Origin of the sequence: Lysinibacillus xylanilyticus (genome assembly GCF_001183605.1) — a bacterium.
GTDB lineage: Bacteria > Bacillota > Bacilli > Bacillales_A > Planococcaceae > Lysinibacillus > Lysinibacillus xylanilyticus.
The window spans coordinates 406,200-463,870 of record NZ_LFXJ01000002.1; the positions used below are offsets into that span (position 1 = coordinate 406,200).

A 57,671-nucleotide genomic window follows, 5' to 3' on the forward strand; every position below is an offset into this window, starting at 1 on the left:
AGAGTTAAAAGAAGCCGATTATGCAAAATTCCAACAATATGTAATTAAATAATGAATAACATCATTGTTTTAAAAGCATGCTAAAAGCACTTCGTGTTTCTAGCATGCTTTTTTGTAATCGAAAAAGCGAATTTATATCTTTGTGAAAGAAATTATAGATAATACTAGCTTTTTTGTTTAAAAAGTAAAAAGTCTGACTATAAAATATTTTAGAATAATTTCGAGGTGGTTTATAAAATTGTGGATATTAAAGAATCAGAAAACTTAGGAATATCAATAGGTTTGGTACAATTCCATGAAAATCATTCTGAATTTAAAGAAAATGTCCAAAATTCCAACATTTTTTAAAACTCTTGAAAAAGTTTTTAAAACACTTTAGTATGATGAAATAAAGTTTTTATCCTTACTTTTGGGTAATAATATTATTATTGAATAATGAAATCGGGAGAGGATATTTTTATGTCTACTAAAGATGAAATTGTAAAATCCGTCCCTCAAAATGGCTTTGTCGGACACCCTAAAGGGCTCTTTACATTATTTTTCACTGAATTTTGGGAACGATTCTCATACTACGGTATGCGAGCAATTCTGATTTTCTTTATGTATTATGAATTGCATGAAGGCGGTTTAGGCCTAGATCGTGGAACAGCAAACTCAATTATGGCTATCTACGGATCAATGGTTTACATGTCAGGGATTATCGGTGGTTGGATTGCTGACCGAATACTAGGCACACGTAGAACCATTTTTTATGGCGGCGTGTTCATTATGTTTGGGCATTTCCTGCTAGCGTTACCTGGTGGCGTAAGCATGTTATTTGTTTCAATGTTCTTTATTGTTATTGGGACAGGCTTATTAAAACCGAACATTTCAAGCATTGTCGGAGATATGTATGCTGAAACAGATAGTCGCCGTGATGCAGGTTTTTCAATTTTCTATATGGGTATTAATATGGGATCATTCCTTGCACCTTTAATTGTCGGAACAATTGGACAAAAGTACAATTTCCACTTAGGCTTTGGTGTAGCAGGGATCGGAATGTTAGTTGGTTTAATTATATATAAATTAACAGAGAAAAAATATTTAGGGATAGCAGGGTTACAGGTAAACAACCCATTATTGCCAGAAGAACGTAAAAAAGTCTTTACACGATTTGGGATTATAGCTTTACTTATTATTATTGTTGGGGCAATTGGTATTAAAACTGGCGTACTAACAATGAATGTTTTTAGTTTAATTATTACGACACTGGGTATATTAATTCCAACGGTGTTCTTTATTTATATGTACCGCAGTGAGAAAACAACGAAGGATGAGAAGTCTCGCATACTCGCTTATATTCCTTTGTTTATATCGGCTGTAATGTTTTGGGCAATCCAAGAACAAGGGGCAACTATTTTAGCAACGTTTGCAGATAGTCGTACACAATTGGATATTGGCGGTTTCCATATTCAATCTTCTTGGTTCCAATCGTTAAACCCTTTATTCGTCGTTACGATGGCTCCATTATTTGCCATGTTATGGATGAAGTGGGGAGATAAGCAACCATCTACACCGCGTAAATTTGCTTATGCATTATTCTTTGCAGGATTGTCATTCATAGTGATGATGCTTCCAGCGTATTTATCTGGTGGTACAGATTTAGTAAGTCCATGGTGGTTAGTATTATCATTCTTTTTAGTTGTAGTTGGGGAGTTATTATTATCGCCAGTAGGTTTATCGGCTACTACAAAATTGGCTCCAAAGGCTTTTGCTGCACAGACGATGTCGCTTTGGTTTTTAACAAGCGCAGCAGCGCAAGCAATCAACGCACAACTTGTAAAAGTTTATGAAGTGGTAAGTGAATTCACATACTTCGGTTTCTTAGGCTCATTATCAATTATTTTAGGAATAATAATATTAGTACTTTCGCCAATTATTTCAAAGGCGATGCGAGGTATTAACTAATAATAGGATGTAAGTGCAGTTATTCAAATAACTGTACTTGCATCTTTTTTGTTTTAAGATGCATTTAATATTAGTGTTCGAATTAATCGAAGAGATTGGTAATCATTTGTCGGAACGTTCATGAAAGCTTCACGTTGTGCCCTTAGAAACAAAAATAAGGGAAGAACGTCATAAAGCATCCGAATAATAATGAAGAACCATTTTTGTGATGCTAAGGTACTTTAAGTATTATTTTTGCCTTATCATCAAAAGTTGGGGCTGATGTTTGTTAAAACGTATACTATGTAAAGAAGTTGATTGGAGTGGAGGCTGGGTGACTCCTTGGGGATTAGCAATAGAGGAACGAAGGCTAAAACCATCACGTCCTGTGATAACGCCTTCGTAACCAATATCGTGCGTGTTGTCGCTTCGCTTTCGCATACTCTTTCGCGCAAAAAACATTTGTTGGCCAAAGCGGCTCATCAGATGCTCTGCAGAAAAGCGCTCGGCCGGGACGGAAATTAACCACACATTATGCGATGAACCATTTATCTACCTGAAAGCATTTAGTCTTATCATGTAGTTAATTTGCAGATTGAGGGAATATGTTTTTGTTTAGAAAAGATTTTATTTTCGTTATAATATTCTTAATAGTATGATTTTTGAGAGGTTGGTTGCTATGAAGGAAGCTTTAAGTCGTTTGAGGCCAAGATTAATGGAGATTTTCACGTATTTGCACGCGCATCCGGAAATAAGCTGGCATGAGGTAGAAACAACGAATTATATTGTTGATTTACTAACACGTGAAGGTTTTTCACCAATACGCTTTAAAAACAGTACAGGGCTTTATGTTGATGTAGGAAATGGTAATCCTAAAGTCGGTTTGCGTACGGACATTGATGCGTTATGGCAAGAAGTAGATGGTGAATTTCGTGCGAATCACTCCTGTGGCCATGATGGACATATGACGATGGCAATCGGTGCTCTATTACTTTTGAAAGAGCTGGCTCCATCATTTAACGGTACAATTCGGGTGATTTTTCAACCAGCTGAAGAAAAAGGAACAGGTGCTTTATCAGTTTTAAAAGAAGGAATCATTGATGATCTAGACTTTTTATTTGGTGTCCATGTAAGACCTGTCCATGAGCTTGAAGACGGTACATATTGTGCCGCGTTGTATCATGGAGCCTCTCGATTACTTGAGGGAGAAATCATCGGAGAAGATGCCCATGCTGCAAGACCACATCTCGGCGTGAACGCTATTGAAGTAGGAGCAACTATTATCGAAGATTTAAGAACGCTTCATACAGACCCAATGGTTCCTGTATCAATTAAGATGACCAAATTCCAAGCTGGAGGAGAATCCGGCAATATTATTCCTGGAAGGGCATCGTTCACCATTGATATACGAGCGCAACAAAATGATGTGATGGGTGCACTTGCGCAGGGAGTAAAAAGGGTTATTGATTCTTCCAAGATCTTGCATAAAGTGCAGATTGAATTACGTACAGTAGCAAATGTAGTAGCTGCTGAGGTAGACTCAACTGCTCAATATATTATGGAGCAGGCAATCGTGCAAGCAACCGGGTTGTCAAATTTAAGAAAGCCAGTTTATACACCTGGAGGAGAAGATTTTCATCACTACGCTGTTCAACGCCCGCATTTAAAATCTACGATGTTAGGTTTAGGCTGTGGGGTAACACCAGGACTACATCATCCAAAGATGAAATTTAAGCAGGCGAGGCTTGTAACGGGGGTTGAAATCCTTACAAGAGCGGTATTGTTAGCATTAGAGTCGGGGAAATCAGAGGAGGGATCAGCATAATGTTAGAGAGAGTACGTATTCAAAAAATAATGGCACCTACAGAGATTGCAGAAGTACAAAGTTTGAACGAAAGTATTTGGGGGAGTCAGGCTATTCCCTCACATCAGTTGTTAGCAGCTGTACAAAATGGTGGATTAATCCTTGGAGCGTATTTAGACGAAAAGCTGATTGGCTTTAACTACTGCTTTGTTGACTATCGACATGGAAAAATGTATTTACACTCACACATGATTGGTGTGGAGAAAACATATCGTGAACAAGGTGTAGGTGAATTATTAAAGCATGCCCAACAGGAATATGCAAAAGAACATGGGTTTCAGCTTGTGATTTGGCTATTCGATCCGCTAGAAGCATATATGGCTAATTTATCATTTTTGAAGCTCAATGCATTTAGTTTTCAGTACGAAAATGATTATTATGGTCCGCTCAAGGATGATTTTAACGAGGGGCTACCTTCAGATCGAATTGTTGTTGAATGGTGGATTGAACGCGATCGAGTGGAGGATTCCCTAGATGAACTGGAAGAAGAAGCTGAAGAAATTGTACCGTGGTCTTTAACGGTAGATGGCTTACCAGTGCTCGATATTGAAGGTGAATTTCAGCAAGAGCAATTATATTATAAGGACGCCTATTTATTGCCCATTCCTCAATTTTTACAAAAGATGAAAGTGGAGAGTCCTCGGCTTGCGGAGGACTGGCGTTATAAAGTACGTACTATTTTAACAACATTGTTTGAACAAAATTATGCAATTGTTCGAGTAAAAAAGAATAAGGAATATGTTCATAGCTATCTATTAGTCAGACGCTCCTTATTAGCTTTATAATAAGGATAAGGAGTGAAATCTTGTGAAACTAGAACAGATTACAGTGAGACATATAAAAATGCCTATGAAAGCACCGTTTACAACGAGTTTTGGCACAATTGATGAAAAAGAACTTTTACTTATAGAAGCGATAGATCAATCAGGAACTGTAGGATGGGGAGAAGCTGTAGCCTTTGTAGCGCCTTGGTATACAGAGGAGACAGTAAAAACAACATGGCATATGCTTGAAGACTTCTTAATCCCCATCTTGTTACATAAAGAGATTGGGCATCCAGATGAAGTCAGTGCTTTGTTCTCCTCTATTCGTCGTAATTGTATGGCGAAATCCTCTATTGAAGGGGCTATATGGGATATTTATGCGCAACAAACGAAACAATCACTTGCTCAAGCGTTAGGCGGAGATAAGGAGCAAATAGAGGTGGGTGTTAGTGTAGGTATTCAATCTTCTACAGATGCATTAATTGATTTATTAAAAGGCCATGTAAATAAAGGATATAAACGAGTAAAAGTGAAAATTAAGCCAGGCCATGATGTAGAAGTTATTCGTGCTATTCGAGCTGAAATGCCAGATTTGCCATTGATGGTAGATGCTAATTCGGCTTACTCATTGAGCGATATGAATGTATTACAGCAACTTGATGCATTTAATTTATTAATGATTGAACAGCCATTAGCTGTTGATGATATTGTCGATCATGCTAAGCTACAACGAAAGTTAAAGACACCTATTTGCTTAGATGAAAGCATCACCTCCTATGAAGATGCTCGAAAAGCGATAGAGCTTGGTAGTTGTGGTGTTATCAATATAAAAATAGGACGCGTAGGCGGATTAACAGAAGCAAGAAGAATTCATGATTTATGTAAGGAAAATAATATTCCCGTTTGGTGTGGCGGTATGTTAGAGGCAGGAATCGGACGAGCGCATAATATTGCATTAACGTCGCTCTCGAATTTTGTATTACCTGGGGATACTGCAGGCTCTAGTCATTATTGGTATGAGGATATCATTACACCTGAAGTCATTGTAGAGGATGGTTATATTCATGTGCCACAAACGGCCGGAATTGGATATACACCTAATATGAAAGTAATTGATAAGCTAACAATCAGTAAGAAGGTCTATCAATAATAGGTTCATCACCAAATGTTGTGGATGACTTTTGGTGATGGTCCTAATAATAGGATAAACAGGGAGAGAACTGATTGAAAAAAAGTTTGCAAATCGGTGGTGCCTATGTAGGAATTATCGTCGGTGCGGGATTTGCATCAGGACAGGAAATCGTACTATATTTTACGAGCTATGGCTTTCATGGAATTTATGGTGCACTTATTGCTACAGTTGGATTTGCCTTAGTAGGAATGTGCATTGCTCAAATTAGCTCGAGGTTGCGTACGACATCGCACAAGGATTTAATTTATCAAATTTCAGGTAATGCTGTAGGTTTGGTGATGGATTATTTACTTTCGCTCTTCTTATTCGGTGTAGCAGTAATCATGTTTGCAGGAGCAGGTGCTACGCTTCATCAAATGTTTGGACTGCCAGTTTGGCTGGGGAGCATCTGTATGATTGTACTTACTATCGCGACAGTTATGATGGATGTGAAGAGTATCATAAACGTTATTGCTATTGCTACACCCTATCTGCTAGCGATTGTCTCGATAATAGCGGTCTATTCATTAGCTACGATGGATTTAACCTTTGTCGAACAAGCTGTTATTGCACAACAAGCACAGGTAAGTTCTAAAAGCTGGTGGGTTACTGCTTTACTGTATTTGTCTTTTAATATAGGTGTATGTTTTTCGCTTTTAACTGTTATGTGTGGATCTATTCGCAATGAAAAAGTGGCGGGGATGGGAGGTATTATTGGTGGGATTTTGCTTGGAGCTTTAATTCTACTTATTAACCTGTCTCTTCTAGCAAAAATGAATGTAATCGTTGGTATAGATATACCGATGCTAGCTTTGGCAAATGAAATTCATCCTCTAATTGGTCTATTGATGTCCTTTTCCTTATTAGGGATGATTTATAATACAGCAGTGGGGATGTTCTATTCATTTATGGTGAGATTTTTAAAACCGAATAAGGCAAGTTTTAAGGTAACTGCCGTTTTTATCGGTGGTTTGGGCTTTTTAGCAAGTCTTGCTGGCTTTACGACGCTTGTAGCCAAGCTATATGCAGTGATGGGATACGTCGGTTTTATATTAATAGTTTTAATTGTTTTTGCATGGCTCAAGGGCGTTCGACGAATAGCTTAACTTCTTTCAGCAATTATTATCTGTAGAGAAAGCAAGGCGACAGGTACAGATGTTTTTTGTACCGAAAGCGAAGCACAAAGCCGATTCCGGACGCAATTATATCGAGGCATAATTGACTTAATAGGGTGATTGAGAAAAAATTAGTATTTTATTCTCAATTACCTTTTTATTTTTGTGAAAATGTAGAGAATTTTAACTTCGGAAATAATGCAAAATGCAAATATTCCGTTGAGAATGCTCATTTTTTAATAATTATCAGATAAAACGAGAATAATTCTCAATTGAAGGTTGACTGAGAATGGAAACGCGCTTATAATGAGAATCGTGAGTGATGATAATCATTTTCAATGAATATTACGAGCAAAAATGAATCTACCGGGGATTACAATGAAAAAAAGATATCTTTTAACAGCAACTGTTGTGCTGTCTATAGTTTCACTATTTATCGGAGTAGTTGATATAAAACCGAGTGATCTATTAGACTTCGAATCAGAAGAGACTAGACTATTTATTATTAGTCGTATACCGAGACTTGTAGCAATTTTGTTAGCAGGTGCAGGTATGAGTATTGCTGGTTTAATTATGCAAAGCTTAAGTAGGAATAAGTTCGTGTCACCAACGACAGCAGGTACATTAGATGCTACAAAGTTGGGGGTACTAATTTCGATGATGTTCTTCACAAATGTCACGTACTTTCAAAAAATTTCCTTCGCTTTCATATTTGCTTTAGCCGGCACATTATTGTTTATGCAAATATTAAATCGAATAAAGTTTAAAGATGCGATCTTTATACCGCTTATTGGCTTAATGTTTGGGAATATCCTTTCATCAATTACAACGTTCTTTGCGTATAAGGCGGATATTATCCAAAACATTTCTGCATGGTTACAGGGAGATTTCTCATTAATGATGAAAGGTCGTTATGAGCTTTTATACATAAGTGTACCCGTGCTGATTTTAGCTTACATTTATGCGAACCGTTTCACAGTGGCAGGAATGGGTGAGGATTTTGCAAAAAATCTGGGTCTTTCCTATAAATTCGTTGTGAATTTAGGTTTAGTGTTAGTAGCACTTATTTCGACGACGGTGGTGCTAACAGTTGGTGTGATACCGTTTCTTGGTTTAATCATTCCAAATATAGTTTCGCTGTTCAAAGGGGATAACCTTGCTAAGACATTGCCTCATACAGCATTGCTAGGTATGTCGTTCTTATTATTCTGCGACATTATAGGGCGTGTACTTATTTTCCCTTATGAAATTCCGATTAGTATGACCGTCGGGGTCATCGGAAGTGCGATCTTCCTAATTATGTTGTTTAGGGGGAAAGCATATGCGTAATCGTACTAAAATGTTGATTTTACTAGGCTTGGCTGTAGCATCTATTTTACTGTATATATTTTATGAACTTAATGGTAACTATCATTATGCGTTCCCACGCCGTCTCATTAAAGTGCTTGCTATGTCGTTAACGGGGATTGCGATTGCTTATTCAACTGTAGTTTTCCAAACGATTACACATAACCGTATTTTAACGCCAAGTGTGATGGGACTTGATGCATTATATATGATGGTTCAAACGTTCATCTTTTACTTCTTTGGCTCTATGTCGATATTAGTTATTAATGCTAAATACAATTTCTTACTCGCTGTTTTAGCTATGGTTGTCTTTGCCGTGATTTTTTATCGCGTATTGTTCAAGGAAGGAAAACGTCCGATTTATTTCTTGCTGCTTGTCGGTATGATTGTCGGAACCTTTTTAGGAAGCGTAACGACGTTCTTCCAAGTGTTAATAGACCCGAATGAGTTTTTAAACTTACAAAGTAAAATGTTTGCAAGTTTCAACAATGTCAATTCGGATTTAGTATGGCTTGCAGCTGTTGTCATAATCATTGCCTTTATTTATGGCTGGCGTCATATGAACCAATTAGACGTAATGTCTCTTGGACGTGATACAGCAATTAACTTAGGGGTGCCATATGACAAGCTTGTACAACGTATGCTCATTTTATCATCAATATTAATTGCTGTTTCTACAGCTCTTGTTGGTCCTATTACGTTCTTTGGCCTAATCGTATCAAATTTATCGTATCAATTTTTCAAGACGTACAAGCACGCTGTGTTAATCGCAGGTTCGTGTGTAATGAGTGTTGTCGCTTTAGTCGGTGGACAGTGGATGGTCGAACATATTTTTAAATTCGATACAACACTAAGCGTTATTATAAACTTTGTAGGTGGCGTATACTTCATCTACTTATTATTGAAGGAAAGTAGGTCAGCAGGATGATCCAAGTAAAAGAACTCTCCAAGTATTTTGGGAAAAAACCGGTCATTCAAGATGTCAGTGTCGACGTTGCGCCAGGGAGAATAACGTCTTTTATTGGACCGAATGGTGCAGGTAAATCAACATTGCTTTCAATGGTAAGCCGTTTACTTAATGCAGACACTGGAGAAGTATTACTCGATAAATCAGATGTACGTCGTTGGAAATCGGACGATTTTGCGAAGCGTGTTTCAATTTTAAAACAGTCAAATTATATGAATGTGCGCCTAACAATTCGTGAGCTTGTTTCATTTGGGCGTTTCCCTTATTCGAAAGGAAATTTGAAGCCTGAGGATGAGCTAAAGATAGATGAAGCAATTCAATATATGAATTTAGAAGATATTCAGCACAATTATTTGGATGAATTATCTGGTGGTCAACGTCAACGTGCATTTATTGCAATGGTTATTGCGCAGGATACAGATTATATTTTGCTTGATGAGCCGCTTAACAATTTAGACATGAAGCACTCTGTGCAAATCATGAAAATTTTACGTAAGCTCGTTGATGAGCTTGGAAAAACAGTTGTCATCGTATTACACGATATTAACTTTGCTTCTGTATACTCAGATCATATTGTCGCTTTAAAAAATGGACGTGTTGTCAAAGATGGTCCAACAAATGACATCATCAATTCTGATGCACTTAAGGAAATCTATGATATGGATATCCCAGTTCAAGAACAGGATGGTTGTCGCATTTGTGTGTATTTTAACTCTTAGAAATAGTAAAGATGGAATTACCATCTTTCAACTATAAAATAATTTTAAAGGAGCAATTTTACAATGAAAAATTGGAAATTACTTACTGTATTAATGGCAATGATGCTATTAGTATTAGCTGCTTGCGGTTCTAAGGACGAAGCAAAAAAAGAAGATAAAGGTTCTTCAGATAACAAGCCTGCTGAAGAGCAAAAAGGAGAAGCTACATCTTACCCACTTACAATTCCAGGTAGCACAAATGGTGAGGATACTTTTAAAGAAGTAACTCTTGATAAAATGCCAGAAAAAGTTGTTGTATTTGATTATGGTTTCCTTGATACTTTAGATGTTTTAGGTGTTAAAGTTGCAGGTGTTTCACAAAAATCACTTCCAAAATACTTAAGCAAATATTCTGGTAAAGATTATGTAAATGTTGGTGCTTTAAAAGAGCCTGATTTTGAAGCGATCTCTTCAATGAATCCAGACGTTATTTTCATCTCTGGTCGTCAAGCAGCTGCTTACGATGAATTATCTAAAATTGCACCGACAGTATTTGTTGGAACAGACTATACTAATTTCTTAGAATCATTCAAAACAAACACAGAATTAGCTGGTAAGATTTTTGGTAAAGAAAAAGAAGTTGCTGATGCAATTACTGCATATGAAGCAAAAGTAGAAGAAATTAAAGCAAAAACTGCTAAATCGGAAGATAAAGCTTTAATCGTATTAGGTGGCGAAGGTGCGCTATCTGCTTATGGTAAAGGTTCACGTTTTGGTGTAATTCATGATATTTACGGTGTGAAAGCTGCTGATGAAAATATTAAAGCAGAAACACATGGTGATAGTGTAAGTTTTGAATATGTACGTGACACAAACCCAGATATTTTATTCGTAGTTGATAGCGATGCAGTTAGAAATCCAAACGGTGAATCTGGTACAAAAGCTGCAATTGAAAACGAAATTGTTGGAGCAACAAATGCTGTGAAAAATGGAAAAGTATTCTACTTAAATCCAGAAACTTGGTATCTTGCTAATGGCGGTTTAACTTCTGAAACTTCAAAAATTGAAGATGTTCTAAAGGCGTTTAACTAATATGTTTGTACAAATTAAACGTATTGTCGTTATGGAAGGGAATTCGGATAAAGTTGTTGAGCGTTTTGGTGCCAAAAAAGATGGCCCATCATTGCTTGAACAACAGCCAGGCTTTATTGATAAGCAAGTACTTGTAAAAAAAGTACGACGTGGTGATGAAGAAGTGCTAATTGTGGTTCGATGGGAATCAGAAGAGGCATGGAAAAATTGGGAGAAGAGTCCTGAGCATATTGCTGGTCACAAAGCAAGTGCTGGTAAACCGAAGCCTGATCATATCATCGAAAGCGGCCAAGAAGTTTATTATGTAAAAGGTTAATAATTAGAGGTGTCTCAAAGTTCATTTGAGGCACCTTTTTCTTATGAATAGGACATGAAGCTTCGCACTATTCGATAGAAATGCAATGATAGATAGTCAAAGTGAAGGATAGAGGAGCGAAGGTGGCGAATAGAAGTCAATGCGACGGAAAGAACCCCCAAAGCGACCTCAAAGAACTATTAAAAGGGCATAGAGAACGATATTAACGAAGAAAGGTGAGGCACATATCTATACCTGTGCCATACACGGTCTAGTATTAATGTTTAATGGACGTTCTATTCCATGCATTAAATGCTGTAGTAATATTAAAAGAAATACCATTGTCACTTATGGCAATCCCGGTGAAAGCAGCAGTGAATTGTTGTGGTGTCCAACTTGCTTTCCCTAAAGGGGACATTTCCTTTTTCAATTCTGAATTAAGGAGATAAATAGGTAAGCCGACTGTTTCTCCAATTTTAACGGGATTTCCAATTGGCGAAGCGCTAGAGCAATTGCCTCTTGCATTTATAATACTAAAGTTTGGTGACGTATAGAGTATAGGTGTATGTATGTTTAATTCTGAGGTAAATGGACTTATTAAAGGCAACATAGACAGGCTTTCTTCAGATACCCTTATAATTCCATACTGTTCCATAAAACCGTCCAGCCTTTGCTGAAAAGTATCTTCAAATCCGGGAATATTGCAAATAAAATTTGAAAATGTAGATTTGCTTTTATACTCTGCTAATGTTTCTTTAAAAGCCTGTTGCTCAGTATCAATAATTATTTGCTCAATATATTGTTGTTCCTTCGAAGGCCTTTTAATAGTGATTTCTTCTTCAGAGACAAAAATTGCACAGGAAAAATTAGCTGTAAGTATTAAAACGTTTTCATTTAATTCATTTTTCATTTCAATCACTCCCAATGTTTCGAGAATTTCCTTGTTAATAGATTAAACGAAAATGGTACATCACGATAAGCGTTGGGGATTTCCGTTCTATATATAGCTCTAATCCCGAAAAGCCGTCCAGTCTTCTCTCTAATCAATTTAAATACATAGCATACGGTCTCGTATGTATGAACTTTATAACTTAAAGATTAGTGTACGAACAGGATACAAATTTATCTTAGCTTAGTTTAAGCGTATCATCAGTGAGGACGCCATTTCAATGCTGAGTTTACGCCAAAAAAATGGCGGTCAATAATATAACACCGCCACTTATTTTACTATCCCTAAATAAAGAAGTGGCGTGCTTTCCGCAAATACCGCCATTTTTTGGCGGTATATTACACTAATGTGAAATATTCCCTTATGATTTCGGCGCCTAGTGTTATTTCCCATTAATCTGTATACTATTTAATAACATACTCGAGGGGGAGAGGACTATTGCAGGAGCTTGACGAACAAATTAATGAGGCATTGGCTATTCTAATTGAAAACGACGCATTGATAGGTCACGAACTACGGTCGATGCTGAAAAATTTTAAGGAAGAAAAAATGGCAGTTGGCTATTCATTTGGTAAGCTATGTTATTTGCATTATGAGGCATTTACAGATTGTTTGAACGAAGACATCTATAAAGTTGCCGCAGCTATCGAACTTTTAATTTTATCATTTGATATCATCGATGACTTGCAGGACAAGGATTCAGACTACAGTTGGACTAAAACACCTGATCTATCATTAAATGTTGCTTTAGCTATGCTAGTTATGGCTTCTAGAACTATACGTGAGACTTCCTTTGAAGACAAAAATACTGCAATTCAAATACTAGAGGATTATGCATTACGAAGCATAAACGGTCAGCAATTGGATTTACTCAATACGTGTAGGGATGAGCAATCATATATACAAATGATTGAACAAAAGTCGGGTTCTTTATCAGCAATGGCTTGCTTAATTGGTGAAGTGCTTGCAACAGGAGGGACATCTTCTGAGGTTGAAGAGTATGGGAAATACATAGGTATTATCCAACAGATTAAAAACGATATTCAAGGTTTAAAAACTTGGGGACCTAAAAATGATTTACTAAATAAAAGATACTCACTACCTATTATTTATCTGTTATCACAGGAAAATGATGTTTCAAAATCTGTTATAAACTATTATAATGACGATATGGATGCATTTTTAGATAATAATGCTACGGAAAACGAGTTGACAAATGGTGGTGCGATACGATATGCAATTACTATGAAAAATGTTTACAAGTTTAAAGCGTTAAATATTCTTGAAAATGTGACTATAAATGAATTAGGTAAAGACTACTTAAAAAGGTTAATGAAATGAGTGTATATATGATGAATGTAATTCAATATCTAGAAAAAAACCCAGACCTAGTTGCTCTATTAAAAACACAAAAAGCATCATTGATTGGAATTTCGTCTTTAGAACAAAAAGCAATTTTAGATGCGTTTAATAGTGAAATAGAGTTGAAAAGTGTAGCTTGGCAGTAAAAATGTTGAGTAAAAAGTTGTTTTGGCCCGTTATAATGTTCTATTTAGTGATTGGGATTTATCTGAATTATATGAATTATAGTGGGCCTTTATTAGAAATTGGGGTAGAAAAAGAGAATGGCAAATGGGGAGTAACGCAACCTTATTTTAAAGACTGGACAGGATGGAAGAGCATTTCATCATCTGATGTTATTTTAAGCGTAGATGATGTGCCAATGGATCATCTAAATCAGGTGAAATATAAATCTAAAATAGTAGATGCTAATAAAATAACCATAATGAAGCCTAATGGTGAAATAAAAGATATACATATCAAACAATTGGATGTTCCGAATCAATTTTACTCTATATTACTATTTCCGGCTTGTTATTATTTATTAACTCTATTTATTACTATCTATCTACATTTTAATCAAAAGAATACAAAGCTAACTAACTTACTTATTCTTTTTATGTTAACTGTTGCGTTAGCTTATGTAAGCAGTGGAGTAGCTACTAGATTAAATGGAATTGGGATAATAGTAAATCGCAGTAGTATGGTATTGTGTTTAGTTATATTATTACATTTTTTAAGAGATTATTATTCATTTGTAAAAATAAATTGGGTGTTTACAAACAATATTAAATTCTTTTATATATTTCCAGTGATCTCTTTTTTACTGGCCTGTATTAGTATTTTCTATCCTGCTTCGTATAATTTTTTGGCTCAAGTAGTATTAGTCCTTTTTTTCATTCTCCTTATTACTATACTTAGTATTTTATTGCTAAGTTATTTCAAATATAAATCACCTCAGTTGAAAATATTGTTAATTAGTATAATGATACCGTTTCTGCCATTTCTTTTTTTATTTTCACTCCCTAACATTTTTTTTGATAAGTATATTCTTTCAGGTGAAGCTAGTTCTTTATTTTTATTGCTTATACCTTTTAGCTTTATCTTTACACAGTTAGCAGAACGATTATTTGATATCGAATATCATATTACTAGATTACGTTATTATGTAATCTTTTCATCTTTTTTTACTTTGTGGTTTATAGTTGGATTGTATTGGATTGCAGGAGAATATTTAACGAAAACTATTATGTCAGGTGTTTCAATCTTTACTTTTATATCGTTAGTTGTTCTTTTTTACATAAAAGAGAAAGTCGATTATCGAAAACGAAAAATCTTATTTTCGACTAAAGGGGATTATATACATCAGTTATATACAGCTGTAGATAAGATTGGTAAAACAATAAAAATAGATAATCTTCTAGAGAGATTTGTTCAAGAAGTTTCTCTACATCTTGAGCTCGAGCACGTATTTGTCTTAACTTATGACCATAACAAAAAGCAATTTACATCAACGGTTGAGGAAGGTCTTCCGATTAATCCAATGTTAATGGAAGATTTAAAATTAGGGGAAATTAAAAAATTTGATCAAGTCTATCTTGCCTTCCTCCATCAAGATGCTCATTATAAAAGAGCATTAGTATTGCATCATAATAATTCGATTCATTTGAAAGATGAAGAGCTTCTGTGGCTTGAATTGCTCTTATTATATGTAAATAATTTTATTGAAAATACAAAGATGGTAGAGGAACTGTTAGAGGAATTAAAGTATATGAGGCAAGCGGATGAAAGTCAATTACCTTGGTTAAGCAAATTATTATGGCTAAGGTTTGAAGAGGAAAAATATCAATTAGCTCAAGAATTACATGATACAAATTTGCAAGAGCAGCTCCATATTGCCCGAGAGGTTGATGTCCTAGTCCATACAAGGGATACGGCAAATATCCAGCCAAAACTTACGAAAATTCATCAGCAGATGGTTACATCTTTACATGATTTAAGAGCTTATTGCGAAAATTTGAAGCCCCCATTATTAGATACATTAGGGTTGAATGCTGCATTAGAAAAGCTTATTCGCAAAGTAATAGAAAGATCTAATTTTGTGTTGATTTATACGATAGATCGCCTTTATTTAGAGGATGAGCGTATGAATTTAATGATTTATCGACTATTTCAAGAATTACTCAACAACGCTTTAAAACATTCCTATGCAACAACAGTTGAAATTCATCTGCGGGAAATGGACGATGGTTTCGAAATTATCTACAAGGATGATGGTGTAGGTTGTAATATTGGAGATATTATTGTTGCAGAATCGATGGGAATTCAAGGTATGCAAGAGCGTGTAAAGGCCTTTAACGGGCAGTTTCACATTAATTCACAGGTTAATGAAGGAATGTTTATTAGAATTACAGTAAAAGAAGGAAGTGATACACTTGATTACGATGCTCATAGTGGATGATCACCCTATTGTGTTAGAGGGGACGAAAAATTTATTTCAAGAAAACGAAGATATTATAGTGGATACAGAAAGTGATGCAACTCATGTCATCCAGAGAATTAAAAACAAGCCATATGATATCTATTTAATTGATATAAATATGCCGTTAGAAAATGGCATTAATTTAGGACGTAACATTAAAGCTATCCAGTCAAATGCTTCAATTATCCTTTATACTGGTGATGATATTACTGATTATTATCCACTTATTTTAGAACGGAAAATAGAAGGTATTTTAGCTAAAACAGCATCTAAGGAGCAAATTTTACGAACTGTTCGAGCCATTGCAAATGGTGAAATTGTTTTACCTCAAAATTTCTTAGATTTTCTTGATAATAAATTTAAATTGCAGGATGCAAAACTTGATATTCACTTAAATGAAAAAGAAAAGAAAATTTTAAGACTGATTGCGGAAGGACATACGAATAAAGCAATTGCTATAGAGCTAAATATTCCTCAGCGAACAACCGAAAGATATTTAACGCAGCTGTTTTCTTTGTTAAATGTAGATTCACGGACAGAGGCTGTAAATCTTGCAGAAAGAATGAATTTACTATAGATTGTCTGTATGCTATACTAACTTCTAATGGGATATTTTTCAATAAAAAGGGAGACTTTAGGTGATTATATAATACCATATTTTTACTTGGTTAATTATACCTAAAATTCAATTCTAAATACCTATATTTTTTTATGACACCGCCAAATTATGGCGGTGTTTTTTGGTACGTCCGCCAAATCACGCCAAAAATTGGGGTGAGGACCGCCAAAAAATTGGCGTAAACCCAACATTGAAATATCGGTGTAAGTACTGGTACGCTTAAGATAATCGTGGTTAAGTAGATTTTGCTATAGTAAGTAATACTATATAAGATTTCATTTAAAATAAGAGCCTGGCTATCTATGAAGAAAGTAGAGATTGTAGATTTTTTTAAAGTTACTAGCTAGTCAACGTACTTCACCATAAAACTTTATATAAAGGTAGGCGTGTATTTTGAAAGTAGAACTTGAAAATTTATTTTCTATAGATGAATCTAGTCAAGATCAAGTTATTAATGTTTATAATCGCTATGGTATTTATATCGGTGCACCTAAAATAAGAAAAAGAAGTTTAAAGGCATCTTTTAATCCTATTTTTACATTAAATGAAGACGTAACATACGAGCATGTAGCAGCACTATATAAATCATTGGAACACGAATTAGGAATTGATTCAATCGGAGAACGTTTCTACTTTGACTTTTCGGATAGCGAGTATGAGCAAGCACCATTGTTCACACTAAACTCAACAGGTAACTCACCTGATATGTTTATAGATGATAGAGGAACTTTATTTTCTATAAACACGCATTGCCAGCATTGCGGACTAATGGAAAAAGAGCAGCTTTCTCCATTAGTGATTGATACTACAGAAATGAAAGACCGTCATCTAGTTCATGTGAGCGGATATTGGGTTGCTTCACAGGAATTAGCGACATTAATGAAGCAAGAGGATATTAAAGGCTATGAATTGTTAGAGGTTATTCATCAAGGACCGAAAGAAGGGAAGCAAAAGGCTTTTCAAATTATACCGACACAAGTATTACCAGAGGCTAGCGCTGAAAGAGTTAAATTGTATTTTGCGACAGAACAACCTCCATGTCGTTGTGGATTAAGTGGGGTAATCAACGGTCCTGATATTTATAATCGCAAAGATTTAACCAATATAGAAAATGATATTTTCCTATCAGCAGAATGGAACCATGACGGAAAATATTTATATCGCAAGACTTTGTTCAGTAGAAAGTTTAGAGAATTAATTATTAAAAACAATATATCTCGTGAGGTAAGAGGAGAGAAGGATAAAAACTTTGGGCCAAAGGATTGGTTATTCGATCCAGTATTATTAAAATAATTCAAACTGAAGATGAGGAAGTGTATATTTTGTTTAGAAAAATAATACCTATCGTTGCAATCTTATTTATCGTTGCATTAGCTCTTTCAAATTATTTTAATAAGGCCGAAGAAAAAACATTTGTCATACCCCAAGTAAGAGGGGGCACATTGGGTTAGATAAAGTTTCCCCAATCAGGCATATACAAAGCAGTAAATCTTGTAGCTAACTTCTTTGTGTTGGGAGTAGTAGTACACGGGATAAAAAGCCAAATTCACCTCTAGCTGACTTAAATATGATATGATGTGAAAAATATAACAGCATATGGTTTTGAGGTGAAGTATTATATGAAAAAATGGGCTTATCCTTTAGCAGTATTAACGCTCATTATCTTTTTTGTGTTACGAGTTACTTTTCAAAGTGAACTAATTCGTACTTTTGATACAAAAATGGCGGATTTATTTTTCGGTAATCGTTTTATAGAGTTTTTCCACTATTTAGGGGAACCGGCATTTGTAGTGTCCGTAGCTATAATCTTAATAGTTTATTTAGCATGGAAGGTAAAAAATAACCGAGGGATATTATTTGTTTTGTTAACGGTTGCAGGTGGGAATGTACTTAACCAATTATTGAAAAAATGGGTGCAACGGCCAAGACCTGAGATTGAGGAACAATTAACATCTTATAGCTTTCCTTCTGGACATTCTATGACCGGTATCTTGTATTTATTTACAGTAGCCTATATTTTTTCAGAGAACAATAGCAAGGGACGTAAGACATTACTATGGCTCGGAGCAATTGTTTTAACTGTACTTATTGGTTTGTCTAGAGTTGCTGGAGCCCGTCATTTTGCTTCAGATGTATTGGCCGGGTGGAGTATGGGCTATACGTGGTTTATCATTTGTGTTATTTGGTATGAACGTCGGAAGAGACTTTTTAAAGCGAGAAATAAATTATGAACATAAAAAGGGAACCATCTACTTGCAGGTGGTTCCCTTTGTTATGTAGAGATAAGAGTGATCCGTATTAACAGACCGCCATCCTTTCTCGGAAATTTTCAATTACATGGAAACAGCCTTTTCTGCTTCTATAATCTTCTTTACAGCTTCTAAGCAATCAAAGAATGTTTCAAATGGCTTATAAGGAAGATGGAGGTCTTTACAGCGTTTAATAAGATGATCCCTAGCAAGTACTAAATCTGCCTGTTTTGCTGCCTCAAAATCAGAAAGTGAATCTCCAATTACGATTTTAAAGTGATTACTCTGTGCAACCTTTCGCATAACGCTTGGCTTGCAGCAACCGCAACCTTGTGTCTCAAATTTCGCACATTCCTCATCACAGCTATTTGGAAAAACGAGCTTAATATGCTGTCCGGCAAAATCAGCACTGTTACAATATATACCGGAAAAAGGACCGTATTTTTTTAATAGTGGCTCAATGAAAAAATCGACACCTCCACTAACAATATAAAGCGGAATATGGTTCTCTTGTGCATAACGAACGAAATCGCCAAAGCCCTCACGTATAATGACCGTATCCAATAAATATTGGATCACAGTATCCTTTTGTTTAGTTGATAATAGCTCGAACATTGCTGAAATGCCATCTTTAAAGGTTATAGTTTGTTCCATCATTGCTTTAGCAATTTTCTCAGATTCCTCTGGAACGAATTCAGTCATTAGTGAGACGATATTATCTGTTTCTGTTATAGTGCCATCAAAATCACAGAAAATAATTGGTTTCAAGCTACTTCCCCCTTCAAGAAAAAACGTCTACTTTTGTAGTAGACGTTCAAATTTTACCTGTACACCATATTCATCGGCTTTTGTTAAGATAATTTCATGCTCTGGAAATTGATATTTCATGGCATTTAAGAAACCTTGCGCAATAGCAGTAGGGATGATGGATATCAGTGTTGGTCCCGCTCCACTTAAAGCCGTTCCAAATGCTCCATTAGCCTTTGCTGCAGTATGAATTTCTGTATATTGTGGAATTAAATTGGCGCGGAAAGGTTCATGGAATAAATCAGCTTCCATATAACGACCTGCACGCTCAAAATCACGAACCATTAATGATGCCGCTAGCATATTTGCATTTGCAGAGGCCCTCACTGCATATGTACGGTCAAATTGTTCTGGTAAAACAGAGCGAGCTTCACTTGTTTTTAGCTCGACATCGGGCACATACACAACAAAGGAAGCACCTAAATCATTGACATGAAATGTATCAACAACGCCATTTTCATCCATTGAGGAAATTGTTAACCCCCCTAATACCGAGGCTGTCGCATTGTCTGGATGTCCTTCGATTTGTGAGGATAAATTGAGTTTATCTTGCACAGTTAAGCCTAAGTCACAGACTTGGTTAGCTAGTTCAATTCCTGCAACAATGACCGCTGCGCTGCTCCCCAAACCACGGGCTAATGGAAGCTCGCTTGCCATTTCAACACGGCAGGCAGGTAGTTGCTTACCGTATTGATCTGCAATTTTTTTGGCAATCACGTATAGTAGGTGCTCTTCCAGCTCAAACTCTTTAGGACCATTATCATCGAGGTGGATAATTTCCCAACTATCCTGTAAAGACACGGTTAACTTTAAGTAAAGAGATAAGCCAAGCCCTATTGAATCAAAGCCAGGACCTAGATTGGCTGTGCTCCCGGGAACCGTGATTTCCCACATGTTACTCATAGTACGCCCTCGATGTATTTTCGAATTTCTTCCTCATCGTTTTTAAGTGCGACAACATCTACAGTAGAGACATTCATGGCAGTATCAGGATCTTTCAATCCATTACCCGTGAAAATTGTTACAACTTTAGAGCCCTTCGCAATCTTGCCGTTTTCAACTGATTTAATAACGCCTGCTAATGATGCTGCTGAGCCTGGTTCGACGAAAATCCCTTCAGTACCAGCAATTAATTTGTAAGCAGCTAAAATTTCTTCGTCTGTAACCGAATCAATAATTCCACCAGACTCATCGCGAGCTGCTTCTGCAAATTTCCAGCTTGCAGGATTACCGATACGAATAGCTGTTGCCACTGTCTCAGGATTTGCGATAGGTTCACCTTTTACAATTGCTGCTGCTCCTTCAGCTTCAAAGCCGAACATTTTTGGTAAACCAGAGCCTTTTGCTGCATCATATTCTTTAAAGCCTTTCCAGTACGCAGTAATGTTACCTGCGTTACCAACAGGGATGCAAAGGTAATCTGGAGCTTTCCCTAAAGCATCTACAATTTCAAATGATGCCGTTTTTTGCCCCTCAATACGGAATGGATTCACAGAGTTTACAAGTGCCACTGGAGTTGTTTCGCTTACTTGACGAACAATATTTAACGCATCATCAAAATTACCATCGATTTCGATAATCTTTGCACCATACATTGTTGCTTGGGCTAGCTTACCTAGGGCCACTTTTCCTTTAGGGATAACGACTATGGACTGGATTCCAGCACGTGTTGCATAAGCTGCTGCTGCGGCTGACGTGTTACCCGTTGAAGCACAAATAACGCATTTGCTACCTTCTTCAATCGCTTTTGCAACGGCAAACACCATACCACGGTCTTTAAATGAACCGGTTGGATTTGCACCTTCGATTTTTCCATAAAGCTCAATGCCAAGTTTTTTTGATAGATTTACTAAATGTATAAGAGGCGTATTGCCTTCGTTTAAAGTTAGAGCAGGTGTATTTTCTGTTACGGGTAAAAATTGTTTATATTCTTCAATTAGGCCTTTCCACATAACGGTTACGACTCCTTTTGTTCTTATAGAAAGAACAGTTGTTTTTGTATAAAAGACATTTTATCGTAAATTGCCCCATGTTTTCAATAGCATTTCAGAAATTGTCTAAACAATTCGGTAATTTGAATTTTTGCTTGTCACTTTCTAGAAACAACTGTATAGTAAGTTTACAATGTAAAGTCATGTGTAAAGACAGGTGGTTAAGGTGACGATAAATACAGTAACAACGAATAAGTTTCAACAATCTATTTCTCGCAATAAGCTTTTGAGGGTAGCAGGGGTAGGCTGGCTTTTCGATGCAATGGACGTAGGAATATTATCATTCGTTATTGCAGCATTAGCAGTTGAGTGGGGATTAACGCCAGGTCAGTCAGGCTGGATAGGTAGCATAAACTCAATTGGGATGGCTGTAGGAGCTCTTATTTTCGGCGTGCTTGCCGATAAAGTGGGACGTAAGCAAATTTTTATGTGGACACTTGTATTATTTTCGATTGCAAGTGGCTTGTCTGCATTTACCACTACATTAGCTGCTTTTATGACACTACGCTTTTTAGTAGGTATGGGGCTAGGGGGAGAATTGCCAGTCGCATCGACGCTAGTTTCTGAGAGTGTAGAAGCCAAAGAGCGTGGGCGAGTGGTTGTTTTACTGGAAAGTTTCTGGGCGGCGGGGTGGTTAATCGCTGCATTAATTTCGTATTTTGTTATTCCATCATGGGGATGGCGTAGTGCTTTATTATTAACGGCAATTCCAGCAATATATGCAATTTATCTTCGCTGGCACTTGCCAGATTCACCACAATTTACAGTAAAGGCTGAGTCTAAGAAACGTAGTGTTATGCAAAATATTCGAGGAGTATGGTCGAAAAAATATGCACGCTCGACACTTATGTTATGGGTGTTATGGTTTACGGTTGTTTTCTCGTATTACGGTATGTTTTTATGGCTACCAAGTGTCATGGTTGGTAAAGGTTTTGATATGATTACGAGCTTTAAATATGTTCTCATTATGACGCTTGCGCAACTACCAGGTTATTTTACAGCTGCATGGTTTATAGAAAAATTCGGACGGAAGTTTGTACTTGTTTCTTATTTAATTGGTACAGCAGTAAGTGCTCTCATTTTTGGTAATGCCGAAACGATAGTAGTGCTATTAACATCTGGGATGTTTTTATCGTTCTTTAACTTAGGGGCATGGGGTGCACTTTATGCTTATACACCAGAGCAGTATCCAGCAATTATTCGTGGAACGGGTGTAGGAATGGCAGCGGCTGTTGGGCGTATTGGTGGTATTTTTGGACCTCTGTTAGTAGGCTCTTTATTAACAGCAGGTTATGATATCGGCTTTATCTTTGCTATTTTCTGTGGAGCGATTATTATCGGTGTTGTTGGGGTAATATTCCTAGGTCAAGAAACAAAACAAATTGAATTAGAATAACAAAAATAATCATGTCTTGGATGAACTATAATCCAAGACATTTTTATGATTTAGTTACATAAAAATTAGAAGTTGTTAATTTTTATACAAATATTTTAAAAAATCTGTTAAAATCACAATCAATAAGGTTCATCACTGAAAATAGGGGGGCATTTTGTTAAGACGTATGTCATGTGGATAAATTGATTGGAGTGGAGACTGGGGACTCCTTGGAGATTAACGTTACAGATAAGACCCTGGAGCGTAACGAATGTTTTTTTGTGCGAACTATTATATTAGCAAGTTAAAGCATTGAAGATTTTTCAGAAAAGTCGTTGTATTCAGATTGTAATCGTGATACTGTATTTTTAACTTCTTTCAGCAAATGTTTTCGGTACCGTAAGCGAAGCGACAGGTACAAATGTTTTCGGTACCGTAAGCGAAGCGGCAGGTACAGGTGTCCAAACATCCGTTGAAATAGAGGAACTCAGTCTAAGAACGCCACGTCTTGTGGCATTATCAAAATGACCGACACCGTGTCGGCCATCATGTTGCTGCCGCTACGTTAGCACTGCGCTTTCGCACAAAAAACATATGCTGGCCTAAGCACAAAGTCGATTCCGGACACAGTTTATCACAGCGAGGCAGATACAATTATGCCGAGGCATAATTGATTCGAATTTAGAGTCAGTAGGAAACAATCTCCATTCTTGATAATTTCATTGAAAGAAAGGTTGTTAGAAATGAGCATTAATGAAGAAATAGAAAGAAGATTTGTTAGGTTGTCGAAGGGGCAGCGTAAAGTTGCACAATTTGTTATGAATAACCCTACAGTTATTATTGGTAACGGAGCTGCCGAAGTTGGTAGACAGGCTAATGTTAGTGAATCGACAGTTATTCGTTTTTGTTATGCGATGGATTTATCGGGCTATGTAGATCTTCAAGACAAGGTTAGAAGCTATTTAATGACTCAAAATGAAGGTGCGAGTATTCAACCTACATATTCTTCAAGTAAGCGGAATATACCAAGTTTCGGTAAGGTGATGCAACGTGATATTCAAAATATTCAAGATACGATTCATTTGATTAACGATAATATGCTTCAAAAAAGCTCGAAATGGATGCATGAAGCGGAGAACGTATATATTTTGGGTACTCGTCAAGCTGCATCCATTGCAAATTGGTTATCGTCTACAATGAAAACTTTGCGTCCAAATGTAAAACAGCTTCGCTCAGAATCCGACGATATTGTTCAACAAATTAACAGTATGGGGGAGAAGACGACATTAATAGTTTTTTCTTGGGACAAGCATTCAAACGACATTCAAACGATTGTAGAAATTGCCAAAAAGAAAAAGGCTAAAATTATTGCTATTACTGGTTCGGCGTTGTCTTCTATTCGGGAATATGCAAGTGCGTTATTTACACTTGGTTTGAAAAAGCAATCTTCATTAGACGTTATTCCAGTATTGTTTTCGTTTTTACATGCGCTAATTGAAGAAATGGTCAGTCAGGATAAAGCGCAATATGAGAAATATCAGCAATCATATGAGCAATTAGAAAAAAATTTATTATTTTTAGATGCAGCAAGAGAAAAGCAAGTTTTCTAAAAATGTTACAACGCGTAGAAAACGTAAAATACTGATCTATACGTTTTTTACAATGCAACACATAAAAAGGATGTCCAAATAAGTTTTAGACATCCTTGAAAAAGAAGTTTATAAAAGTTTACTTAAGCTATGTTCATTAATATAGGTATCATTTAATTTAATAGCGTTTTGTCGGATACTTTCTTGCTGAAAACCAATTTTTTCAAACATATTTAAAGCACTCTCATTATGCTCCATAACAGATACTTCTAAGCGCGTAATATCCCGCTGTTTAGACCAACGTTCAACCGCCTTCATCAGCTCTGAACCAATACCTTGTCGTTGATGCTCTTCCTTAACAGCTAGGCGGACTGATGCAACATGCTTAGCTTTAGAATGTTTATATCCATGAATAACGGCATAACCAGCAAAAATGCCATTTAATATACAAAGTAAAATCGTACGGTTTTTTAATTGTTTCCAATAGACTAAATCTTTACGAAGCTGTTGAACTGTGAGGTCTAATTCATTTTTCATGTTGTACATGAAGTCAGTTTGTTGGAAAATATCTTCTTGCAAATGAATAAATGATCTAGCATCTGATGCTTCAATTGCTCGAATTATGTATGCTGATTGGTTTTCGTCATTTTTAGAAATATTGCTCGTAGTTTTTATTTGTGTGCGCGAGAAAGTTACACTGGTACCGAGCTTAACATCAATGACATAGTAGCCTGCATTAGTCCATGACAAATAGTGAGAGAGAGGGGGCTTTGTTTTCTTCCACCAGCTCCTATTCAAGTAAGCTGCATTTGGCAAGGCTTGTCCCATAATATTTTCGAGTTCGCTAAATGATAAAGTAATTTCTTGTTGTAAAGCTACATCAAAATAATTTGCTAAAGGAATATACTTTTTTTCCATCTTCTTTGTCATCATGATCCCCATTTCCTGCATATCCTAATTTATATATAGACTACCTGATAATAGCATAAAATTACGGTTTCTTGAATATAAAAACACAACTATATATCTATTTATAGTTAATAATTTTTTATAAAATATGCATTATTAATATTAAATGTTATAAATAGGATATTATTTACGGATAAATATATTAAATTTAACTTTTTCAGCAAATGTTTTCTGTGCGAAAGCGAAGCGACAGCAGCAAATGTTTTCTGTGCGAAAGCGAAGCGACAGCAACAAATGTTTTCTGTGCGAAAGCGAAGCGACAGCAACAACAGGATGTTGGTCGAGGCGTTATCACAGGACGAGATGCTTTTAGCCTTCGTTCCTCTATTCGCTGCGCTGCAAGGTCTCATCTGTAATGCTGATCCTCAAGGAGTCGCCCAGTCTCCACTCGAATTAACTTATTCTCTAAGCGAAACGAAAGTGGGAGTAGTTCAAGGTAGGGAAGGTAAGAAATACATAAAGATCAGTTATTTTAGAATAGTAGATTTTAGTTGTGTATTGGTAGTAGATCCTTAATAGATAAACTTTCACTTTATATCATGTTTGCACATAAGATATGATAAAATATAATATAAATGTTATTGCCATTTAGGAGGAATAAATTTAATGAGTAAAGTTTTAGTTTTTGGTCATAAAAATCCCGATACAGACACAATTACATCTGCGATTGTATATGCATATTTAAAACAACAAATTGGCGTTGATGCTGAAGCGGTACGCCTTGGAGAAGTAAATAACGAAACACAATTTGCTTTAGATAAATTTAGCTTTGAGGCACCTCGATTAATTTCATCAGTAGTTGGAGAAGCCGAAAAAGTAATTCTTGTAGACCACAATGAGTTCCAGCAATCTGCTGATGGCATTGGAGAAGTACAAATTACAGAGGTAATTGATCATCACCGTATTGCAAACTTCCAAACGGCTGATCCACTATACTATCGTGCAGAACCTGTTGGCTGTACTGCAACGATTTTAAACAAGATCTTCAAAGAACATGGCGTAGTAATTCCTGCAAACATTGCTGGATTAATGCTTTCTGCCATTGTTTCTGATACATTATTATTCAAATCTCCAACTTGCACAGAGCAAGATGTAAAAGCTGGTGAGGAGCTAGCGAAAATTGCAGGTGTGGATGTTGCAGAATACGGATTAGCAATGCTAAAAGCAGGTGCTGACCTTTCAGATAAATCATTAGAAGATCTTTTAACATTAGATGCAAAAGAATTCCAATTTGGTGAATATAAATCTGTAGTAGCTCAAGTAAACGCTGTCGATATTAACGATGTGCTTGGTCGCCAAGAGGAATTAGAAATTTTATTAAATAAAAATGTAGCGGAAAATGGCTTAGATCTATTCTTCTTTGTTGTAACAGATATTTTAAACAACGATTCAACAGCCGTTGCGATTGGACAAGTAGCAGAGGCTGCAGCAAAAGGATTTGGCGCAGAGCTTATGAATAATCGTGTTATCTTACCGGGTGTAGTGTCTCGTAAAAAACAAATCGTTCCAGTATTAACTGATGCATTAAAATAATGAAAAAGAGGTTGTCCTGAAAAAGGCAACCTCTTTTTTCAATCTAGTTTTAAAGGATGTACAGCAGGACCTTCAAGAACTTCCCCTTTGGCATTAAAGCGAGAGCCATGGCAAGGGCAATCCCAAGTTCCATCGGCTTCATTCCATTTTGTTTTGCAGCCTAAATGCGTACAAGTTGGTGTATTTGCATGTTTCACATAACCTGTCACGAACTCTTTGGCTACAAAGCCTCCTACCTTTAGCATCTGCATAAACTGATCTCCAAATAATTTCGTACGCGCTGGCGAATAAAGAGGAATTGCACCATCCTCATTCCCTGCTCCCGTAATTAGGGATGATAGTATGTCTCCCGCTACAAAAGAATTGGAAATACCCCATTTTCGATAGCCAGTTGCAATGAAAACATTAGGCAAGGACGGTGTAATCCTGCCAACATAAGGGATCATATCTGGTGTTTCAATGTCCTGCGCTGACCAGCGATAGATTGGCTCCTGATCGAAATGCGCTTTCATTTCATTTTGAATAGCATCATAATAGGGCTCCGTATTAGTTGTTTCACCTGCAATATGATTAGCTCCACCTAATACTAAATAGTGCTCGCCGTTAATGGTAGCCGTCCGAATAGAGCGAGTAGGGGTATCTACGCATAAATATTGACCTTGTAGTGTATCGGTAATTTTGCTAGCCACCATATAGGAGCGACTGTTAGAAAGTTTAAAAAGCTGAAGTCCTCTAAAGGCTTCGATTGGATAATGTGTGCACAAAATAAGTTTGTTGTATCGAACCGACATATCATTTGCGGTATGTAAGTTATTTTGTGGTAGGTTTAATTGCTTAACTCGGGTATTTGTGTAGATTTTTGCACCCATTGATACTGCTTCTTTTGCAAGGAAATTACAAACTTCTACAGGATGTATTTGAGCCTGCTGGGACATGCTAAGTGCTTTTGTAACTGGGAAGGGAAGCTCTGTATCAGAAGTGATTTTCGCCTTAATATTTAATACTTTATAGGCATTCCATTCTTTTAATAATTGGGCATAGCCTTCTTTTGTTTGGCAATAAAGCAAGGAATCTACTTGTTGAATGCTTGCTTTAGGGAGTAACTGTAATGCTTTTTCAACTGCTATTTGATTGAGCTGATAATAGAGTCGTGCCTCATCTACAGAAAGTTTTTCAATAAGGTTGGCATAAACTATGCTATGCTGTGCAGTTAATTTTCCTGTTGAATTACCAGTCGTACCATGACCGATATGGGAATTTGCCTCAAGTAAGACCACATCTACACCTGATTTTGCTAAGACATATGCTGTATATAACCCCGTCAAGCCTCCACCGATTATACATACATCACAAGTTGTTGACGCAGGAAGAGATGGCAGAGAAACGGGATCGATTGTACCGAGCCAAAGAGATTGTGTCATACATAACCCTCACATTGTTTTTACATTCAGTATGTAGATTGATTTGAAAATTTATGCAATGGAGCATAAAAATTGCCTTACTGTAATTACTATCGCTACAATGTAGCAAAAGGAGCGTGACTACCTATGAAAATTGAAATCTGGTCAGATTATGTATGTCCATTTTGTTATATTGGTAAAAAGCAACTAGAGCAGGCGATTCAGGATACGGGTCTTGCAGGGCAGGTAGAGCTAGTTTATAAAAGCTATCAACTTGACCCAACAACACCTGTGGATACAAATGTGTCTACGTATGAAGCATTGGCGAAGAAGTATGGAATGTCATTAGAAAAAGCAAAAGAAATGACGCAAGGTGTTGCTGCTCGCGCTAAAGAAGTTGGTTTAGATTATAACTTTGATAATTTAATGGAGGAAAATACATTAAAAGCGCATCGTCTAGTAAAATGGGCAGAACAACAAGGGGATGTTTCAGCGCTTGTTGAAGCACTATTATACAGTTATTTTATTGAAGCAAAGCGTATTGGTCAGGACGATGTATTAATCGATATTGCTGAGCAAGTAGGTCTGAATCGTGAAGAAGTTGCAAAGGTTCTTTCTATCGATGATTTTAAAACAGAAGTAGAGACTGATATACAGGAAGGATTACAGCTTGGTGTACGGGGGGTTCCGTTTTTTGTGCTAAATCGTAAGTACGGTATTTCTGGGGCACAACCTCAAGAAGTATTTGAAGCAACTTTACGTAAAGTTGCAGAGGAAGAAGGCTTACAACCAGGATTAAAGATGGCAGGCTCTGAAAATGGTGGAGTTTGTACTGACGATAGCTGTAAATTTTAATTCTGTTAGAGAATGACCAAGAGATAATGGAACCTGATCACTTTGGGCAGGAAGCCGATCTGACTATTACAACATTCGGATAAGGACCTCGAAAAGGTTGGGTTCCCTTACAGAATACTCTCGAAACACGAAGAAGCTCTGGTAAGTTCATTTCACAATCCAAGCAACCTAACACATATGCTTTAATAGCTCATTAACAAAAGGGGATGGACCTTTGTTAAACGCATATCATGTGGCAAAGTTGATTGGAATGGAGGCTGAGCGACTCCTCTAGGATTAGCGACAGCAACAAATGTTTTATCTGTGCGAAAGCGAAGCGTCAGCTGCAAAGTGCCTAGTCGGAATGGAAATCAACCTTATGTTTTGGTGTAAATATTTTGAATCAACTATATCTCAGACAAAAGTCTGAGTCTACTAGCGTTGACTTTTTTCGCAAAATTTTTTAATATACTTATATATCTTGAATTCGAGATATTAAACTTAGATATTAAGGGAGAATTTATACAATGAATGTATTAGTAGTAAAAGCTAACAACCGTCCAGATGGTATTTCAACAAAAATGTATGACACATTTATGGAAAATGTACAAGGTGTAGATGTAACGACTTTTGACGTATTCGCAGAAGACATGCCTTATTTCGGTCAAGATCTTTTCAATGCTTTTGGTAAAGTTCAAAATGGTGAAGCGTTAACTGACGTTGAATCACGTCTTTTAGCAGCAAAACAAAAAGCTATGGACGCTTTAACTGCAGCTAATGTTGTTGTATTTGCTTTCCCACTTTGGAACTTAACAATTCCAGCGAAATTACAAACTTTCATTGACTATGTATTCCAAGCTGGTTATACATTTAAATATAATGAAAACGGTCAATTAGAAGGCTTAATGGGTGACAAAAAAGTTGTAATTTTAAATGCTCGTGGTGGTTACTATTCTTCACCTGAAGCACGACCAATGGAAATGTCAGTTAACTACATCAAAAATGTTGTTGGCATGTTCGGTATGGGAATTATCGAAGAGGTTATCATTGAAGGTCATAACGCGTCTCAAGATAAAGCACAAGAAATTATTGCAAATGGCCTAGAAGCGGTTAAAAAAGTAGCTCAATCTTTACAAACTGTAAACGCATAATAAATTATTTTTTAACAAAAGTTCTCTCTAATTCGAGAGGACTTTTTTTATTTCTTTCATAGAGGTATGGTAATGGTGAAGAGGTCTAAAATACTGGTATTATGCGCATATTTTTGATTTACATTTAATAACATCATATTGTGTGAAATAATTATGAAATGATATTAATCTATCTTTATTGAGTAAAGTGTTTTGCTATTTGGTTAAAAGTACATACAATTAGGACTATTTGTTCAGTTAATAAAGCAATTAGTATAATATAATAGAAATCGTAGGAAAATATTAGATTTTCAAGGAGGGTGTTTCATGAATAAGAAATTAATGACTAAATTCTTAGCGATGTTACTTGTTCTATTCACAGTCTTACCATTTGGACTATCCGCAAATGCTGCATCAAACGATGTAACACGTGGGGATTATGTAAAAGAATTAGTAGAAAGTTTAAATGTAGACCTAGGTGATGGTTCCAAAATTGCCTTCACTGACGTCTCTAAGGATCTAGCCCCGTATGTAGAAAAAGCAGTAGAATTGAAGCTTATTAACGGTAAAACTTCGACATTATTTGGTCCAAATGATAAATTGACACGTCAACAAGCATTTGTTATTTCTGCTCGTGGATTAGTCAAAGAAAACGCTCCACTTTCTGTGTTAGATAAGTTTAAAGATGCAGATCAAGTTGCAACAACACATAAGCAAGATTTAGCAAATGCCGTTGCTGCAAACATATTACAAGGCTTTGCGGATAACACAATTCGCCCTCGTGACTATGTAACAACTAAGCAAATGCAAAGTATTATTGAACGCTTTGTAGCCGAATACAAATTACCTACATCTACATCTAAAGTAGATCTTCAAATTTTAGGAACAACAGATATTCATACAAACCTTGCAAATTATAATTATTTCTTAGATAAAGAATCAGCTGATGTAGGTTTAGCAAACACAGCAACATTAATTGAACAAGCCCGTTCTAAAAATCAAAACACATTATTATTTGATAATGGCGATTTAATTCAAGGAACGCCACTAGGATCATATAAAGCGTTAGAGAACGTTTTAAAACCGGGTGAAGTTCATCCAGCTATTGCAGCACTAAATGCACTGAAATATGATGGTGGAACTTTAGGGAACCATGAGTTCAACTATGGTTTAAAGTTTTTAGATGAAGTATTAAATGATGCAAAATATCCAGTCGTAAATGCAAACACATACGACGCTAAAACAAAAAAACACATGTATACACCTTATGTAATTCTTGATAAAGAGGTTGTAGACAATACAGGTAAAAAGCACACAATTAAAGTTGGCGTTACAGGTATCGTACCAACAAAAATTGTTGAATGGGATGCTATTCATTTAGCAGGCAAAGTAGAAATGCAAGAACCAGTTGAAGCGGTTAAAGCGGTTGTACCAGAAATGCAAAAAGCAGGTGCAGACGTAATTGTAGTACTTTCACACTCAGGTATTGGTGAGGATACTTACGTAAAAGGCAACGAGAACGTAGGATACCAAATCTCTGAGATTAAAGGGGTAGACGCTTTAATTACAGGTCACTCTCATTTAACATTCCCAGGTGACTATAAAAATCTTAAAAATGTTGATCAAGAAAAAGGGACAATTAACGGAGTACCTACAGTAATGGCAGGAAGCTATGGTAGCTATCTTGGAGTTATTGATTTAAAACTAGAACAACAAGGCTCTAAATGGGTTGTAGTGGATGGAAAAGGTTCTATCCGTTCTATCAAACAAGAAGGCTTACAACCATCTAAAACAGTTTTAAATGTAATTAAAGAAGCGCATGAAGGTACGTTGAAGTATATACGTCAGCCTGTTGGTGAGACAACTGCACCAATCCATAGCTACTTCTCGATGGTTCAAGATGATCCTTCTATTCAAATTGTGACACAAGCTCAAAAATGGTTTATTGAAAAAGAATTAAAAGGTACTGCTGATGAAAAAACACCAATACTTTCTGCTGGTGCTCCTTTCAAGGCAGGCTCTCGTAATAACCCTACAGATTACACAAACATTCCTGTAGGTCCGCTTGCAATTAAAAATATGGCAGACATCTATTATTACGATAATACTGTCGCTACGATTAAAGTAACAGGTGCACAAGCAATTGAATGGTTAGAAATGGCTGCTGGTATTTTTGCAACAGTTGATCCAAATAAAACTGAAGAGCAAAATATTATTGACCCAGAGGCACGTTCTTACAATTTTGACGTATTAGATGGTTTGACATATCAAATCGACGTAACATCACCAACGAAATATGATAGTCGAGGTATTCTAGTAAACGGAAAAGCAAATCGTATTAAAAACGTGCAATACAACGGTAAACCAATCGATTTGAAGAAAGAATTTATCATTATTACGAACAATTACCGCGTGGGTGGTTCTTATGGTGCCACATTTAAAAATACAGATGGTTCTAACATAACAAACTATGCTTATGAAAATCGTCAAGCTGTAATTGATTACATTATGGAAAACAAAACAATTAATCCTGCTGCGGATAACAACTGGTCATTTGCACCATTCCCAGCAAATACAAAAATTATTTACAACTCTGCTAAGGATGCACAAAAAGTCATTCCTGCCGGTAGCAATATCGAATATTTAGGAGATACAGAAGGCGGCTTTGGTAAATATTTAATTAAGTAATAAAGAAATATTAAAAGGAGAGTGCGTTGTTAAACGCTGCTCTCCTTTTTGTGTCGCTCAAATGTATGATAACGTGTTCCTTGAAATGTTAATAAGCCATAGTCACCATCTGCAAGCTGTCCATAATCGCGACCATTCATTTTTAATTTGTCTTAACCTGGAATCCATGTACTTCTTGCGCCCATGGATTGACAACGTTCCCCGTATATACTGTTGTAAATACGATAGGCTTCGTTATGCCTTTAAATTAAATCTCCATGTATAGCAAATTTCTTATCTTCTAGTTTTTCAATATATGTAAACGTAAATGAAATTTTTGGATAAATGTCAGCGTCAAAAAGTCAAGAGATACAAGATGCACATCGCGATCAAAGTTTTTCGTAGAAACACTAGCAACAGCGATTTCAAAGGAGATAAACAATGGAAGGTGTCATAATAATGAAATCATGTGCATCTATATAGAAGTAAGTTGCCATTTTCAATGTAAATATTAGACGACCATGACTCTCCTCTAATTGGACGGTCATGGCTAATTTCTATGCCATCATTAGTCTTCATAGTTAGATAAGGTAGTAGTTACCTCGAAAATGATAAAACACTCTTAAGTTACATTTAGTAATTAAATAAAAAACAGTAAATAGATTACTGTAAGTAAATAAGTTACTTCAAATTTACTTTTTTAAAAATAATCGTTACAATAGAGTACATAAGAGGTGAAAAAAATGAATGAGTCAAATTTATGTCCTCGTTTAGCTAAAGCAATGGATTTAATTGGAAAACGCTGGACAGGGCTAATTTTATATCAATTATTAGACGGACCACAGCGTTTCAATGAGATAGAATCTTCATTACCTGTAAGTGGTCGTTTATTATCTGAACGTTTAAAGGAGCTAGAAAAAGAAGGGCTTGTTGAACGAAAAGTATATTCAGAGGTACCAGTGCGTGTTGAGTATTCTTTGACGGATAAAGGCTGGGCATTAGAAGGAGCAATCCGCAATATTGAATCATGGGCAACGAGCTGGCTTTAAAATTATGAAGCTCGAATTTCTGATGGATAGATAGACATTGGGCATATGTAATACTAATGACCAGGAATTTTCTTTATCATATTCATCATCTCTGCAGGGACTCTCGCTACCCGTTAAGGCGAGATAAAAAATAACCTTCATTTTACTTGTCAAATTAGGGTTCTAAATCCATACTAGTGTAGAGTAAGAAGGACGTTAGAAAGGAATTAGCTCTTATGACAAAAGAACAATGGGCTGCGGATTTAGCACAGAGCGTTAATCCAGCCAATATTAAGTTAGATGAATCATTACATCAATATACTATGACAAAATTAGGCGGTAAAGCGGATGTTTTCGTTCTCGTTGAAACAGAGGAAGAGGCAGCAACGGTTATTCGCTATGCCCATAAAAATAATATACCTTTATTAATGTTAGGTAATGGATCTAATATGGTCGTTCGTGATGGCGGTCTTCGAGGGATCGTTGTTACATTTTCATTTTTAGATGAGATTCACATTAATGGTGACCATGTTTATGCGCAAAGCGGTGCACTTATTAAGGATGTATCGAAACTAGCCGCAGCTGCATCTTTAACAGGTTTTGAATTTGCATGTGGTATCCCTGGCTCAGTTGGTGGAGCTATGGCAATGAATGCAGGTGCATATGGCGGTGAAATTAAGGATATTATTATTTCTTCGAAAGTATTAACAAAAGAAGGCGAAATTTTAATATTATCGAAAGATGAGCTTGAACTTAGTTATCGTCAAAGTATCATTGCTAAGAAGGGATATTATGTATTATCATCCGAATTTCAATTAACAAAAGGTGTACAGGAAGAAATTGATGCAAAAATTGCTGATTTAACGTTTCAACGAGAATCTAAGCAGCCGTTAGAATACCCATCTGCAGGGAGTGTTTTTAAGCGCCCGCCAGGTCACTTTGCTGGCAAGCTTATTCAAGATAGTGGCTTACAAGGAAAAGGCGTAGGTGATGCAGAGGTATCAACGAAGCATGCAGGCTTTATTGTTAATAAAGGTAATGCAACGGCTACTGACTATATTGCAACAATCCAAATGGTACAACGAGTAGTTAAAGAAAAGTTTGGCATCGATTTAGAAACAGAAGTAAAAATCGTTGGTGACGAATTATAGGATACTACGCCCTTCACTAATGGTGGAGGGCGTTTTTTGAGGAGTGAAACAAAAATGAAGTTTATATCATGGAATGTTAATGGAATTCGAGCCTGCTTAGGCAAAGGGTTTTTAGATTTCTTCAATCATGTAGATGCGGATTTTTTCTGTATTCAAGAAACAAAGTGCCAGGCTGAACAAGTGGAGATTTCTCTTGAGGGATATGAGCAATATTGGAATTATGCACAAAAGAAAGGTTATTCAGGTACAGCCATCTTTACAAAACATACTCCACTTGCAGTACGTTATGGGGTTGGTGACAATGAATCGCAGGAAGAGGGGAGAATTATTACACTAGAGTATGAAGATTTTTACTTAGTGAATGTTTATACCCCAAATTCACAGCGTGATTTAGCTAGACTACCTGTTCGTTTAGAATGGGAAGATCGATTAGCGCTATATTTAAAAGAGCTAGATTCCAAAAAACCTATAGTTTACTGTGGTGATTTAAACGTCGCACATATGGAAATTGATTTAAAAAATGCGAAGTCTAATGTTGGTAATTCAGGTTTTACATATGAAGAACGTGAAAAAATGACGGAGCTTTTGGCTAGTGGTTTTGTAGATTCATTCCGCTACATGTATCCAGATACAACAGATCACTATACATGGTGGTCTTATATGAATAAAGTTCGCGAGCGTAATATAGGATGGCGTATTGACTACTTTATTGTTTCAGAAAGACTAAAGAACAAAATTAATGTCGCAAGTATTCATTCACAAATTATGGGCAGTGATCATTGTCCAATTGAATTACAGCTTAATAACTAAGATTTATGAACAATAAAATGATCAATTAAAGTATGGCTCCCCAGCAAAACAAGTGGTTGATTTCCGTTCCGACTGGGCGCTTTGTTGTTGCTGTCGCTTCGCTTTCGCACAGAGCAGAGCTTCCTGGGGGCGTCCGATGAGCCGCTTCGTTCCTTTTTTTCGCTGATCCCCGAGGAGTCGCCCAGCCTCCACTCCAATCAACCTCTTCACATATCTTTTATCTTTTGGCACGATTGTCTAATTTTTAGTGATAGAACGAAACTTTTGCAACATAAATATTTTGTACGAAAGTGAAGTGTAATGGAAACATAGGTAGAGGAAGTGCGTTCGCAGGGAAGCTATTAGCCTGGAATGGAAACCATCCTTATCTATAACATTCACAAAGAGCCCCTTTAATATGACAATAGTTTTTCAACACCATAAAAAATCGTATTTTCTAAAAGGAAATACGATTTTTTTTATACTGCAAAGCAATAAACATTAAACTTCGAATCTTTAAAAGGTAAAAGAATATATTGCAAAGAGGGGGTTGAGATGTGAAAAAGTTTACATGGAAAAAGTGGCTACTAGCTATTGCAGGATTTTTAGCCATAGTAGCTCTTGTTGCATTTATCGGATTTACCTGGTTTATGAATAAATCAAAACCAGTAATTGATGGAGAGCTTTCGTTGAGCGTGTTAGATGAAGATGTAACTGTCACAAGGGATGACAAGGGAATCCCTCATATTTTTGCTAAGACAGATGCAGATTTGTATCGTGCACAAGGCTATGTTCAAGCACAAGATCGACTGTTCCAAATGGATTTAGCGCGAAGACAAGCTAGTGGTCGTTTGTCGGAAATAATCGGTGAGGCAACTATTGATACTGACAAACATTTCCGAACGTTTAGCTTGCGTGATGCAGCTGAAAAATCATTATCTACCTATGATGCAGAAAGTAGGCAGGTTCTTGAGTGGTTTGCAGATGGCGTCAATGCTTTTATTGCACAGGCAAAGAAAAGTAATACATTAAGCTATGAATTTGCATTACTAGGCTACGAACCAGAGGAATGGTCCGTTGTAGACTCTCTTACTATTGGTAAATATATGGCCTATGACTTAGGGGGGAATTGGAATACGCTTGCTTTCCGGCATTGGGCTTTACAAAACTTTGATGAAGAAAAAGCAAAAGAATTATTTATAAAATATCCTGAAAACGCTTCATCTATAATAGAGGCAAATAAAGAAAATCCTGTAGCTGTGGCAGGGCATTTTAATGCAGATCTTTTGCCAAATGAATTTAACGGCAGTAATAACTGGGTTGTATCGGGGAAGAAAACAAAAAACGGTACGCCAATTTTAGCGGATGATCCACATTTAGGATTAAGTACACCATCTATTTGGTATCAAATGCATCTACAATCTCCAGAGCAAAATGTGAGTGGCGTTATCTTTGCAGGTGTTCCAGGTATTATTTTAGGCCACAATGATAACATTGCATGGGGGGTGACGAATGTTGGACCTGATGTTCAGGATTTATATATTGAAATACCAAATCCAGATGACCCAACACAGTTCCGCTATGATGGCAAGTGGGAGCAAGCAGATGTACGTGATGAACCGATTAAGGTGAAGGACGGCGAAACGGTTGATTTTGAAGTCGTTGTCACACGTCACGGCCCAATCATGACAGATTTAGCTTTTAAAGATACTGAGCCTACAGCACAATTTTCGATGCAATGGACGGCACTTCAACCAACGACAGAGCTACGTGCAGTACTAGGCTTTAATAAAGCAAAGTCCTGGAATGAATTTGAAAAAGCGTTAGAGGATTTTAAGGCACCAGCTCAAAACTTTGTCTTTGCATCAAAGGATGGCACGATTGCTTATAAAGCGAATGGGCAAATTCCGATTCGAAAACAAGGAGACGGGCAATTACCGGTACCGGGTGATTCTAGTGACTATGGCTGGGAGGGATTTATTCCTTGGGATGAGCTTCCGACTGTAGTAAACCCCGATGAAGGCTTTATTGCAACAGCGAATAATGAAGTCATTGGGGAAGAATATTCTTATCATATAACAGATCTTTGGGCACAGCCTTATCGTTTTGAGCGGATTAAGGAAGTTTTAGCGGCGAATGATTCTTTAACAGTGGAAGACATGATGAATTTACAAATGGATCAGCATAACCTATATGCTCGTGAATTTTTACCATATTTATTAACATCGATAAAAGCACAAGATCAGGATGGAAAATATAAAGATGTTATTAAACTATTAGAGAATTGGGATATGGTAGATGCAAAGGATTCAGGAGCGCCATTAGTGTTCCATACATTAATGGAAAAGTTACAGGAAGTGTTATTTAAGGATCAAATGCCAGAAGATATGTATGAATTAATGTATGGGAAATTTAATATTACAGACCAGCTTTTACGTACAGCTTATGCAGGTAAGAAGAGCATATGGATCGAGGAGCAGGGTGGAGTAGATGCAACAGTCTACAAAGCGTTAGAGCTCACTGTTGCACAAATAGAAGATCAATTCGGAAAAAACGTATCGAAATGGAAATGGGGTGACTTCCATCAGCTTACCTTTGACCATACATTAGGTAAAGCTTCGCCAATTCTTGCAGCATATTTTAATGCTAAAAAGGTTCCTATTGGTGGTTCAAAGGTTACTGTTCAGGCTGCTGATAATGACTTAGCTGGAAATGTTAATCATGGAGCATCATGGCGCTTTGTAGTAGATGTTGGTGATTTAAGCTCAGCGTATCATATCGTTGGTCCCGGGCAGAGTGGACATGTAAAATCTGCTTGGTATCAAGATCAAGTAATGGATTGGGCTAATGGAGATTATCATCAAACGTTTGTGAGAAAAGAAGATATTAAAGGTAAAACGTTGTTATTAAAAGCACAGTAGGAAGAGATGTTATAAGATCTATAGGGTTTTATATTAAGAAAACATGGTTTTTCAGGGGTTGATTTCCATTCTGGCTGAGTGCCTTATTGTTGCTGACGCTTCGCTTTCGCACAGTTAAAACATTGTTGCTGACGCTTCGCTTTCGCACAGAGCAAAGCTTTCTGGGGGCGTACGGTGAGCGGCTTGGGCAAACACGAGGTTGGTAACGAAGGCGTTATCACAGGACGTGATGCTTTTAGCCTTCGTTCCTCTATTGCTGATCCCCAAGGAGTCGCTCAGTCTTCACACCATTCAACCTCTTATCATGCCCTATTAATCTCCACTTTGTTTAATATGTCACCGTAATTTCAATAACACAACAACATGCCAAAGTTATCACGTTGAAGTGATAGCTTTTTTGCATTTATATTTATGAGTTAGCAATTTATATAAATATTTTTTGAAAATTTGTGATATTAATCATTTACATTCAAATATTCATTTGAATATGATGGGATATTATGTTATATTGAAAACAATCAAACGAACATTTGAATGAGGTGATGAAATGTCAAAAGAAGTATGTGAGATAACACATGTTGATGAAGAAGCTGTCATTAAGGTACAACAGCAAATGCCAGATCTATCAGGAGTAGCAAAATTTTTAAAGGCATTATCTGATGAAACAAGACTTAAAATTGCGTATGCCTTAACGGTCAAAGATGAATTATGTGTTTGCGATGTTGCCTCCATTATCGGTTCTTCAGTTGCAACAGCATCGCATCATTTACGCTATTTAAAAGATAATAATTTAGCGAAATCAAATCGTAAAGGAAAGCAGATGTATTACTCTTTAGCTGATGAGCATGTGTATCAAATTGTAACGGTTGCCTACGAACATGTGAAAGAGGGGATTACAAATGGCGGTGACACCAACTAAACAAGAATACAGGCTACAAAACTTATCCTGTGCCAGCTGTGCAGCAAAGTTCGAAAAAAACGTGAAGGCTATTCCAGAGGTCCAGGATGCACAAGTGAATTTTGGTGCTTCTAAAATAACGGTTATTGGTAATATAGACGTTGATCAACTTGAAGAAGCAGGTGCCTTCGACGGCATAAAAGTTTCCCAATCAACAGTAAGAACAATTGAAAAATCAACACCTTTTTATCGAAAAACAGAAAATATTTTAGCTGGAATCTCCTTGCTATTCGTAGTCCTTGGATATGTGTTTGGAGCAATGCGTAGTGAAACTGAGCCGCTAACTATTGGGATGTTTATTATCGCGATTCTAGTTGGGGGAATTGGCATTTTTAAAACAGGTTTCCGCAATCTAGCACGCTTTGAATTTGATATGAAGACGCTGATGACCATTGCAGTAATCGGTGCATCCATTATAGGAGAATGGGAAGAAGCGGCCGTTGTTGTCTTTTTATTCGCTGTAAGTGAAGCACTTGAAGCGTATTCAATGGATAAGGCGCGTCAATCGATTCGTCAGCTAATGGATATTGCTCCACCAACAGCTACGATAAAGCGAGCGTATGGCGAACATTTCCATGAGATGGAGCTACCAACGGAAGAGATTGAGATTGGCGATATTTTAATCGTTAAACCTGGTCAGAAGATTGCTATGGACGGAATTGTAGTTAGTGGATTGTCAGCGGTGAATCAGGCAGCGATTACAGGTGAATCTATTCCGGTCAGTAAAACAGTCGATGACGAAGTATTTGCAGGAACTCTAAATGAAGAAGGTGCCCTAGAAGTTCGTGTGACAAAGCGAGTAGAGGACACAACAATTGCAAAAATCATTCATCTTGTTGAAGAAGCACAGGCAGAAAAAGCACCTTCGCAGCAGTTTGTTGATCGCTTTGCGAAATACTACACTCCTGCAATTATGATTGTTGCTTTACTTGTTGCGGTTATCCCTCCTTTATTTATAGGTGATTGGCAACATTGGATTTACCAAGGATTAGCTGTCCTCGTTGTAGGTTGTCCATGTGCATTAGTCGTTTCTACTCCAGTTGCTATTGTTACGGCAATCGGGAATGCTGCTAGACATGGTGTTCTTATTAAAGGCGGAATTCATTTAGAGCAGCTTGGTCATATTGAAGCAATAGCATTTGATAAGACAGGAACACTTACAAAAGGTCAACCTGCTGTAACGGATATTTTTACATCGCAAGAGATATCTGAGGATTATGTTTTACAGCTAGTAGCGGCCGTTGAAAAGCAATCACAGCATCCATTAGCTAAAGCTATTTTACAGTCATTGCATGAGAAAAGTTTAACAGAGCTTATACCGACAGACTTTCAATCCGTAACGGGCAAGGGTGCCTATGCAACGGTAGACGGTCAAACAATCTATGTAGGGAGCTTAAAATGGATTGCTACATTAACGACTGTTGATGAAATGCTAGAAGAACAGGTTAAAAAACTTCAACAACAGGGTAAAACAGTTGTAGCAGCTGTTAGTAATGATCAGTTTATAGGGATGATTGGTATTGCTGATCAATTACGTCCAGAAAGTAAAGATGTCTTGAATAAATTAAATGGTTTAAAAGTGAAGCATAAAGTTATGCTAACAGGTGATGCGGAGCCAACAGCACAGGCAATTGCAACTGCTTTAAATATGACAGATGTGAGAGCGAGTTTATTACCAGCAGAAAAATTAATGGCCATTAAAGATTTACGAGCACAGTTTGGTGCAGTGGCGATGGTAGGAGATGGTGTCAATGATGCACCTGCACTTGCCTCAGCTAATGTTGGTATTGCAATGGGAGGTGCTGGCACTGATGCAGCACTAGAAACTGCAGATATCGCATTAATGGGTGATGATTTAACAAAGCTTCCTTATACGATTGGCTTAAGTAGGAAAACATTACGCATTATTAAAGAGAATATTATTTTTGCCTTAGCCCTAAAATTAGTTGCCTTATTACTCGTTATTCCTGGATGGCTAACATTATGGATTGCCATCTTTGCAGATATGGGTGCTACGTTACTAGTTGTGTTCAACTCATTACGATTAATCAAAAGTAAGAAATGGTGAATAAGATATAATCGGGAGGAAGTGTGTAGGAAGTTTAACTTCTTTCAGTAAGTGTCTTTCGCGCAGGAAACATTTGCCGCTGACGCTTCGCTTTCGCGCAGAAAACATTTGTTGATTTAAAGCCTTCAGACGCAATTATGCCGAGGCGTAATTGATTCATTCTAAGGAGCTAGTGATATTTGTTATAGATGCTAATAGCGATTCTTGAAAAAAAGCTTTGTTAACGTTATTATGGTTTCAGGAATAATGTAACAATTAAATATAAATGAGGCGAAGGTTTGAATATGTCAGATCCTATTTTAGTAAATGTTACAGAGGAAATTGTGCGTGGTTTAGTAAGTTTTCTACTACGAGGACCGGAATATCAAACATTTTGTAAATGTGAAATCTGTGAATTTGACGCAGTGGCACTTACACTAAATGCATTGCCTAGCAAGTATGTTACATCTATGGAAACACGAGATGAAGCATTTAGAATGATGAATACTCCTGAAAATATCGAACGAATCAATAAAGAGATTATTCATGCATTACATGTGGTAAATAAGCATCCTCGACATAAGGAAGAGCCAACTTCTATATGAAGTTGGCTCTTCATATTTTTGAAAAACAAAATGGTCAAGGAAATCTTAGTGAATGATGTGATGCATTATATGAGGGTGATTTCCGTTCCAGGCTACTCGCTTTGCCAAAGACAATACTTTATTTAAAGATACCTTAATTACATTGACACAAATTTTTCAACTACAAGGGAGCCAACATATGAAGTTGGTTCTTTTTATGCTGCACATGTATTGATTTTCTGGCATATGTATTTTCAGTTAACTTTTAAGGCAAGCTTGTAGTAAACTAGAGAGTAAGAAAAGGAAAGAGAGGGAATAGGATATGCCAACACCTAGTATGGAGGACCATATCGAACAAATATATTTATTAATCACTAATAAAGGGTATGCTCGTGTGTCTGACATTGCTGAAGCATTATCTGTTCTTCCTTCTTCTGTTACAAAAATGGTTCAAAAATTAGATAAAGATGGTTATTTAGTTTATGAAAAATACCGTGGCCTTACATTGACGCCTAGAGGAGAAAAGCTTGGAAAACGTCTTGTACAGCGCCATGAACTTCTAGAGCAATTTTTGCGAATCATTGGTGTAGATGAAGAGCGAATTTACGATGATGTAGAAGGAATTGAACATCATTTAAGTTGGAATTCAATAGATCGAATTGCGGATCTTGTGCAGGTAATGGAAGAAAATCCGGATATCGCGAAAAAACTAGAGGCATCGAAAACACATCATAACTTTTAACTTCTTTCAGCAGATGTTTTTTGTAGCGAAAGCAAAGCGCCAGCTACAGATATTTTTTGTAGCGCCAGTACAGAAGTTATAGCCTCCAGCGGATAAGTTTTTTACCAAAATGATGGTAAGAGGGAAAGGAAGACAATATGAACGAATTAAAATCAGGTGAAGTTGTTACGTTAACTGTGTTAGAGCAACAAGCATCGAAATGGATATTAACAAATGGAGTTGACGAACTACCCTTAAATGCTTCAGAGGTAACAGAGCCACTTGCAGTAGGTGACCGCCTTGAAGTATTTTTATTTGCGGATCGTCGTGGCGATTTAGCAGCAACAACAGCTATACCATCTTTCGTACAAGGGGAATATGGCTGGGCTCGTGTTCTAAAAGTAGTCGAGCATGAAGGGGCCTTTGTAGATATCGGTACGTCACGTGAAGTACTAGTAAAAGCTGAAGATTTACCTGCAATAAAAGAGCTTTGGCCAGCACCAGGCGACTATTTATTTATGACATTACGCACAGATCGCAATGGAGATTTATTTGGACGTTTAGCAACTGAAGAAAAAATTTCGGAATTGTATGAAGGTGCATTTGAAGAATTGCATAATAAAAACATTAAGGCACGTCCATATCGTTTATTACCAGTTGGCTCATTTTTATTAGGTGTAGAAATTCCGTACCGTATTTTTGTTCATGAGTCAGAGCGTAATGAAGAACCTCGTCTTGGACAAGACGTAGATGTTCGTATTATTGATGTAAAAGATGATGGTTCAATGAATGGTTCACTTTTACCACGTAAGCATGAGCGTCTTTCAGATGATGCACAAAGAATTTTAAATTATCTACAAGAGGTAGGGGGCAAAATGCCATTTGGCGATAAATCCTCACCTGATGAAGTTCAAGAAATGTTTAAAATGAGTAAAGGTGCATTTAAACGAGCGTTAGGTACGCTTATGAAAGCTGGTAAGGTAAAACAGCAGGACGGTTGGACAGAGGAAATTTAACTACTTTTAGCACATGTTTTCTGTAGCGAAAGCAAAGCGTCAGCTACAGATGTTTTTTGTAGCGAAAGCAAAGCGTCAGCTACAGAAGTCTCCCACCTCTATAGTTGGTGAGAAGAGTGCGGTTTTAAGTCACTTTTCAGCAGGTGTCCAACATCCGCTGAAAAAAGTTAATGACTTCGGTCGATTCCGGACGCAATTATGCCGAGGCATAATTGATTGTGATTGTAGTAGATATTCTTCTAACTAAGATAGGATTACCGACTACTAAATGAAATTTTAAAAAAGACGAGAGCTACTTTGAAACCTTCTCGTCTTTTTTTCGTACTAATTATTGCTTACCTTCTTTTAGCATGTGGCCAAATATCCGTTGACATAGAGGAACTCAGTCTAAGAACGCCACGTCCTGTGGCAACGACTGAGTGGACCAGCATCGTGCTGTGTTGCTGTCGCTTCGCTTTCGCACAGACAAAGACACGTTGCTGACGCTACGTTAGCACTACGCTTTCGCGCAAAAACATTTGTTGGCCTAAAGCTGCGGGAGGATGTCACGGATTCGGAAAGGAGCTCTTAATGCAAGTACAAAGCCGGATCCGGACGAGGCATAATTAATGGGCAAACATTATACAGGCCAAAAGAGTTTTCTAACGAAAGGGGTCACACAATTTGAAAAAAACGTGGATAAAAATACTAACTGCGACTATGTTAGTATTTGGCGTGATGGCACCAGCAACAGGTTTTGCAGCCGATAATACGCCACCTAAAGCAATTGATGAAAAATTAGGAGTACCAATCGTCGTATATGGTGCAAACTTATCTGAGGCTGAAAAAGAGTCTGTTAAAGAGTCATTAAAAGTTAAAGAAGAGCCTGAAGTTGAAGAAATTACAGTTTCAGGTCAAGACTTAGCTAAATATATTAAAGATAGTAATTCAAGCTCTCGTATGTATTCTTCTGCCAAAATTACACGTAAGAATGCAGGAGAAGGCTTAGTTATTGAAATTGTTACACCGTCAAATATTACACAGGTTACTTCTGAAATGTATGCGAATGCCATGCTAACTGCAGGTATTGAAGATGCAACAGTACAAGTGGCGGCGCCTAAAGCAGTAACAGGTCATTCAGCGCTTGTTGGAATATACAAAGCTTACGAAGTAACAACAGGTGAAAAGCTTGATACTGATCGTACAGATGTTGCGAATGACGAACTATCAGTAGCAACTACTCTAACGCAATCGGCAGGCGTGGACGATGCTAAGGTTGCAGAATTACTAACAGAAATCAAAAAAGATATTGCAGAATCAAAACCAGCAACTAAAGAAGAGGTTGAAAAGATTGTGCAAGAGCAATTAAACAAGCTTGAAATTAATTTAAGTGACAAGGATCGTCAATTGCTAGTTGATTTAATGAACAAAATTAGTAAACTTGACATTGATTTTAGTCAATGGTCTAAACAATTAGATGATATTAGCAATACGATTAAAGATAAATTTGGATCGCTAATGGAAGATAAAGGATTCTGGGAAAGCGTGAAAAATTTCTTTGCTGATTTAAAGGATACAATTGCGTCATGGTTTAATTAATTCAAAAAAGAATCTGCAACACTTTCTCTTGATTGCTAGAGGAAGGTAGCAGATTCTTTTATTTTTTATGGATGGACTTTTTTAAGTGCCACAGTAAAAAAGCTATGTTACTATGAGAAAAAGGAGTGGTGAGAAATGGAATTTCAATTACAACAGCTAGCAGAAAATAAGCTTGCTTTTGTCTATGAGCAAGAAGGGGAAAGATTAGCGGAAATTACATGGCAACAAAAGGGTCAAGTAATGGTAATGGATCACACATATGTATCAGATAAGCTCCGTGGCCAAGGCGTGGCAAAGAAATTGTTGGATCATGCTGCAGCTTATGCACGTCAAAAAGGTTATAAAATGGAAGCTGTTTGCTCGTATGTAGTTGCGGCTTTTGAAAAATCTAATGATTATAATGATGTAAAACAATAAAGTGAAACTTTGATCAGTGGGGATTTTTTTATCCCCACTGATTATTAGTTTTCACCAATCGGGCGTTTTCGGGCAGTTTTAATCTCATCTTATTTCAAATTTTATGGTGAAACTTACTGCCCGTTAATGCGGGATGAAAAATAAGGCAATCTGCTTGTTAGATAAAGCGGATTGCCTTTTAAATTATTTCAGTAGGTGTTTTTGTAGCGAAAGCGAAAAGTCAGCTACAAATGTTTTAGTAAACCTCCGCTGAAAGATTGATTTTTAGCAAATCATCCATGCTGCTCCTTACAGTAAAATACTATAAATTAGTAATGTTAAGAAGCCTGCTCCGCCTATTAATGAAGCCATGTCTACCCAATCATATACTGAATCCAAATCTTTCACGATAATCACTCTCCAATTATTTGTATTAATACATTATTTCCCTTTAATTGTCATTTGCAATCATAAATATTTACGAAAAAATAGCTCATTACCATAACGTGGGATTGATTTCAGTTTCGATTGGACGCTTAAATGTCACTCATAGTTTTGATAATAAGCAAGAAATAAATACCTGCAATAAAATTGTGTAGGAAGATGATTAACTATGTCTTGGAAAACAGACTTACTATGAATTTTGTTTATATGATAGAGGAAAAGGGTTATAAATGAGTTCTCTCTTTTTATATATGCTGTAATGTATATAAAAATTATGTTTAGTCCTCAGATAATAAGGAAAAGATAAAATATAGAGCCAGATTCTATATTTTGGGGAGGGATTTATAATGGCAAAAGGTAAAGGAACAGGTGTTGTGATTGCAGGGCTAGCTTTAGCAGCATCTTATTTAAGTAAAAAAGAAAATCGTGATAAAGCATTAAGTATGCTCAATAGTACAAAATCTAAATTAGCATCTTATTTGAATACAACGAATATGGAGATGCACAAAGACATATCAGAACGTATATCGACTGAAGTAGCGACAGAAGCTGGAACGTCTCCAACAAAAATAGCTTCAAACGAAATGGTTGCTGAAGGTGGGGGACATACTAGTATCCATTACTATCATGAAGAAATTCATGAAAAAAAGAATTAATAACAAAAAACCTTCTCATTTCACGTGAGAAGGTCTTTTTTGTGTACATATAATGATCGTTGCAAATGCTAATAATACAATTCCGGTAAATATAAAGCCACTGACAATACCTAGAGAGAGCCAACCGAGCAATGAGGAACCTAGAACAACTCCTAGTGAAAAGAAGGCATAAAAATAACCATAGGCTTTTCCACGAACTTCAGCAGTCGTAGAGTCGATTAAAAGTGAATTTACTGATGGGAATAGGAAGCCAAACCCGATACCATAGCAGGCCATTGCGATATAAAGTAACGTACTTGAATCCGCCTGACTAATTAATAATTGACTTATCCCCATTAAACTTATACCAAGTGATAATGTTTTAATTGGTGCCACCCTATCGAAAATGCGGTTAGTCGGCAAAATAAATATGAGTACAGCAATAATTCCGAATGTACTCATCAAAGTTCCACTTAAGCGCGAATCAAAGCCTAAAGATTGTACTTTTAGAGGAAGGAGATAGGCAATAACCCCTTGAGAAAACATCAAAAAGAATGCACTGGTAAAGGCTTTTAATGCACCTATATTATTAAAAAGTACATAAAAAGGAATATTTGCAGTTGGAGCAGACTTTTCTTTTTTTACCTGATTTGATTTTAGTAAAAAGAAGGCAAGTATACCTAACAAGAGCATAAAGCTTGCTGTTATATTAAAAACGAATGGTACGCTAGTTCGACTCGCTAAAATTCCACTAAATGCGGGGCCGATTATTGCTGCAATGCCAACGAATGCTCCAGAGATAGCACTACCCTTACCTCTTTTTTCTTGCTCAGTTGCATTTGCTAAAAATGTGAAAGCGGCAGGAACGATAAAGCCCGCAACTAATCCATGTATAAAGCGGACTACTAATAGAACAATAGGATCTTCTACTAAATTATAAAGTGATAGTGAAAGACCTGTTGTTAAAAGTCCTAGGATTAAAATAGTAAATGGTCCCTTACGATCCGTTAAAAATCCAGAGATAATATTACCGAATGTATTGGAAAGAGAATACATACCTACTGCTAGGCCGGTAATGAAGGCTGATGCCCCTAAGGATTCAGCATATGTACTCATGACAGGAAGCTGGGTAAATAAGTCGAAAAATGAAAAGAATATAATCAAATAAATAAGTTTCTTCATAGTTCCTCCGATGGGAAATTGTAAGTGAGAATCAATATCACTCTTATTATACCATTTTCAACAAAAAAAGAACGCCTCATAAGGTTTTAACCTATGAGGCGTTCCTGAATAATGAAAATTAAGCTTTAGCAACTTCTTTTTTCATTGTTTTGTTTTTAGCAAGATTTACGTGCCATGAAAGTGCTTCCTCTAAAATATGAGGTGTTTGATGGCCGCCAGTTGCTTCTAGCGCACGGTTATAGTAATCCCAAAGTTGTTCTTTGTAATCTGGGTGTGCACAGTTTTCGATAATTAAAGGTACACGCTCTTGTGGTGCAAGACCACGTAAGTCAGCAATACCTTGCTCAGTTACGATTACATCAACATCATGTTCAGTGTGGTCTACGTGAGAAACCATTGGCACGATTGAAGAGATAGCGCCGCCTTTTGCGTATGATTTAGTAACGAAAATACCTAGACGTGCGTTACGTGCAAAGTCACCTGAACCACCGATACCGTTCATCATACGAGTACCAGATACGTGTGTTGAGTTTACGTTGCCATAGATATCTAATTCAAGAGCAGTGTTGATTGAGATTAGACCCAAACGACGGATAAGCTCTGGGTGGTTAGAAATTTCTTGTGGACGTAAGCAAATTTTATCAGCATATTTCTCTAGGTTGCCATATACTTTTTTCTGTAATTCCTCAGTCAGTGTAATTGAAGTAGCTGCTGCAAATTTAACTTTACCAGCATCAATTAAGTTGAATACAGCATCTTGAAGTACTTCAGAAGCAACAACTAAATCTTCAAATTCTGAATTTGCGAAGCCGTCAAGTACAGCGTTTGCAACAGAACCTACACCAGATTGTAATGGCATTAATTGTTTTGTTAAGCGACCAGCTTTAATTTCATCGCTGAAGAAGTCTAATAAAATGTTCGCCATTGTTTGTGTTTCTTCATCTGGCGGAACGATTAATGAAGGAGCATCTGGCTCTTCAGAAATAACAATCGCTTTAATTTTAGCTGGATCTACTTTAATACCGATGTCACCAATGCGTTGCATAGCATCAGTCATTGGGATTGCTTCACGTTGACCTTGCTCACCTGGTACATAGATATCGTGGATACCTATTAACGCTTCTGGATGAGAGATATTTAATTCGACAATAATATTTTCAGCGTAATCAGCGAAGATTGGTGAGTTACCTACAGAGTTTGTTGGGATAATAAGTCCATCTTCTGTAATAGCAACAGCTTCAAGAATTAAATATTTAATTGGTCCAATAATTCCTTGACGAACTAATTCAGCGTTATGTGAAAGATGAGCGTCAACATATAGGACATCACCAGTGTTAATTAAATTACGGATAGTTGAATCTCCTTGGAATGGTCCACGTTTGCGGATAACACCAGCATCAGCTAAGTATTTATCAACTTCTGGTCCTAAAGAAGCTCCTGTATATACATCAATTTTGAATTTTTCGTTTTTAGCGCGCTCTACTAAAGCCATAGGAACAACTTTTGCGTCCCCCGCACGAGTGAATCCACTCATACCAACTACATCACCGTCAGAAATCAGTGCTGCAGCTTCTTCAGCAGTAACAATTTTACTTTCAAGTTCTTTTAAGCCTAGGCGTTTTTGAACATTTGCATCCATAAAAAAATCCTCCCCTAAAAAGTTTGATGGAAACCGATTACAAAACTAGAAAAAATACGTAAGAATTTTCTGTTTATTCAGTTGTAGTATGACTCCAACCATTTGAATAATACTATCACCAAATTGTCACAAAAACTTTAGAAATAGCATTAAATTGAGTAAAAAGAGGAAAAATGAGCATAAAAACGAATTTTCGACAGAGAAAACGTTTTAATGTAGAGCTACAGTGGAAATTTTCTAAATATAAATGATTAAACAACAAAATGAGGGGTTGATTTCCGTTTCGATGTGCGCTTTCCTGGTACATTTGAGAGCTTTAACTAATGCCATCCCAAACTGTTGATAATGGGTATATAAATTTAGTAAGAAAAAAGTACAGCGAACAATAAAAAATGCTCGCTGTACTTATCAAAATTAGAAACCTAAAGAACGACGGAAGTAACTTGCGTAGCGTTGGCTGACTGGAATACGAGTACCGTCTTTCATGATTAATAAAAACGTTGAATGTGAATCTGGTTGAATTTCATCAATGTAGTCAATGTTAACGATATAAGAGCGGTGACAACGTATAAATGAGTCAGGTGCTAAAAATAGCTCAAGATCACTTAGGTTTAAACGGTGATATCCTTCACGGCTCATTGTCTTAACAAATGTTTTTCGAAGCTGTGTTTCAAGATAAATGACCTGATCATGCTTGATTGGGTACCAACAATCATCAATTTTGATTGTAATGTAGTTCGTTAAAAATGCTGACGGCTTTTGTGGGAAGATTGCAGTGATAGCACCCTTAGTTTCACCTTCCTCCATTAAAGGTATACTCATGCCGTAATATGCTACTCCAAATACATCAGGCTCAATGTAAGAGCTAATCTTTTGTCCGTAGTTTAACGCTTTATGAGCTGCAGAACCTTCTTTAATTGGGTCACCAGGTTTGATTTTTAAATCAACTTTTTTGCTTGCTTGGTAGTACAAGTACTCGTTTGTATCGGAAATTGCAATGGAAGTGTTCTCGGGGAAGAACTCCTTAATAATCTCCATAATTTCTTCTATTTGTTTTGGATCCACTATTAACACCTCGTCTAAACTTTTAAAAATAGTATTATCATCTATTTTACTACATATTCGTATAAATTATATAGAGAAGATTTCGGAATAAAAAAGAGAAATGTCGATTGATGAAATATAAAGTTGTGAAATGCATTACATAATTTGTAACAATTTTTAAATAATTACTAATTCATTTTGATATGTATATGGTAAAATCTAAGTGTAGGTAAATAAGTTTACGAGGTTTCTACTATGAATATGTGATAAATTAGAACTAGTGCCATGGATAAAATGTGGTTGAAAGGAAATCGCAGAATATGGTAAAATTCACTTTATAGTCTATTTTTTTTGTAACTGGTGGTTTAGTTGGGTTATTTTTAAGTTATATTCAATAATATAATTGTGAAATATGACTCAATTCATAAATTAATTAGGAAATACTATTTTCTTATACGAAACAGATCGTTGTCAAAAATTGCAAAAGAGTAATTCGTGCAATCTGAGGAAAGATGGGGAAGATTATGCAACTACATCAACATTCTATGTCAGAAACGATATCCAAAAGATACTTTCAAGAGATCGATAGTATTAACCAATACATCGGTATAGAAGAATTTTTTAATATTGAGTCGAAATTAATATTTGAAATTTACCATTTAGAATCTGTAAAGGCTAAGAAAACCTTGCATGAATTAATTGATATTCTTTCAATACGTTTTGGCAAACAAGTCATTAAAATTGTTCGAAGTTATTTTTCTGTTTTGTCGTCAATTGTTGCTCGTAAATTGCTAGACAATCAAGTTCCTTCGAAGAAAGCATTTGCTTTTAACATTGCTTGTAATGATATGATCGAAAATCAAATGAAAGACGCAGAATTTTTACAATTCGCTGACGATTTAATTGATTTCTTTGTCTATTTTATTGCAGATCGCAAGCAACCGACTTTCCGTCACCAAACAGTTAATAAAGTAATTATGTATATAAATGATGAATTGGAAAATGACTTAACAGTGGAAAGCATCGCAAATAACTTCCATATAAGTACTAGTCATTTATCGCGTATTTTTAGAGAACATGTTGGTATTACACTAGTTGAATATCTAAATGTACGTCGAGTAGAAGAGTCACAGTACTACCTTAGACACACTAATAAAAGTATTACTTCTATTTCAGATCAATTCCATTTCTGTAACCAAAGCTACTTTACCCGCATCTTTAAAAAATATACTGGGGTAACGCCCAAGCATTTCCGAGACGAGCTACATCATGAGTTTTATCGTTTTGAGATGGCGGAATCAGAGCTTCAAAACGTTTAACTTATTTCAGCGGGTGTCCTAACATCCGCTGAAATAAGTTAAAGCCTCCGGCCGCAATTATGCCGAGGCATAGTTGAAAGCCAGAAGTATACTTAGTTTTATTAACAATGAGTTATAAATAAGATTATTAAATAGATGCGGACATACTAGCGATGCTAAAGCTCGCTTCTTTTTTTATACTATGGAATTAGTAGCACTTGCTATTTGATAAAGATAGACCCGATAATGTATACTTCATTTTAGTTGATAAAAAATAGTAGGTGGAAAAATGAAAAAATTGAAGCTATTTTCAATGCTTGGAATCGCCGTTTTTGTTCTTAGTGGTTGTGAAGCTGTGCAAAACAAAGAAGGTTTTTTCTATAGTATCTTTGTAAAACCAATGGAATTTTTATTAGAATTTTTCGGTAACACTATTTTTTCAGGTAGCTATGGTTTAGCAATCATCGCTATTACGGTTCTTATTCGTTTAATTTTAATGCCGATTATGTTAAAAAATTATCGTTCGCAACAAAAGATGAAAATGAAAATGGATGCGTTTAAGCCTGAAATGGAAGCTGTTCAGAAGAAGATGAAGGAAGCAAAGACAAAAGAAGAACAAACGCAGTATCAACAAGAAATGATGGCATTATATCAAAAACATGGTATTAATCCACTCAACATGGGCTGTTTACCAATGTTAATTCAAATGCCAATTATCATGGGTCTTTATTTCTCCATTTTATATTCTACAGATGTGAAAGCACACGAATTTTTATGGTTTAGCTTAGGCTCACCTGATATCGCTATGACAATTGTTGCAGGTCTTGTATATTTAGTTCAAGCACGTGTATCTTTATGGACAGTACCAGAGCAACAAAAAGCACAAATGAAAATGTTTATTTATATTTCACCAATTATGATTGTCTTTATCTCGATGTCATCTATGGCAGCACTACCACTTTACTGGTCTGTCAGCGGTGCATTGTTGATTATTCAAACATATATCGGTCGAAAATTTTATTCGGAGCATCCGGAAAAAGTAAACTCATAAAATAATTTATGTCGAGGCGCTTATGTAGCCTCGATTTTTTTAGGAGGACAGCAAGATGAACATAAAGTGGTTAACATCTATTTTAGTCGCGATTTTTAGTATTGCGGCTATCGTATTTATTATCATGGGTAATTTTAATTTTGCGGTATTGGCAATGACTATTATGTTTGCCGTATCGAATGGTTTTAGGGCAAAAAGTTTTAAAGAGCAAGGGTATGTAAAAGAGGCAAAGTGGATGAAGTACATGGCAATCTTTTTCTCAATTGCTTCTATAGTAGTGTTTATTATTATTCTCACAGACTAATGATCAATTATGCCTCGGCATAATTGCGTCCGGAATCGACTTTGTGCTCAGGTCTGCAAATGTTTTTTGTGCGAAAGCGTAGTGCTAACGCAGCCGCAGCAACGTGTCTTTGTCTGTAGCGAAAGCGAAGCGACAGGTGCAGGTATTGGGACACTCGGTGAAAGAAGTTTAAAAATCATTGGTGAAAATCTACACCCTAAATTGTGAACAGTGCTAAAATGAGACTATACCAATATAGTGGATCATCGCCACAACGTGTGGTTGATTTCCGTTCCGACTGGGCTCTTTTGTCGCTGTCGCTTCGCTTTCGCACAGATAAAACATTGTCGCTGCCGCTTCGCTTTCGCACAGATAAAACATTGTCGCTGCCGCTTCGCTTTCGCACAGATAAAACATTGTCGCTGCCGCTTCGCTTTCGCACAGATAAAACATTGTCGCTGTCGCTTCGCTTTCGCACAGATAAAACATTGTTGCTGACGCTTCGCTTTCGCGCAAAGCAAAGCTTCCTGGGGGCGTCCGATGAGCCGCTTGGGGCAACAGATATTTTTTGCGCGAAAGCGAAGTGCTAACGTAGCGGCAGAAGCAGGATGTGCTCACTCCAGGGTCTCAATCCCCAAGGAGTCGCCAGTCTCCACTCCAATCAACTTATTCACATAGTAGACGTTTAACAAACGTATCCATAACTTTGGGTGATGAACTAATATAGTACAAAATAGTATCGGTACTTACTAGACTATTCTTTCTAAATTCTTTGAAAGAGGATACTTACTGTAGTACTGGATAACTTTAAAAGGGGTAAAAAAAGTGAAAAAGAAACGTTTACCACTCATCCTAGGTGCTTTAATTTCAGTGGCGCTTATTGTATCTATTTTCGTAGTTTATAACTATAAAAATAAACCGGTAAGTAATGCATCAGATGAACATGATCAACAAGCAGCGGAGCCAACTAAAAAAGATTCACCTGCAAAAGAAGAGCCGAAAAAAACAGCAGATAATCCTGTTAAGCCAGAACAGAAGCCAGATGAAAATGGCTATATCCCAAATCAAACATTACCAACTGAGCCGACATATATCAAAGGTATTTTATTAGCGAATAAAATATATCCTCTACCATCTACCTTTACGCCTGGAGAGGATCCTGAGGCACGTCAAGCTCTGAACAAAATGATTGCTGCAGCAAAACAACAAGGTTTTGATTTAGTAGCCTTTAGCGGCTATCGATCTTTTGAATATCAAACAACATTATATAATAATTACGCTAAACGTGATGGGCAAGCTGCGGCTGATCGCTATAGTGCTCGACCAGGTTATTCAGAGCATCAAACAGGTTTGGCCTTTGATATAGGGGAGAAAGGCAAAGATGATTTATGGTTAACTGAAGAATTCGGTGAAACACCAGCGGGGCAATGGTTATTTACACACGCTCAAGACTACGGCTTTATTTTACGATTCCCCAAAAATAAAGAAGATATCACAGGTTATATGTATGAGTCATGGCATTACCGTTATGTTGGTGTAGACATAGCAAAAGATATAAAAAAACAAAATATTACGCTAGAAGAATATTTAGGTGTGAAATAAAAAAGGGAAGAGAGTTGTTCATCATTAATGAACTAGCTCTCTTCCTTTTTCTACATTCTACAAGATAGGTGTTAATAAGCGTGAAATTGATTCTTTAAATTTAATCAGTGTAGAACGATTTTTGTACATTTCCCAAGTCAATTCAGTACAATCAAAAATATCCTTTTCAAACAGCTCAGCAAGCTGATGTGAAATCGTTGAGTTATAAATAAAGGCATTTACTTCAAAATTCAAACTGAAACTTCGTACGTCAAGGTTTGCAGTCCCGACTGTAGATGCTTCATCGTCAATAATAATTGCTTTAGCATGAATAAAGCCCTTCTCATAAATATAAACTTTTGCTCCTGCACGCAATAATTGTCCTACGTATGAGTATGTAGCCCAATAAACAAACATATGATCAGGCTTATTCGGAATCATGATCCTTACATCAATGCCTGAGAGCGTTGCAATTTTAATAGCTTCTAAAAAACTAACATCAGGTATGAAATATGGCGTTTGGATATATATATATTTTTTTGCCATATTGATAAGCTTTAAATAACCAATTTTAATTTGTTCCCATTCAGAATCAGGGCCGCTAGAAACGATTTGTAATCCTACATCGCCTTTTTTCGGAATAGCCGGGAAGTAACGGTCCGAATAACCCATTTTTTGTTGCTCGCTAGCTTGATTCCAATCAAGTAAAAAGCGTGTCTGTAATGGATGTACTGCACTACCCTCAATACGTAAATGTGTATCTCTCCAATAGCCAAACTTCTTTTGTAGACCAAGGTACTCATCCCCGACATTAAAGCCACCGATGTAACCAATACGGCCATCAATTACAACGATTTTCCGGTGATTTCTAAAATTTAAACGAGGATTTATAAGTGGGAAAATAGATGGGAAAAATACTTCGACTTCACCGCCTGCACTAAGCAATTCCTTGAAATGGCGCTTTTTAACGTTGCGTGAGCCCATTTCATCATATAAGATTCTTACCTTAACCCCTTGCTTTGCTTTTTTAATAAGCTTATCAATAATGCGTGTACCTAAGTCATCTAGACGGAAAATATAATATTGAATGTGAATATGATCTTTTGCTACCTCAATATCTTTCAGAAGTTGCTCAAATTTATTTGCACCATCATCAAAAATATCAATGTGGTTGTCCTGCGTTAATACTGCATTGTTTGTTTTAAGATGCATATAAATCATTTCTTTATAATTTTCCGCATTTTCTATACGAAACTCGAATGTATCATCTCGGATCGCTTCTGTCTGATAGCTAATGAGGTTATCGATACCAATATCCTTGCGTCCTTCCCAACGGAATAAATGTTTTCTCCGTAATTGTCGTCCGAATAGCAAGTATAAAATAAACCCACCTAATGGAATGAAAAATAGTACGAGAATCCATGCCCATGTAGAAGTGGCATCTTTACGCTCTAAAAAAATTATGACCAATGCTGCTAAAATATTGACAAACATAATTAAAGATACTAGAAATCCTAAGTCTGTAAAAATACTCATTCCTACACCTACCTTTACTATATTTTCGCAATATATCTAGTATAGCTTACTTTATATGTGGAAAGAAGATAAGAAATTGTTGGTAAGCGCGGAAAAGGATTACCTCCAAAACTAGAACGAGGTAATCCAAAATAATTTCGCCGTCGTGATTGTTGTAAGCTGCCACTTTTTCTTCGCACATTTGCCAAATGAAGATTAATAATGCTCCCATTGAAATAAAATATCAGAAAAATCTCCTTGAAGAAGCTTTTCTCGGTTAATGAAAAACTTCCCAACGCCGCTATCTGCCCACATAATACCAATTTCATCATTAGAGTCTATTTGGAGTAGCAATACATCATATCGTTTAAGGAGCTGAGATTCGTGACGGATATCTTCCTCTAAAAAATAGGCATAACCACCAATTTTAGCTCCAGCCCCTAAGAAGTGTTGTAAATAAATCTCACGTAAATCAACATCTTCAGATGAAGGAATTAAGTTTGGTAAATAGTGTATCGCGCGATAATCTAAAGCAGATACAGGTTCTTGGATCAGTTGAAATTGTAATGCTAACTCCTGGTGAATAGGGAACGGATCATCTGCTGTTTGTGCTAAAAACTCCTGACTAGGGACCGT

Annotated in this window: 55 protein-coding genes (2 of these 55 cut by a window edge); 42 read left to right on the plus strand and 13 right to left on the minus strand. The window is 36.6% G+C overall.

From position 1 onward, the window contains the following. The 11 genes from hflX to ACZ11_RS02300 all read left to right on the plus strand — a co-directional run. A protein-coding gene (gene hflX, locus ACZ11_RS02250) for a GTPase HflX (protein ID WP_049663297.1) crosses the window boundary here: on the plus strand, positions 1-52 show its 3' end. 1,235 nt of this gene lie to the left of the window's left edge; only the last 52 of its 1,287 coding nucleotides appear in the window; its start codon lies beyond the left edge, outside the window; it ends in the stop codon at positions 50-52. A 407-nt stretch (positions 53-459) separates the two neighbouring features. Continuing rightward, positions 460-1,947 carry a peptide MFS transporter gene (locus ACZ11_RS02255; RefSeq protein ID WP_049663299.1) on the plus strand — a complete coding sequence of 496 codons (1,488 nt, stop codon included), beginning with the start codon at positions 460-462 and terminating at the stop codon, positions 1,945-1,947. A gap of 658 nt (positions 1,948-2,605) precedes the next feature. Continuing rightward, on the plus strand, positions 2,606-3,751 hold the full coding sequence (locus tag ACZ11_RS02260; protein WP_049663301.1) for a M20 peptidase aminoacylase family protein: 1,146 nt from the start codon (positions 2,606-2,608) through the stop codon (positions 3,749-3,751). Beyond that, the gene (locus tag ACZ11_RS02265) at positions 3,751-4,575 is read left to right on the plus strand and encodes a GNAT family N-acetyltransferase (RefSeq protein WP_049663304.1); all 825 of its coding nucleotides are present in this window, start codon (positions 3,751-3,753) and stop codon (positions 4,573-4,575) included. The genes ACZ11_RS02260 and ACZ11_RS02265 overlap by 1 nt, the downstream gene beginning before the upstream one ends. A 22-nt stretch (positions 4,576-4,597) precedes the next feature. Then, positions 4,598-5,704 carry an o-succinylbenzoate synthase gene (gene menC, locus ACZ11_RS02270; RefSeq protein ID WP_049663306.1) on the plus strand — a complete coding sequence of 369 codons (1,107 nt, stop codon included), beginning with the start codon at positions 4,598-4,600 and terminating at the stop codon, positions 5,702-5,704. Between the two features lie 74 nt (positions 5,705-5,778). Beyond that, complete coding sequence (locus ACZ11_RS02275; protein WP_049663309.1) at positions 5,779-6,831, plus strand: YkvI family membrane protein; 1,053 nt, start codon at positions 5,779-5,781, stop codon at positions 6,829-6,831. Between the two features lie 387 nt (positions 6,832-7,218). Beyond that, complete coding sequence (locus ACZ11_RS02280; protein ID WP_049663312.1) at positions 7,219-8,169, plus strand: ABC transporter permease; 951 nt, start codon at positions 7,219-7,221, stop codon at positions 8,167-8,169. Continuing rightward, positions 8,162-9,115 (plus strand): iron chelate uptake ABC transporter family permease subunit, encoded by a 954-nt coding sequence (locus tag ACZ11_RS02285; RefSeq protein WP_049663315.1) that lies wholly within the window; start codon positions 8,162-8,164, stop codon positions 9,113-9,115. Before ACZ11_RS02280 ends, ACZ11_RS02285 begins: the two co-directional genes overlap by 8 nt. Continuing rightward, positions 9,112-9,873 carry an iron ABC transporter ATP-binding protein gene (locus tag ACZ11_RS02290; RefSeq protein ID WP_049663318.1) on the plus strand — a complete coding sequence of 254 codons (762 nt, stop codon included), beginning with the start codon at positions 9,112-9,114 and terminating at the stop codon, positions 9,871-9,873. Before ACZ11_RS02285 ends, ACZ11_RS02290 begins: the two co-directional genes overlap by 4 nt. A 63-nt stretch (positions 9,874-9,936) precedes the next feature. After that, a complete protein-coding gene (locus ACZ11_RS02295; RefSeq protein ID WP_049663320.1) occupies positions 9,937-10,944 on the plus strand; it encodes a siderophore ABC transporter substrate-binding protein in 1,008 nt (335 codons plus the stop codon). Between the two features lies 1 nt (position 10,945). Beyond that, the gene (locus tag ACZ11_RS02300; RefSeq protein ID WP_049663321.1) at positions 10,946-11,260 is read left to right on the plus strand and encodes an antibiotic biosynthesis monooxygenase family protein; all 315 of its coding nucleotides are present in this window, start codon (positions 10,946-10,948) and stop codon (positions 11,258-11,260) included. Positions 11,261-11,516: 256 nt separating this feature from the next. Here ACZ11_RS02300 and ACZ11_RS02305 read toward each other — a convergent pair whose 3' ends face one another. Beyond that, positions 11,517-12,149 (minus strand): hypothetical protein, encoded by a 633-nt coding sequence (locus tag ACZ11_RS02305; RefSeq protein ID WP_049663323.1) that lies wholly within the window; start codon positions 12,147-12,149, stop codon positions 11,517-11,519. Between the two features lie 477 nt (positions 12,150-12,626). Between ACZ11_RS02305 and ACZ11_RS02310 the strand changes: the two genes are divergently transcribed. The 6 genes from ACZ11_RS02310 (at position 12,627) to ACZ11_RS02340 (ending at position 18,861) form a co-directional block, all read left to right on the plus strand. Next, on the plus strand, positions 12,627-13,529 hold the full coding sequence (locus ACZ11_RS02310; RefSeq protein ID WP_049663325.1) for a polyprenyl synthetase family protein: 903 nt from the start codon (positions 12,627-12,629) through the stop codon (positions 13,527-13,529). 8 nt (positions 13,530-13,537) lie between these two features. Next, positions 13,538-13,696, plus strand: coding sequence for a competence pheromone ComX (gene comX / locus ACZ11_RS02315; protein ID WP_049663521.1), 159 nt, complete (start codon positions 13,538-13,540; stop codon positions 13,694-13,696). Positions 13,697-13,731: 35 nt separating this feature from the next. After that, positions 13,732-15,990, plus strand: coding sequence for a sensor histidine kinase (locus ACZ11_RS02320; protein ID WP_049663522.1), 2,259 nt, complete (start codon positions 13,732-13,734; stop codon positions 15,988-15,990). Further along, positions 15,974-16,588, plus strand: a complete 615-nt coding sequence (locus tag ACZ11_RS02325) for a response regulator (RefSeq protein WP_232733125.1) — start codon at positions 15,974-15,976, stop codon at positions 16,586-16,588. Before ACZ11_RS02320 ends, ACZ11_RS02325 begins: the two co-directional genes overlap by 17 nt. 435 nt (positions 16,589-17,023) lie before the next feature. Then, the gene (locus ACZ11_RS02330; protein ID WP_049663329.1) at positions 17,024-17,923 is read left to right on the plus strand and encodes a hypothetical protein; all 900 of its coding nucleotides are present in this window, start codon (positions 17,024-17,026) and stop codon (positions 17,921-17,923) included. A 326-nt stretch (positions 17,924-18,249) separates the two neighbouring features. After that, a complete protein-coding gene (locus ACZ11_RS02340; protein WP_049663332.1) occupies positions 18,250-18,861 on the plus strand; it encodes a phosphatase PAP2 family protein in 612 nt (203 codons plus the stop codon). A gap of 102 nt (positions 18,862-18,963) precedes the next feature. Here ACZ11_RS02340 and ACZ11_RS02345 read toward each other — a convergent pair whose 3' ends face one another. The 3 genes from ACZ11_RS02345 to thrC are packed head-to-tail and all read right to left on the minus strand — an operon-like array spanning position 18,964 to position 21,638. After that, complete coding sequence (locus ACZ11_RS02345; protein WP_049663333.1) at positions 18,964-19,647, minus strand: MtnX-like HAD-IB family phosphatase; 684 nt, start codon at positions 19,645-19,647, stop codon at positions 18,964-18,966. A 27-nt stretch (positions 19,648-19,674) separates the two neighbouring features. Further along, positions 19,675-20,589: a homoserine kinase gene (gene thrB / locus ACZ11_RS02350; protein ID WP_049663336.1), complete on the minus strand. Its 915-nt coding sequence runs from the start codon at positions 20,587-20,589 to the stop codon at positions 19,675-19,677. Then, positions 20,586-21,638, minus strand: a complete 1,053-nt coding sequence (gene thrC, locus ACZ11_RS02355; RefSeq protein WP_049663338.1) for a threonine synthase — start codon at positions 21,636-21,638, stop codon at positions 20,586-20,588. The genes thrB and thrC overlap by 4 nt, the downstream gene beginning before the upstream one ends. Before the next feature lie 205 nt (positions 21,639-21,843). Here thrC and ACZ11_RS02360 point away from each other — a divergent pair, with 205 nt between their 5' ends. Beyond that, positions 21,844-23,073 carry an MFS transporter gene (locus ACZ11_RS02360; RefSeq protein ID WP_134008311.1) on the plus strand — a complete coding sequence of 410 codons (1,230 nt, stop codon included), beginning with the start codon at positions 21,844-21,846 and terminating at the stop codon, positions 23,071-23,073. A gap of 722 nt (positions 23,074-23,795) precedes the next feature. Next, on the plus strand, positions 23,796-24,662 hold the full coding sequence (locus tag ACZ11_RS02365; protein ID WP_049663341.1) for a MurR/RpiR family transcriptional regulator: 867 nt from the start codon (positions 23,796-23,798) through the stop codon (positions 24,660-24,662). Between the two features lie 108 nt (positions 24,663-24,770). Here the strand turns inward: ACZ11_RS02365 and ACZ11_RS02370 are convergent, their stop codons facing one another. Then, a complete protein-coding gene (locus ACZ11_RS02370) occupies positions 24,771-25,559 on the minus strand; it encodes a GNAT family N-acetyltransferase (protein WP_236690760.1) in 789 nt (262 codons plus the stop codon). 224 nt (positions 25,560-25,783) lie between these two features. Here ACZ11_RS02370 and ACZ11_RS25490 point away from each other — a divergent pair, with 224 nt between their 5' ends. Further along, a complete protein-coding gene (locus tag ACZ11_RS25490) occupies positions 25,784-25,966 on the plus strand; it encodes a hypothetical protein (RefSeq protein ID WP_161804420.1) in 183 nt (60 codons plus the stop codon). A gap of 250 nt (positions 25,967-26,216) precedes the next feature. Next, a complete protein-coding gene (locus ACZ11_RS02380) occupies positions 26,217-27,143 on the plus strand; it encodes a manganese-dependent inorganic pyrophosphatase (RefSeq protein WP_049663347.1) in 927 nt (308 codons plus the stop codon). A gap of 38 nt (positions 27,144-27,181) precedes the next feature. On the opposite strand, the gene ACZ11_RS02385 is transcribed toward ACZ11_RS02380, so the two are convergent. Continuing rightward, positions 27,182-28,564 (minus strand): FAD-dependent oxidoreductase, encoded by a 1,383-nt coding sequence (locus ACZ11_RS02385; protein WP_049663349.1) that lies wholly within the window; start codon positions 28,562-28,564, stop codon positions 27,182-27,184. Positions 28,565-28,690: 126 nt separating this feature from the next. Here ACZ11_RS02385 and ACZ11_RS02390 point away from each other — a divergent pair, with 126 nt between their 5' ends. The 3 genes from ACZ11_RS02390 to ACZ11_RS02400 all read left to right on the plus strand — a co-directional run bounded on the left by ACZ11_RS02390 (position 28,691) and on the right by ACZ11_RS02400 (position 33,195). Then, entirely contained in the window at positions 28,691-29,398 is a 708-nt protein-coding gene (locus ACZ11_RS02390) for a DsbA family oxidoreductase (RefSeq protein WP_049663351.1), read from the plus strand. 506 nt (positions 29,399-29,904) lie between these two features. Further along, complete coding sequence (locus ACZ11_RS02395; RefSeq protein WP_049663355.1) at positions 29,905-30,528, plus strand: FMN-dependent NADH-azoreductase; 624 nt, start codon at positions 29,905-29,907, stop codon at positions 30,526-30,528. A 306-nt stretch (positions 30,529-30,834) separates the two neighbouring features. Beyond that, positions 30,835-33,195: a bifunctional 2',3'-cyclic-nucleotide 2'-phosphodiesterase/3'-nucleotidase gene (locus ACZ11_RS02400; RefSeq protein ID WP_082172637.1), complete on the plus strand. Its 2,361-nt coding sequence runs from the start codon at positions 30,835-30,837 to the stop codon at positions 33,193-33,195. Positions 33,196-33,224: 29 nt separating this feature from the next. Here ACZ11_RS02400 and ACZ11_RS24830 read toward each other — a convergent pair whose 3' ends face one another. Further along, positions 33,225-33,335: a DUF2500 family protein gene (locus ACZ11_RS24830; protein WP_082172638.1), complete on the minus strand. Its 111-nt coding sequence runs from the start codon at positions 33,333-33,335 to the stop codon at positions 33,225-33,227. A 582-nt stretch (positions 33,336-33,917) separates the two neighbouring features. Here ACZ11_RS24830 and ACZ11_RS02405 point away from each other — a divergent pair. The 13 genes from ACZ11_RS02405 to ACZ11_RS02460 all read left to right on the plus strand — a co-directional run bounded on the left by ACZ11_RS02405 (position 33,918) and on the right by ACZ11_RS02460 (position 47,463). Next, positions 33,918-34,223 (plus strand): winged helix-turn-helix transcriptional regulator, encoded by a 306-nt coding sequence (locus ACZ11_RS02405; RefSeq protein ID WP_049663360.1) that lies wholly within the window; start codon positions 33,918-33,920, stop codon positions 34,221-34,223. A 215-nt stretch (positions 34,224-34,438) separates the two neighbouring features. After that, the gene (murB, locus tag ACZ11_RS02410; RefSeq protein WP_049663362.1) at positions 34,439-35,353 is read left to right on the plus strand and encodes a UDP-N-acetylmuramate dehydrogenase; all 915 of its coding nucleotides are present in this window, start codon (positions 34,439-34,441) and stop codon (positions 35,351-35,353) included. 54 nt (positions 35,354-35,407) lie between these two features. Further along, on the plus strand, positions 35,408-36,163 hold the full coding sequence (locus tag ACZ11_RS02415; RefSeq protein WP_049663527.1) for an exodeoxyribonuclease III: 756 nt from the start codon (positions 35,408-35,410) through the stop codon (positions 36,161-36,163). 536 nt (positions 36,164-36,699) lie between these two features. Continuing rightward, positions 36,700-39,063, plus strand: coding sequence for a penicillin acylase family protein (locus ACZ11_RS02420; protein ID WP_049663365.1), 2,364 nt, complete (start codon positions 36,700-36,702; stop codon positions 39,061-39,063). 174 nt (positions 39,064-39,237) lie between these two features. Beyond that, complete coding sequence (locus ACZ11_RS26130) at positions 39,238-39,408, plus strand: hypothetical protein (RefSeq protein ID WP_161804421.1); 171 nt, start codon at positions 39,238-39,240, stop codon at positions 39,406-39,408. A gap of 202 nt (positions 39,409-39,610) precedes the next feature. After that, on the plus strand, positions 39,611-39,982 hold the full coding sequence (locus ACZ11_RS02425; protein ID WP_049663368.1) for an ArsR/SmtB family transcription factor: 372 nt from the start codon (positions 39,611-39,613) through the stop codon (positions 39,980-39,982). Continuing rightward, on the plus strand, positions 39,963-42,089 hold the full coding sequence (locus ACZ11_RS02430; protein WP_049663370.1) for a heavy metal translocating P-type ATPase: 2,127 nt from the start codon (positions 39,963-39,965) through the stop codon (positions 42,087-42,089). The genes ACZ11_RS02425 and ACZ11_RS02430 overlap by 20 nt, the downstream gene beginning before the upstream one ends. Before the next feature lie 284 nt (positions 42,090-42,373). Further along, complete coding sequence (locus tag ACZ11_RS02435) at positions 42,374-42,673, plus strand: late competence development ComFB family protein (protein WP_337988571.1); 300 nt, start codon at positions 42,374-42,376, stop codon at positions 42,671-42,673. Positions 42,674-42,974: 301 nt separating this feature from the next. Next, a complete protein-coding gene (gene mntR, locus ACZ11_RS02440) occupies positions 42,975-43,394 on the plus strand; it encodes a transcriptional regulator MntR (protein ID WP_049663374.1) in 420 nt (139 codons plus the stop codon). A 137-nt stretch (positions 43,395-43,531) separates the two neighbouring features. Beyond that, a complete protein-coding gene (locus tag ACZ11_RS02445; RefSeq protein WP_049663377.1) occupies positions 43,532-44,389 on the plus strand; it encodes a CvfB family protein in 858 nt (285 codons plus the stop codon). Between the two features lie 663 nt (positions 44,390-45,052). Beyond that, positions 45,053-45,967, plus strand: a complete 915-nt coding sequence (locus tag ACZ11_RS02450; RefSeq protein WP_049663380.1) for a DUF1002 domain-containing protein — start codon at positions 45,053-45,055, stop codon at positions 45,965-45,967. A 135-nt stretch (positions 45,968-46,102) separates the two neighbouring features. Then, on the plus strand, positions 46,103-46,384 hold the full coding sequence (locus tag ACZ11_RS02455; RefSeq protein ID WP_049663383.1) for a GNAT family N-acetyltransferase: 282 nt from the start codon (positions 46,103-46,105) through the stop codon (positions 46,382-46,384). Positions 46,385-47,154: 770 nt separating this feature from the next. Further along, positions 47,155-47,463: a hypothetical protein gene (locus tag ACZ11_RS02460; RefSeq protein WP_049663385.1), complete on the plus strand. Its 309-nt coding sequence runs from the start codon at positions 47,155-47,157 to the stop codon at positions 47,461-47,463. 15 nt (positions 47,464-47,478) lie between these two features. Here the strand turns inward: ACZ11_RS02460 and ACZ11_RS02465 are convergent, their stop codons facing one another. From ACZ11_RS02465 to ACZ11_RS02475, 3 genes are all read right to left on the minus strand, one after another. Further along, positions 47,479-48,624 (minus strand): MFS transporter, encoded by a 1,146-nt coding sequence (locus ACZ11_RS02465; protein ID WP_049663387.1) that lies wholly within the window; start codon positions 48,622-48,624, stop codon positions 47,479-47,481. Positions 48,625-48,742: 118 nt separating this feature from the next. Beyond that, a complete protein-coding gene (locus ACZ11_RS02470; RefSeq protein WP_049663390.1) occupies positions 48,743-50,263 on the minus strand; it encodes a succinate CoA transferase in 1,521 nt (506 codons plus the stop codon). Positions 50,264-50,677: 414 nt separating this feature from the next. Continuing rightward, positions 50,678-51,328, minus strand: coding sequence for a LytTR family DNA-binding domain-containing protein (locus ACZ11_RS02475; RefSeq protein ID WP_049663393.1), 651 nt, complete (start codon positions 51,326-51,328; stop codon positions 50,678-50,680). Between the two features lie 503 nt (positions 51,329-51,831). Between ACZ11_RS02475 and ACZ11_RS02480 the strand changes: the two genes are divergently transcribed. From ACZ11_RS02480 to ACZ11_RS27170, 4 genes are all read left to right on the plus strand, one after another. After that, a complete protein-coding gene (locus ACZ11_RS02480) occupies positions 51,832-52,626 on the plus strand; it encodes a helix-turn-helix transcriptional regulator (protein ID WP_049663395.1) in 795 nt (264 codons plus the stop codon). Between the two features lie 268 nt (positions 52,627-52,894). After that, positions 52,895-53,656: a membrane protein insertase YidC gene (yidC, locus tag ACZ11_RS02485; RefSeq protein WP_049663397.1), complete on the plus strand. Its 762-nt coding sequence runs from the start codon at positions 52,895-52,897 to the stop codon at positions 53,654-53,656. Between the two features lie 55 nt (positions 53,657-53,711). After that, positions 53,712-53,960: a hypothetical protein gene (locus ACZ11_RS02490; RefSeq protein ID WP_049663398.1), complete on the plus strand. Its 249-nt coding sequence runs from the start codon at positions 53,712-53,714 to the stop codon at positions 53,958-53,960. 81 nt (positions 53,961-54,041) lie between these two features. Further along, positions 54,042-54,167 (plus strand): hypothetical protein, encoded by a 126-nt coding sequence (locus tag ACZ11_RS27170; protein WP_269079305.1) that lies wholly within the window; start codon positions 54,042-54,044, stop codon positions 54,165-54,167. A gap of 6 nt (positions 54,168-54,173) precedes the next feature. On the opposite strand, the gene ACZ11_RS02495 is transcribed toward ACZ11_RS27170, so the two are convergent. Continuing rightward, positions 54,174-54,455, minus strand: coding sequence for a hypothetical protein (locus ACZ11_RS02495; protein ID WP_049663401.1), 282 nt, complete (start codon positions 54,453-54,455; stop codon positions 54,174-54,176). Positions 54,456-54,764: 309 nt separating this feature from the next. On the opposite strand from ACZ11_RS02495, the gene ACZ11_RS02500 reads away from it, so the two are divergent. Continuing rightward, positions 54,765-55,541, plus strand: coding sequence for a M15 family metallopeptidase (locus ACZ11_RS02500; RefSeq protein ID WP_049663402.1), 777 nt, complete (start codon positions 54,765-54,767; stop codon positions 55,539-55,541). A 57-nt stretch (positions 55,542-55,598) separates the two neighbouring features. Here the strand turns inward: ACZ11_RS02500 and cls are convergent, their stop codons facing one another. Both cls and ACZ11_RS02510 read right to left on the minus strand, forming a co-directional pair. Then, the gene (cls, locus tag ACZ11_RS02505; RefSeq protein ID WP_049663405.1) at positions 55,599-57,056 is read right to left on the minus strand and encodes a cardiolipin synthase; all 1,458 of its coding nucleotides are present in this window, start codon (positions 57,054-57,056) and stop codon (positions 55,599-55,601) included. A 195-nt stretch (positions 57,057-57,251) separates the two neighbouring features. Beyond that, a protein-coding gene (locus ACZ11_RS02510; RefSeq protein WP_049663408.1) for a YwqG family protein crosses the window boundary here: on the minus strand, positions 57,252-57,671 show its 3' portion. 372 nt of this gene lie beyond the right edge of the window; the window shows 420 of its 792 coding nt (coding positions 373-792); its start codon lies beyond the right edge, outside the window; the stop codon is at positions 57,252-57,254.

What these genes read in the sequence shown, in the direction of transcription:
- ACZ11_RS02265 (WP_049663304.1), top strand. Translation starts at nt 3,751, where the DNA reads ATGTTAGAGAGAGTACGTATTCAAAAAATAATGGCACCTACAGAGATT.
- ACZ11_RS02260 (WP_049663301.1), top strand. Translation starts at nt 2,606, where the DNA reads ATGAAGGAAGCTTTAAGTCGTTTGAGGCCAAGATTAATGGAGATTTTC.
- ACZ11_RS02365 (WP_049663341.1), top strand. Translation starts at nt 23,796, where the DNA reads ATGAGCATTAATGAAGAAATAGAAAGAAGATTTGTTAGGTTGTCGAAG.
- ACZ11_RS02415 (WP_049663527.1), top strand. Translation starts at nt 35,408, where the DNA reads ATGAAGTTTATATCATGGAATGTTAATGGAATTCGAGCCTGCTTAGGC.
- thrB (WP_049663336.1), bottom strand. Translation starts at nt 20,589, where the DNA reads ATGAGTAACATGTGGGAAATCACGGTTCCCGGGAGCACAGCCAATCTA.
- ACZ11_RS02285 (WP_049663315.1), top strand. Translation starts at nt 8,162, where the DNA reads ATGCGTAATCGTACTAAAATGTTGATTTTACTAGGCTTGGCTGTAGCA.
- ACZ11_RS02490 (WP_049663398.1), top strand. Translation starts at nt 53,712, where the DNA reads ATGAACATAAAGTGGTTAACATCTATTTTAGTCGCGATTTTTAGTATT.
- ACZ11_RS02370 (WP_236690760.1), bottom strand. Translation starts at nt 25,559, where the DNA reads ATGGAAAAAAAGTATATTCCTTTAGCAAATTATTTTGATGTAGCTTTA.
- cls (WP_049663405.1), bottom strand. Translation starts at nt 57,056, where the DNA reads ATGAGTATTTTTACAGACTTAGGATTTCTAGTATCTTTAATTATGTTT.
- yidC (WP_049663397.1), top strand. Translation starts at nt 52,895, where the DNA reads ATGAAAAAATTGAAGCTATTTTCAATGCTTGGAATCGCCGTTTTTGTT.
- ACZ11_RS02385 (WP_049663349.1), bottom strand. Translation starts at nt 28,564, where the DNA reads ATGACACAATCTCTTTGGCTCGGTACAATCGATCCCGTTTCTCTGCCA.
- ACZ11_RS02400 (WP_082172637.1), top strand. Translation starts at nt 30,835, where the DNA reads ATGAATAAGAAATTAATGACTAAATTCTTAGCGATGTTACTTGTTCTA.
- ACZ11_RS02305 (WP_049663323.1), bottom strand. Translation starts at nt 12,149, where the DNA reads ATGAAAAATGAATTAAATGAAAACGTTTTAATACTTACAGCTAATTTT.
- ACZ11_RS02470 (WP_049663390.1), bottom strand. Translation starts at nt 50,263, where the DNA reads ATGGATGCAAATGTTCAAAAACGCCTAGGCTTAAAAGAACTTGAAAGT.
- ACZ11_RS02430 (WP_049663370.1), top strand. Translation starts at nt 39,963, where the DNA reads ATGGCGGTGACACCAACTAAACAAGAATACAGGCTACAAAACTTATCC.
- ACZ11_RS02320 (WP_049663522.1), top strand. Translation starts at nt 13,732, where the DNA reads ATGTTCTATTTAGTGATTGGGATTTATCTGAATTATATGAATTATAGT.
- ACZ11_RS02460 (WP_049663385.1), top strand. Translation starts at nt 47,155, where the DNA reads ATGGCAAAAGGTAAAGGAACAGGTGTTGTGATTGCAGGGCTAGCTTTA.
- ACZ11_RS24830 (WP_082172638.1), bottom strand. Translation starts at nt 33,335, where the DNA reads ATGAATGGTCGCGATTATGGACAGCTTGCAGATGGTGACTATGGCTTA.
- ACZ11_RS02280 (WP_049663312.1), top strand. Translation starts at nt 7,219, where the DNA reads ATGAAAAAAAGATATCTTTTAACAGCAACTGTTGTGCTGTCTATAGTT.
- ACZ11_RS02255 (WP_049663299.1), top strand. Translation starts at nt 460, where the DNA reads ATGTCTACTAAAGATGAAATTGTAAAATCCGTCCCTCAAAATGGCTTT.
- ACZ11_RS02290 (WP_049663318.1), top strand. Translation starts at nt 9,112, where the DNA reads ATGATCCAAGTAAAAGAACTCTCCAAGTATTTTGGGAAAAAACCGGTC.
- ACZ11_RS02340 (WP_049663332.1), top strand. Translation starts at nt 18,250, where the DNA reads ATGAAAAAATGGGCTTATCCTTTAGCAGTATTAACGCTCATTATCTTT.
- ACZ11_RS02445 (WP_049663377.1), top strand. Translation starts at nt 43,532, where the DNA reads ATGAACGAATTAAAATCAGGTGAAGTTGTTACGTTAACTGTGTTAGAG.
- ACZ11_RS02465 (WP_049663387.1), bottom strand. Translation starts at nt 48,624, where the DNA reads ATGAAGAAACTTATTTATTTGATTATATTCTTTTCATTTTTCGACTTA.
- comX (WP_049663521.1), top strand. Translation starts at nt 13,538, where the DNA reads ATGATGAATGTAATTCAATATCTAGAAAAAAACCCAGACCTAGTTGCT.
- ACZ11_RS02380 (WP_049663347.1), top strand. Translation starts at nt 26,217, where the DNA reads ATGAGTAAAGTTTTAGTTTTTGGTCATAAAAATCCCGATACAGACACA.
- ACZ11_RS02425 (WP_049663368.1), top strand. Translation starts at nt 39,611, where the DNA reads ATGTCAAAAGAAGTATGTGAGATAACACATGTTGATGAAGAAGCTGTC.
- ACZ11_RS02395 (WP_049663355.1), top strand. Translation starts at nt 29,905, where the DNA reads ATGAATGTATTAGTAGTAAAAGCTAACAACCGTCCAGATGGTATTTCA.
- thrC (WP_049663338.1), bottom strand. Translation starts at nt 21,638, where the DNA reads ATGTGGAAAGGCCTAATTGAAGAATATAAACAATTTTTACCCGTAACA.
- ACZ11_RS02435 (WP_337988571.1), top strand. Translation starts at nt 42,374, where the DNA reads ATGTCAGATCCTATTTTAGTAAATGTTACAGAGGAAATTGTGCGTGGT.
- ACZ11_RS02390 (WP_049663351.1), top strand. Translation starts at nt 28,691, where the DNA reads ATGAAAATTGAAATCTGGTCAGATTATGTATGTCCATTTTGTTATATT.
- ACZ11_RS02480 (WP_049663395.1), top strand. Translation starts at nt 51,832, where the DNA reads ATGCAACTACATCAACATTCTATGTCAGAAACGATATCCAAAAGATAC.
- ACZ11_RS02295 (WP_049663320.1), top strand. Translation starts at nt 9,937, where the DNA reads ATGAAAAATTGGAAATTACTTACTGTATTAATGGCAATGATGCTATTA.
- ACZ11_RS02325 (WP_232733125.1), top strand. Translation starts at nt 15,974, where the DNA reads ATGCTCATAGTGGATGATCACCCTATTGTGTTAGAGGGGACGAAAAAT.
- murB (WP_049663362.1), top strand. Translation starts at nt 34,439, where the DNA reads ATGACAAAAGAACAATGGGCTGCGGATTTAGCACAGAGCGTTAATCCA.
- ACZ11_RS02300 (WP_049663321.1), top strand. Translation starts at nt 10,946, where the DNA reads ATGTTTGTACAAATTAAACGTATTGTCGTTATGGAAGGGAATTCGGAT.
- ACZ11_RS02455 (WP_049663383.1), top strand. Translation starts at nt 46,103, where the DNA reads ATGGAATTTCAATTACAACAGCTAGCAGAAAATAAGCTTGCTTTTGTC.
- ACZ11_RS02405 (WP_049663360.1), top strand. Translation starts at nt 33,918, where the DNA reads ATGAATGAGTCAAATTTATGTCCTCGTTTAGCTAAAGCAATGGATTTA.
- mntR (WP_049663374.1), top strand. Translation starts at nt 42,975, where the DNA reads ATGCCAACACCTAGTATGGAGGACCATATCGAACAAATATATTTATTA.